Origin of the sequence: Pseudomonas sp. S32, assembly GCF_016648095.1 — a bacterium.
Classification (GTDB): domain Bacteria; phylum Pseudomonadota; class Gammaproteobacteria; order Pseudomonadales; family Pseudomonadaceae; genus Aquipseudomonas; species Aquipseudomonas parafulva.
In genome coordinates this window covers 1-55,868 of sequence record NZ_JACVVF010000011.1, presented here as the reverse complement: position 1 = coordinate 55,868, position 55,868 = coordinate 1, and the positions used below count along the sequence as shown (strand labels likewise).

Genomic DNA, 55,868 nt, shown 5'->3' with positions numbered 1-55,868 from the left:
GAGCCCTCCATGACCGACTTCACCCCTGATGCCACCCTCGACGCCACGGGCCTGAATTGCCCTGAACCGGTGATGATGCTGCACCAGCACGTGCGTGATCTGGCCGCAGGCGGCCTGCTCAAGGTCATCGCCACCGACCCCTCCACGCGCCGCGACATCCCCAAGTTCTGCAACTTTCTTGGCCACGAACTGCTGCAGCAACAGGAAGAGGCTGGCACCTTCCTGTACTGGATCCGCAAGAAAGCCGACTGAAGCGCTCTGGAACACACCCCGCGTTGCGCCTACACTGCGCTGCCCAGACAGGAGAGCGCCATGCTGATAGTTGCCGACGAGAATATCCCGCTGCTCGATGCATTCTTCCAGGGCTTCGGCGAGATACGCCGATACCCAGGGCGGGGGCTCGATGCTGCCAGCGTCAGGGATGCCGACATTCTGCTGGTACGCTCCGTCACCAAGGTGGACCGCCAACTGCTTGAAGGCAGCCGCGTGCGCTTCGTGGGTACGTGCACCATTGGTACCGACCACCTCGACCTCGATTACTTCACCCAAGCGGGTATCCGCTGGAGCAGCGCCCCTGGCTGCAATGCCCGAGGCGTGGTGGATTACGTATTGGGCAGCCTGCTGACACTTGCCGACCTCGAAGGGGTTGCGCTGCCTGACAAGGTCTACGGCGTGGTGGGCGCCGGTGAGGTGGGCGGGCGGCTAGTGCGCGTGCTGCGTGGGCTGGGATGGAAGGTCATGGTGTGTGACCCACCGCGCCAGGCTGCCGAGGGCGGTGATTACGTCAGCCTTGATGCCATCCTGGAACACTGCGATGTGATCAGCCTGCATACGCCCCTGCAGCGCGGCGGGGGTTGCCCTACCTGGCATCTGCTCGGCCAGCCGCAACTGGCCCGCCTGCGCCCCGGTGCCTGGGTGCTCAATGCCAGCCGCGGGCCCGTCATCGACAATGCAGCCTTGCGCGAACTGCTGAACGCGCGTGCCGATGTGCACGCTGTATTGGACGTGTGGGAAGGGGAGCCGGAGGTCGACCTGCCATTGGCCGACCTGTGCACGCTGGCCACCCCGCACATCGCAGGCTACAGCCTCGATGGCCGCCAGCGCGGTACCGCACAGATCTACCAGGCGCTGTGCCGCCATTTGGGCGTTGATGAGCAGGTGGCGCTGGCCGACCTGCTGCCACGCCCGCCGCTGGCGCGGATCGAGCTGGATGCCGGTGCGGATCTGCAATGGGCACTGGCTACCCTGTGCCGTGCGGTCTATGACCCACGCCGCGACGATGCGGATTTGCGCCGCAGCCTCAGTGACGACAGCCAACGGCAACGGGCAGCGTTCGACCAGCTGCGCAAGCACTACCCGCCGCGTCGTGAAATCGAGGGCCTGGCCGTTCATGTACGTGGAGACTCGCCGCAATTGGTGCAGATGGTAGGGGCGTTGGGCGCAAGGCTGGTTTGAAAACAGCCGAGCAGGGGTTGGCGAACAACGCCATCTAGCGGGCGAAAAAAACCCGGCACAGGTGCCGGGTTACAGGAAATTCGCCAATCAGTCCTTGCGTACGCGCTCCACCCGGCTTTCTTCCAAGGCTTTGCAGGCCTGCTGGATCATCTGCTCGGTGATGGGTACCTCACGCCCCTGTGCGTCGATCAGGGCGCCGGCAACCTTTTGCTGCGGTGCGCACCCAGGCTTGGCGTGGTGGTCGTGGTTGGATTGCACGTTCATGCATGGTCTCCTCTTCAGTGACGGAATCAGGTTAACCCTGCGCCATGACCAGGCGGGGACAAGCCTCTCGCGGGCCAGGCAGGCACAGTGCAACAGATACGGCGCAAAAGCTCCATACCAGGGTTAGATCGATAGGCTATAGCAGCCTCCGGCAGTTCCATGAGGGGGGATGAGTGGTAGGCTGGAGGGCCCACCTTTTTGTGATAACCCCCATGCCTCACTCCGATGCTCGCCCACGCCGCGCCTTGCGCCTGGCCTGGCAGTTCGTTCGCCCCTACCGCCAGCGCGTGCTGCTGGCGCTGCTGGCACTGGTTGTGACCGCAGCCATTACCCTGTCCATGGGGCAAGGCATACGGTTGCTGGTGGATCAGGGGTTCATGACCGGGTCGGTGCACCAGCTCAACCAGACTATCGCGCTGTTCATGGCGTTGGTTGTTGCTCTGGCGTTGGGAACGTTCAGCCGCTTTTACCTGGTGTCGTGGATTGGCGAGCGCTGTGTGGCGGATATCCGTCGGGCGGTGTTCGACCACCTGCTGACGCTGCACCCTGGGTTTTTCGAAGACAACCGCAGCTCCGAAATACAGTCGCGGCTGACCGCCGATACCACCTTGCTGCAGTCGGTGATCGGTTCGTCCCTGTCCATGTTCCTGCGTAATGCGTTGATGGTGATCGGCGGGGTGATTGTGCTGTTCATCACCAATCCCAAACTGACCAGCATCGTGGTGGTGACGCTGCCAGTGGTGCTCGCCCCGATTCTGTTGTTCGGTCGCCGGGTACGCAGCCTGTCGCGCCTGAGCCAGGACCGGGTGGCGGACGTGGGCAGTTACGTGGCCGAAACCCTCGGCCAGATCAAGACTGTGCAGGCCTATACCCATCAGGCCCACGACCGCGAGCAGTTTGCCGAGGCTGTCGAAGAGGCGTTTTCGGTGGCCCGCAAGCGTATTGCCCAGCGAGCCTGGCTGATCACGCTGGTCATCATGCTGGTGCTCGGGGCGATTGGGGTGATGTTGTGGGTAGGCGGTACGGACGTTATCGCTGGGCGCATTTCGGCCGGCGAGCTGGCGGCGTTCGTGTTCTATAGCCTGATCGTGGGGAGTGCGTTCGGTACGCTGAGCGAAGTGATTGGCGAGCTGCAGCGGGCGGCGGGCGCGGCTGAGCGCATTGCCGAACTGCTGGCCGCCACCAGTGTGATCCAGCCCCCTGCACCAGCACAGCAGCTGCCCCTGGCGCGGGCGAGCGGGCGCATCGCGCTGCACAACATCGTGTTTGCCTACCCCTCACGCCCGGCAGTGGCAGCCATTGACCACCTCAGCCTGGAGATCGAGCCTGGGCAGACGGTGGCGCTGGTTGGGCCTTCGGGGGCTGGCAAGTCCACCCTGTTCGACTTGCTGCTGCGCTTCCATGACCCACAGCAGGGGCGCATCCTGCTTGATGGCATCGCAATTGACCAGCTCGAACCTGACACGTTACGCCGGCAATTCGCCCTGGTGGCGCAGAACCCCTCGCTGTTTCGCGGTACGGTGGCGGCGAATATCCGCTATGGCCGGCCGCAGGCCACCGACGTGCAGGTTGAAGCGGCGGCGCAGGGTGCCCATGCGGACGCGTTCATCCGCCAATTGCCGCAGGGTTACCAGACCCTCCTCGGGGAGGGTGGCATCGGCCTGTCCGGTGGCCAGCGACAACGCATCGCGATAGCCCGGGCCTTGTTGGTGGATGCGCCGGTGCTGCTGCTCGATGAGGCCACCAGCGCCTTGGATGCGCAAAGCGAGTACCTGATTCAACAGGCACTCCCCGCACTGATGGCAGGCCGGACCACGCTGGTGATCGCCCACCGCCTGGCGACGGTGCAGCATGCCGACCGCATCGCAGTGATCGATAAAGGCCGCGTGGTTGCGGTGGGCACTCACCGCCAGTTGATCGAGACCAGCCCGCTGTATGCGCGGCTGGCTTCGTTGCAGTTCAACACCGATTAGCCTGCAGCGGGGTTGTCATATTTTTGTAGTAATTGCCTGAGACTATCTGCCCAACTGTTGTGCACGTGCTCGAACTGGCTGCTATCTGCTTGATGGCAGCTTTTTTTTGGCCTGCCTTCCGGGACAAAGAGTGTCTAGACGGGTGTCGCGTGCGCGCGCCGTTTCTTCCCTTCCTGTTTTTGAGATGCATGATGTTTAGCAAATCCCTCAAGGTGCAGATTCTGCTGATGCTGGGCGGTAGCCTGGCGGCCATGTTGCTGATCGCGCTGGTGTGCTTTCAGTTCCTGTCTTCCAGCGTTCGTAGCTATGCCCAATTGGTGGACGGGCCACTGCAGGCCTCCCAGATGATCGAAGAGGCCAATCTTCAGTTCAAGATTCAGGTGCAGGAATGGAAAAACGTGCTGCTGCGCGGGCGTCAGCCTGCGGATATGGACAAGTACTGGCAGCAGTTCCAGGCGCGAGAACAGCAGGTGCAACAACTGCTGGACCAATTGATCGAGCGCAGTGACAGCCGCTTGAAGGGGCCACTGCAGCAACTGCGTGACAGCCACCTGCAACTGGGGCAGGACTACGAGCGCGGGCGTCAGGCCTTTATCGCCGCCGGGGGCGACCCATTTGCCGGCGACCTCGCGGTGAAGGGCGTAGACCGCGCGGCCAGCGAGCAGATGAGCCAGCTAGTCGAGCAGTTGCGTGCCGAGGCCGGCCAACGTGCCGGCGTCATCAGTGCCAATGCCGAACGTACCGTTTGGCTGGGCCTGCTGGTGATGCTGGCCTCAACACTGCTGGTAGGCCTGCTGAGCCTGTGGCTGGTGAATCGCAGCCTGGTCCAGCCTATACGGCAACTGATCGACTACGTCGCTCAGCTCAGCCAAGGCCGGTTCGAAGGCCGCGTGGAAAGCCGCCGGCAGGATGAGCTGGGGCGCCTGGCGAAGGCGGCCAACACCTTGCGGGATTTTCTGGCCGAGACCGTTGGCCGGCTCAAGGGCAATGCCCACGAGCTCGAGGACGCCAGCGGCCAGCTGCGCCACATTGCCAGCGAGATGGCAAACGGTACCGAAGACCAGTTCCAGCGTACCGACCAGGTCGCCACCGCCATGCACCAGATGTCTGCCACGGCCCAGGAAGTTGCCCGGCACGCCGCCGAGGCGGCGCGGGCAGCGGATGACGCCGACCAGGGTGCCCAGGCGGGTGAGCAGGTGATGCAGCAGACCATCGACATCATCGGCATGGTGAACCGGGAAATCACCGGCACGGCGGCGGTGATCCGCCACCTGGAAACCGACAGCGCACGTATTGGTAAAGTGCTTGAGGTCATCCGTGGTATCGCCGAGCAGACCAACCTGCTGGCTCTCAACGCTGCCATCGAAGCGGCCCGGGCTGGTGAGGCCGGGCGTGGCTTTGCCGTGGTGGCGGACGAGGTGCGCAGCCTGGCGCAGCGCACCGCTGCCTCGATTGCCGAGATCCACCAGATTATCGACGCCGTGCAGGGTGGTGCGGTTGAAGCGGTGAAGGCCATCCAAAGCGGCCAGCAGCGCAGCGAAGAGGGTGCCGAGCAAGTGCAGCAGGCGGGCCAGATGCTGCGGCGCATCACCTTGGCCGTCGAGGCCATTCGCGATATGAACAGGCAAATTGCCACGGCCGCCGAAGAGCAGACCAGTGTGGCCGAGGACATCTCCCGCAACCTGGTCGAAATCACCCGCATCGCGACCGCCAACCAACAGGCGGTGCAACACACCGAGCAAGCGGGGCAGCGCCTGCATGGGTTATCTGGGCAATTGGCGCAGGTGACCTCGCGGCTCAGCGCCTGAGGCGTTGCAATCCACAAAAAAGGCACAACAAAAAGCCCGCTCATGGCGGGCTTTTTGACAAGGATTTGGTCGGAGAGACAGGATTCGAACCTGCGGCCTTCTCGTCCCGAACGAGACGCGCTACCTGGCTGCGCTACACTCCGATGAACAAAATCCTACTGCATCCCGATTTTGCACGCAAGCCCTTGTTGTTAAAAGGGGCTTTGCCAAAATCGGGTGCCTGATCAGAGCTCTTTGACGGTACGGATCTGGTCTTTGTTCAAGCGCATGCGCTTGCCGTCCAACTGCTCGAATTCATAGAAGCCGGAGTCTTCATCGTAGGACGGTTTGTCCACTGCCTGAATTTCGCGGCCGTCGTTCAGGGTAATGACGGATGGGGTCGAGCAGCCTGCGAGGGCAGCCATGCCCGCAGCGAGCAGGAAGGCGGGAAGGGTCCGTTTGATCATCGTGGTTCTCCAAGTGCGATGGTGCAAGATGACAGTTAAGACGCGGGACGTTAGTGCAAGTTCCTTTCAAGTGCAGCATAACGGCAATGCTGTTGCTTGATCCAGCGCAAGCGCAGGGTACATCCGCTGTCTGCACATGGGCTGTGTTATAACTGCGGCCATTGCATGTACTTGTGATGGATACCCATGAAAGCCAAGGCAGATACCCCCTTCGTACCGCTGAACATTGCTGTGCTCACCGTCAGCGACACCCGTACCTTCGACACCGATACCTCTGGCCAGGTCTTCGTTGACCGGCTGAGCGCTGCAGGCCACCGTCTGGCCGAACGCGTGCTGCTCAAGGACGACCTGTACAAGATCCGTGCGCAGGTGGCCACCTGGATCGCCGATGACCAGGTACAAGTGGTGCTGATCACCGGCGGTACCGGCTTCACCGGCAGGGATAGCACCCCAGAGGCGGTCACCTGCCTGCTCGACAAGCAGGTAGAGGGTTTTGGCGAGCTGTTCCGCCAGATATCAGTGGCTGATATCGGGACATCGACGGTGCAGTCGCGGGCCCTGGCCGGCCTTGCCAATGGCACCCTGGTGTGCTGCCTGCCTGGCTCGACCAATGCCGTGCGCACAGGCTGGGACGGCATCCTGGCCGAGCAGCTCGATGCGCGGCATCGCCCGTGCAATTTTGTGCCCCACCTGAAGCAGGCAGCGGCCTGTGAAAGCCGTGGTTGAGGCGATTCAGGCCAGCGCGCTGATGCCGGTGGAGCAGGCCCTCGACCAGTTGCTGGCGCTGGCCGATGCTGCGCCGATCCGCGACGTGCAGACAGTGGCACTGGCCGAAGCACAGGGCAGGGTGCTGGCAACCGACCTGGTGGCGTCCCTCGACCTGCCGCCTTGGCCCAACAGTGCCATGGACGGGTACGCATTGCGCATGGCTGACTGGCAGGGCCAGCCGCTACCCGTCAGCCAGCGGATTTTTGCCGGCCATGCACCGCAGCCATTGCAACCAGGCACCTGTGCGCGCATTTTTACCGGGGCACCCGTGCCGCAGGGCGCCGACTGTGTGGAAATGCAGGAAAATGCCGCGCTTGGCGATGACGGCCGTGTCACCTTCCTGCAGGCTTTGAGCCCTCAGCAGAATATTCGTCCCCAAGGCCAGGAAACCCGCAAGGGCGAGCAGGTGATGGCTGCCGGCACTCGGCTGGGGCCGATCGAGTTGGGCCTTGCTGCCACATTGGGGCACGGGCACCTGGATGTGGTGCGCAAAGTGCGCGTTGCCGTGCTGTCTACAGGTGACGAGCTGGTCGAGCCTGGCCTGCCGCTGGGGCCTGGGCAGATCTACAACAGCAACCGCCAACTGTTGCTCAGCTGGTTGCTGCGCTTGGGCTGTGACGTGGTAGATGCTGGCATCCTGCCCGATGACCTGGCGCGCACGCGAGCCTGCCTCGCAGACCTGAGGGATGTCGACCTGATCTTGTCCACCGGTGGGGTGTCTGTCGGTGAGGCGGACTACCTGGGCGCTGCCCTGCGCGAGGCCGGTGAATTGGCGCTGTGGAAGCTGGCAATCAAACCGGGCAAGCCGCTCACGTTCGGCCATTTCCAGGGTGTGCCGGTGATCGGCCTGCCGGGTAACCCGGCCTCCACCCTGGTCACCTTCGGCCTGCTGGCCAGGCCTTACCTGCTCCGCCGGCAAGGGGTTGCCGATGTGACCCCGTTGAGTTTCCCCATGCCGGCCGGCTTCGACTGGCCCAAGCCTGGTAACCGCCGGGAGTACCTGCGTGCGCGCATCGAGCAAGGCCAGGTGCGTATCTACAAAAACCAGAGTTCAGGTGTGCTGCGCAGCGCAGTGTGGGCTGAGGGCCTGGTCGAGGTGCTTGAGGGCACCACACCGAAGCAGGGCGACAGCGTACGGTTCATTCCTTTCAGCGAATTGCTCGGCTGAGCGGCCTCGGTGCCTGCACCCGCTATTTTCGGGGGTGCATGCAACGAATATGCGCTGCGAATGGTCGAGATCAGGGTTGGTCAATTTCACGGAGACACCTTCATGCAAGGGCGCAAGGCGATGCTGATCCTGCACGGCAAGCAGGCGATGAACGAAGAGCTGCGCAGTGCCGTGCATGCCCTGCGGGACACGGGCTGGCAATTGGATGTCAGGGTGACCTGGGAGGGTGGCGATGCCCAGCGCCTGGTCGGCGAAGCGCTGGCTGCAGGTTACCCGCACATCGTTGCAGGCGGTGGCGATGGCACCTTGCGCGACGTGGCTGAAGCCATGGGGCTGGCGGGCACGCAGGCGAGCCTCGCGCTGTTGCCGCTGGGTACCGCGAATGATTTTGCCAAGGCTGCCGGTATCCCCCTGGAACCTGCTGCTGCACTGGCCCTGCTCAACCAGCCTGCCCAGGCGATTGACCTGGGCCAGGTGGGCGAGCAGCTGTTTCTGAACATGGCGACCGGTGGCTTCGGCAGCCAGGTCACGGCCAGCACCTCTGAGGACCTGAAAAAGGTGCTCGGCGCTGCAGCCTATCTGTTTACCGGGTTATCGCGGTTCAGTGAGCTGCAGGCCGCGTCCGTCGAACTGCAGGGGCCGGATTTCCACTGGCAAGGGGATTTGCTGGCCCTCGGTATCGGCAATGGCCGTCAGGCCGGCGGGGGGCAGGTGCTATGCCCCGAAGCGGTGGTCAATGACGGCCTGCTGGATATCGCCATCCTACCAGCACCCACCGAGGTGGTAGGCGCCCTGCGTGATCTTTTCGGGGGCGAAGGGTTGTTCATCAGGGCGAGGCTGCCGTGGGTAGAGGTGAAGAGTTCGCAGGGGCTGGACATCAACCTGGACGGTGAGCCCCTGAAGGCAGACAGCCTGCGCTTTGAAGCCAAGCCCGCGGCCTTGCGCCTGCACCTGCCCAGTGCCTCGCCGCTGCTCAGTCATCCAGGCTGATAATTTTCTCGCGCACGGCAAACAGCACCAGGCCGGCCACGTCATGAATCTGCAGGCGTTTCATCACTTGGGAACGGTGGGTTTCCACGGTCTTGATCGAAAGACCAAGGCCGGCTGCTATTTCGCGGGTCGATTTGCCACGCACGATCAGGCGCAGAATTTCCAACTGCCGGGCGGTGAGGTTGTGGCGATCGCACGCCGCATGCTTGCCGTGCCTGCTGTGCCGCAGCGCCTGGTTGATCACGGTATGTGCAATGGCTGGGCTGAGGTAGCGCTCACCACTGCGCACCGCCCCCAGCGCCTGTTCCAGTTCGGTGGCGCTGGTGTCCTTGAGCAGGTAACCATGAGCACCGCTTTCAAGTGCGCGCATGATCAGGTCCGGGTCTGTGTGCATGGACAGGATCAGCACCCGGCAGGCGCTGCCGCTGGCGCGTAGCTGGGTGAGTGCATCCAGGCCGCTGGTCGAGCGCATCGAAATGTCCAGCAGGATGATGTCCGGGTTCAGGGTGCGTACCTGATCCAGCAGCTGGCTACCGTCATCGGCCTCGCCAATCACTTCGTAGCCGGGTATATCGCCCACCAAGGCTCTGACCCCGGCGCGGATCAGCGAGTGATCGTCTACCAGCAGCAGTCTACAGGTCATGGGCAGCCGCTCTTCCTGCCCGTTGCCGGGTGCGCGCAGGCCATGGGAATACCGCCTCTATGCGTACCCCCCGGCCTGGCTCGCTGATGATGTCCAGGCTGCCCTGCAACGCCGTGACCCGCTCCAGCATGCCGGCCAGGCCGCGTTGGCCTGCCAGGGCAGGGTGCTTTGCAGGGGTGAACCCGCAGCCGTCGTCGTGAATCGACAGCGCCAGCCCCGCCGCAGTGCGTTGCAGGCGGACGACCAGGTTACGGGCCTGTGCGTGTCGCAGCATATTGGTGACGGCCTCCTGGGTGATCCGGAACACCGCCATGGCGACCACCTCGTCGATGCCCCCCAGGCGCTGTTTGCAGGCCAGGCTCCAGTGCACGCCACTGCTGCGCAACGTGCGCACCAAGTGCGCGCGCAGGCTGGCCTCAAGGCCCAGGCTGGCCAGTTGCCGAGGGTTCAGAAGTGCAGAAACATCGCGCACGTTGCCCAAGGCGTCGTCCAGTGTACTGCGCAGGGCGTCACAATGGCTTTGCAACTCGGAGGGCAAGCGCCGCTGCAGCCATTGCAGTTGCAACTTGGCTGCAGTCAACAGCTGGCCGATGTCGTCATGCAGCTCCCGGCCCAGGTGCTGACGTTCAGTTTCCTGCACTTTCAGCATTCGCTCTGCCAGCTCTGCAGGCCGCAAACTGATGCACCTGGCACCGACGCCCAGTTGCAGCGCGGCGCACAGCGCCGTGGCCAGCTGCAGCACCATCAGGCTTGAGGGGATGGGCTGGTGAAGCAGGTAAAGCGCCAGGTGAGCGCCGCACGAGGCCAGGCACAGCACTGCCGTTGCCCAGCACAGCAAGGCGGACGGGGAGTGGCAACGCAAAGAAGTCATCAAGCGTGGGAACATAGGTAGGGAAGCCACTGAAGTATTGCTGATGGAGGCCTTGCACAGTGCAGCTCAGAGGCTTTGGCGCAGTACTTTCGATGTTTTTTCAACCACGTGATCTTTCAACCTTTCTTCAAGTTGCAAGCGTTTTGGGGGCGCATACTACCACTTCGTATTCAGGTGGTCGCCGCTGGCCGTTGACGGTAGAGGCTGTTTGCGTTGGGCATGACGAGTAGCAAAATGCCATCCATCGACCATGTTCTACGCACTTTCCTTGCAACTTTCCGAAACACGGAATTCAACTTTACAAGTTCATCCCCGGCGAGCGTCTCTTACTAGCGGCCAAGTTGAACTTTGTACTGCTTAGTGTGAAGTCGCTGGGCAGCCGGGTTGCACCACCTTTGCCAGCTCGCCCAACAGCACCAGTTGTTCGCCGATGTCCAGGTTCAGCCGCCCCGTGTGCAGGTCGACCAGTTCAAGCTGCCAGGCCAGCAGTGTCAGGCAGGCCGTTGCTGCTGGCAGCGCCTCGGGCTGCAGGCAGGCACGTTGGCAGGCCGGTGCAAGTACCTCGTGCAGGGAGGCGGTGTAGTAGGCCACTTCACGCAGCCCCAGGTGATTGGCGTGCCGGGCGAGCCCGTCGAGGGTGTCATCCAGGCAGTGGCAGGCATCGGGGTCGTTTTCAATCAGTTCCAGGTGATGCAGGCATTCCTGTGCCCGTGTCAGCAGCACCTGGGCGTCCACCAGAAAGCATTGGAGGGCGTCATTGAACGGTAAGGCACTGTCCATCACGAGGTCTCCACGCGCGGGACAGGCGCAGGGGACGGGCACGCCGTTACGGTAGCTAGCAAAGCCTGACTCCATTCATGCAGTGAGAATGGCGTCACATTAATGGCTAAAGGATATTGCGAACATCAGGTTGCGCCCGATTGCCACTAGGGGTTTCCCTGATGGCGGGCTCAGGGAAGGAACTTTCATGCCGCCGGTGATATCTGCGGGGGGCCGCAGTTAAGCATGGTGGTAAAGTGATATCAATCGCCGGTAAGGGCAGCACGTTGCAGGGGTCAAGATGCAGGTGACGCCGCCGATACAGCTTCAATATCCCAATTTTTTTCGCAATACGCCTGGGGGCTCTCCAATGGCTGGCATTCTCGACACGGTAGACCAACGTACGCAACTGGTAGGTGAGAACCGCCTGGAAATTCTGATGTTTCGGCTGGCCGGGCGCCAGCTTTTCGCGATCAACGTTTTCAAGGTGCAGGAGGTGCTGCAACTGCCCAAGCTCACCCTGATGCCTCAGCGCCACGCCTTCGTGTGCGGTGTGGTAAACCTGCGCGGGCAAACCTTGCCGGTGATCGACCTGTCCCAGGCGATTGGCATGCGCCCCCTGCAGCCTGGGCCGGACAGCACCATCATCGTCACCGAATACAACCGCTCGGTGCAGGCGTTTCTGGTAGGGGGCGTCGACCGCATCGTCAACCTCAACTGGGAGTCGATCATGCCGCCGCCCACCAGTGCCGGGCGCCAGCATTACCTGACCGCCATCACCAAGGTCGACGACAAACTGGTCGAGGTGATCGATGTCGAGAAGGTATTGGCTGAGATTGTGCCTTACAACGCACGGGTTTCGGGTGACAAACTGGCCGACCCCGTGCTCGCCAGGGCCCGAGGCCGCGAGGTGTTGCTGGTGGATGACTCCAGTGTTGCCCTTGCGCAGCTGCGCGACACCTTGTCCCAGCTGGGTATGAAGTTGCACGTGGCGAGCGATGGCCTCAAGGCACTGCGCATGCTCAAGGGCTGGGCAGATGCCGGTGAGGATGTGTACGAGAAGTTGCTGATGGTGTTTACCGACGCCGAGATGCCGGAAATGGACGGCTACCGCCTGACCACCGAGATCCGCGATGACGCACGGCTGCGCAAGCTCTACGTGGTGCTGCACACGTCCCTGTCGGGCAGCTTCAACGAGTCGATGGTGAAGAAGGTGGGTTGCGACAATTTCCTGTCCAAGTTCCAGCCGGATCGCCTGGTGGATGTGGTCAAGCAGCGTCTGTTGCTGGACACCACGCCAGCGTGAACCTTGGGCCAGTGCGGTATAAGCTTGACGTTTGACGCGACGTGAGGCGGCAGGGATGTTTCTCAGTGAGTTGTACCGGTACCCCGTGAAGTCCGGGCAGGCGCAGCGCCTGCTGTCATCGCACGTGGGGCTGCTGGGTTTGCAAGGTGACCGCCGCTGGATGGTGGTGGAGGAAGAAAACGGGCGCTTCCTAACCCAGCGCGCCTGGCCACAATTGGGGCAGTTACAGGCCATTGACGAGGGCAACGGCACGCTGTTGCTGCGCGCCCCCGGCCAGGCGCTGTTGCAGGTGCCGGTACCTGAGGCCGATGTGGATTTACGCGGGGTTACCCTGTGGCGTGACACGTTCCGCGTGCCGGACGCCGGCGACGCTGCGGCTGCCTGGCTCAGCCAGTGGCTGGGCGTGAAGGTACGGCTGGTGCATTGCCCAGAGCAGAGAGCCCGTTACCTGCCCAATGGATACGGCACCAACGCCGACCGCGCGGCCTTTGCCGATGGTTTTGCGCTTCTGCTGATTGGCCAAGCCTCCCTGGATGCCCTCAACCAGCGGGTTGGCCGCCCGATGGAGATGCTGCGGTTTCGGCCGAACCTGGTGGTGCAGGGCGCCGAAGCCTTTGCCGAAGATGGCTGGGAGCGTATTCGCATCGGTAGCCTGGAGTTCCGCGTACTCAAGCCGAGTGTGCGCTGTATCTTCACCACCATCGACCCGGCCACCGGTGAGCGCAGCCCTGACCGCGAGCCGATGACTACCCTGAAAACCTTCCGCCAGAAAGAAGGCGATGTGTTGTTCGGTCAGAACCTGGCGGCCGACGGCTGCGGCTACCTGGAAGTGGGAATGCCAGTGGAAGTGTTGTAGCAGCGGCCCGGTTGGGCCGCGGCTACACAGGCGGGCGCTTACATGTCGTCGAAATAGCGCTCGTGCCAGTCAACCAATGGCTGCGGCGCGTTCAGTTTCTGCCCGTAGATGACGGAGTACGACAGCACGTTCTGCACGTACTGACGGGTTTCATCGAACGGGATGGACTCTACCCACACATCGAAGCTCAGGTGCTTGGCACCCTTCAACCACTGCCGCACGCGCCCCGGCCCTGCGTTGTAGGCGGCAGAGGCCAGCACCCGGTTGCCGTTGAACTGGCTGTGCACCTGGCTGAGGTAGGCGGCGCCCAGCTGAATGTTCTTGTCCGGGTTGAGCACCTGGGCGGGGGAGGCCAGGGGGATGCTGAACTTGCGTGCGGTTTCCTTCGCCGTGGCGGGCATCAGCTGCATCAGCCCGCTGGCACCCACGGGGGAGCGCGCGTCTTCCATGAAGGCGCTTTCCTGCCGGGTAATAGCGAATACCCAGCTGGAATGCAGGCCGCGCACCTTGGCCTCGCGCACCAGGGTGTCGCGGTGGGCCATGGGGAAGCGAATGTCCAGGTCATCCCAGTACTTGGCCTGGCTGATGGTGCGAATGGCCGGGAAGTACCAGCGCAAGTCGTAGCCAAGGCGCGCCTGCGCGACCATTTCGTCACGGTTGAAGTGCCGGCTGACGTGGTACCACTCGCGCCGGCCTTCGACGATCTGCCCCCGGGCATGGAACTCCAGCGCTCGGCGGATCCCAGGGGTGTTGCGAACCTTGTTGACCAGCTGCGGGCTGAGGGCCAGCGGCTTGTTGTTCAGTTGATACGGCGTTTGAGCGCGGTCTGCGGCGAGGAACCCGTAGAAGTCGCGCTCACGGGACACGTTCTTGTACAGCAGTGGAACCTGCGGGTTGTTGGGTTGCGCAAGCTCCAGGCTGCGTGCCTGCCAGTACTTCCAGCGGCTGCTCTGGGCCAGGTCCTTGGGCAGGCGCTTGGTCAGCTGGTAGGCATCCTCCCAGCGGCCAAGGCGCAGCAGCAGGCGCAAGCGCCATTCGCTGACCGTGTCGTCACGCAGTTCCGGGTCGTAGCGGGTCATCAGGTCCAGCGCGCGGGGGTCGTAGCGGCGGGCCAGGGTCAAGCCGATTTCCCGGGCGATGGCGACCTTTTCGTCGCGGGAGAAGTGCATGCGCTGGGCATAGTCGTCGAGCAATGCCATGGCCCGCTCGGGGTCTTGCCGGGCGAGCCGGCGCAGGCCAAGGCTGACCACGTCGGACATGGCGTCGTCGGCCGGGGCAAAGCGTGACGGCTGGTTGAGCAGTTCGGGTTTTTGCGCCACATCCACCAGCAACCGCCCTTGTGGGCCCAGGGTGGTGAGGGTCTTGACCAGGTTGTTGGCCAGTGCGTAATTGCGCACCTGTGCGGCCAGCTTGGTGCGCTCCCAGCGCTTGGCTTCGGTGAGCTGGCCCTCTGCTGCCCACATGGCGAACAAGGTATCGCAGGCCGCGGGCTGCGATTTGCCGACGCTCCACAGTTTGTCGGCGGTGGCAAAGCCCTCGGCGCGCAGGCCATGGCTGAGCTGGTACTGGCCGTTCAGGCAATCCAGTTCGGTGAAGTTGAGCTTGGGGTCGTAGTATTTGACAAAGGGTTGCCATTCGCCGCGCTCGGCCAGCCAGCGTAACCAGCGCAGTTTCATCCAGTTGGCCTGGGGCAGGTCGCCGTGTTTGGCCAGGAACTGCTCGATTTCCTCGTTGCTGGCGGTTTTCAGGCGCGCGGTGAGTTCGTCATAGGCGAGGTAAGGCGTGAGCGGGTAATCGCTCAAGGCATCGGCATAACGCAGGTACGGGCCTTTGTCGCCCTTGGCCAGGGCGCGCTTGGCCTCATCGAAGTACTGGCGTTGCACGGTAATGTCGGTGGCCTGGGCCGTGCAGGTGGCAGCAGTGAGCAACAGGCAGGAAGCAATTTGTAACAGGCGGCTGCGCATGATACGTCCGGGCAGTTGAACCATGGGGAAGTGAAGGCGGAGCCAGCACTGTCGGAAGCTATGGCCCTAGCTTAGCCGTTTGCCGGCGGTGGGTGAAAGCACTGTGCTTGTATCGGGATATTAAGTTCGACCAGGTGTCGTCTGGGGGCTGGCGCAGGGGCATTCGGATGTCGGCCAACCGCCAAGTCAGGTAGAATGCGCGCCCGATTTATGGAGACGAACATGACCCTGCTCAAATTCAGCGATGTGTCCCTCGCATTCGGCGCCATGCCGCTGCTGGACAAGGTGTCCTGGCAGATCGCTCGTGGCGAGCGGGTGTGCATCATCGGCCGCAATGGCACTGGCAAGTCCAGCATGCTGCGCCTGGTCAAGGGCGAGCAGAAAGGCGACGACGGCGAGATCTGGCGCGCACCGGGCCTGAAGATCGGCGAGCTGCCCCAGGAACTGCCGGTGGCCGACGAGCGCACCGTGTTTGACGTGGTCGCCGCCGGGCTTGACGGCGTTGGCGAGCTGCTGGCGCAGTTCCACCACCTGAGCATGAACATCCAGGGTGACGAAGACCTTGAGAAGCTCATGCACGTCCAGCACGAGCTCGAAGTCCGGGACGGGTGGCGCCTGCAGCAGGTGGTGGAGAGTACCCTCAGCCGCCTGCAGTTGCCGGCAGACAAGACCCTGGCCGAGTTGTCCGGCGGCTGGCGCCGTCGTGTGCTGCTGGCCCAGGCGCTGGTGTCGGAGCCCGACCTGCTGCTGCTCGACGAGCCTACCAACCACCTGGACATCGGCGCCATCGCCTGGCTTGAAGAGGCGCTGCGCGGCTTCAGCGGTGCGGTGCTGTTCATCACCCACGACCGCTCGTTCCTGCAGAACCTGGCAACCCGTATTCTCGAGCTTGACCGGGGTGGCCTGATCGACTGGAACGGCGATTACGCCAGCTTCCTGGTGCACAAGGAAGCAGCCCTGGCCGCCGAGGAAACCGCCAACGCACTGTTCGACAAGCGCCTGGCCCAGGAAGAGGTATGGATCCGCCAGGGCATCAAGGCCCGCCGCACCCGTAACGAAGGGCGTGTACGGGCGTTGAAGGCGCTGCGTATGGAGCGGGGCGAGCGCCGCGAGCGCCAGGGCAAGGCCAATATCCAGATCGAATCGGCTGAGAAGTCGGGCAAGCAGGTGATGGTGCTGGAGCATGTCAGCTTCGCCCACCCCGACGGGCCGCTGCTGGTCAGTGACTTCTCCATGGTGCTGCAGCGCGAAGACCGCATCGGCCTGCTGGGTGCCAACGGTACCGGCAAAACCACCTTGCTCAAGCTGATGCTCGGTGACCTTGAACCCACCTCGGGCAAGGTTGAGCGGGGCACCAAGCTGGAAGTGGCCTACTTTGACCAGATGCGTCACCAGCTGGAACTTGAAAAGACCGTTATCGACAACTTGGCAGAAGGCCGTGATTTCATCGAAATCGACGGCCAGAACCGCCACGTGCTGAGCTACCTGGGCGACTTCCTGTTCAGCCCTCAGCGGGCTCGCACCCCGGTTAAAGCGTTGTCCGGTGGCGAGCGCGCGCGTTTGTTGCTGGCCAAGCTGTTCAGCAAACCGGCCAACCTGCTGGTGCTGGACGAGCCGACCAACGACCTGGACGTTGAAACCCTCGAGCTGCTTGAAGAGGTGCTGTCCAACTACAAGGGCACCGTGCTGATGGTCAGCCACGACCGGGCATTCCTCGACAACGTGGTCACCAGCACCCTGGTATTCGAGGGTGACGGCAAGGTGCGCGAGTACGTGGGTGGCTACGAGGACTGGATCCGCCAAGGCGGTTCCCCCAAGCTGCTGGGCGTGACGGAGAGCAAAGGCGGCAAGTCGGCGCTCAACAGTGCGGTAGTGGAAAAGGTGGAGGCCAAGCCCGCACCTGTCGCCGCCCCAGTGGCCGAGGACACGTCAAAGAAGAAGCTCAGCTACAAGCTGCAGCGAGAGCTGGAAATGCTGCCAGGGCAGATCGATGCGCTGGAGCAGCGCATGGCCGAGGCCCAGGAAGAAGTGAGTGCGGCAGGCTTCTATCAACGGCCCATCGCAGAAACGTCTGCCGTGCTCGCCCGTATCGAGAAGCTACAAGCTGAGCTGGATGTGCTGGTGGAGCGCTGGGCTGAGCTCGAAGGCTGACCAGCATCAAGCTGTAGGGCCCTGCGCGCCAGCTTGCCGGCGTCAGGGCCTGCGTACAGCCCGTCAGTCTTTTTTCAGCAAACGCACCGCCAGTACGTCGCACGGCGCGCCATGCAGCACGTCATTGGCAGTGGAACCCAGCAACAGCGCCAGGCCATGGCGGCCATGGCTGCCAACCACGATCAGGTCGCACTGCTGCTCTTTGGCCAGTTGGTGGATTTCTTGCCGGGGCTGGCCGTAGGTCAGGTGCGAGTCGCCGCGGTTGATGTCCGGGTACTTGGCGAACAGGCGGTCCATGCGCTCCTTGGCCTGGTCGAACTGCTGTTGTTGCAGCTGCGACAGGTCCATGGGTACGTCACCCCCAAAGGCCATCGCCATAGGCTCGACGATGTGCACCAGGGATACCTTGGCGTTGGACGGGGCGGCCAGGGCCATGGCGCGCTTGATCACCGGGTCGCATTCTTCAGTCAGGTCGACGGCGACCAGAAGATGTTCATAGATCATGAGCTGTACTCCAGACAATCGTATTAGATGAAGTATGGTCGCTTTCGGGCGGGTCTTCCGTGAAAAATGGCTAACCCGCTCATTTGCAACGTTTTATGGGAACTACTGATATGACGGTATTGCTGGTGGTGTCAATCCTTGCGCTGATTCTCAGCCCGCTTTCCTGGCTGCGCTCTTCGCGCCAGCAGAGCGAGCAGATGCGCCTGCGCCTGGAGGCCCGCCGCATGGGCCTGGCCATGCAACTGGCGCCGCAGCAGTGGCCGCATTGGCTTGAGCGGCAACCGCCAAGCCCTTGTCCGCAATACCATCGGGCCCGTCGGCGTGGTCACCAGGACAGCTTCAGCTTCTGGCAGGTCAGCCCGGGCCTGTGGTGGAACCAGTGGCGCGAACCGTGTGAGGACTCACGTTTTCTGGACGCGCTGGCACGGCTGCCTGCCAGCGTGTACAAGGTCGAGGCAAACGCGCAAATGATCGCCCTGTACTGGACCGAACGCGGTGATACCGCTGTATTGCAAGATGTTGCTCACGTGCTCGAAACCCTCGCCTGATCCTCACCCCCTCATTGCACTGATGCCACGGTCCCACCCGGGCCGGCATCTGCCTCTTCCGGTTTGTAGTACCCAGACTCACATGCAGCCCTCGGGCCTGAGTGTGGTCAATCGCTGACGTGAATGCACCTCGATCATTGTCATCATCGTTCGTATCAGGCCGGTACAAAATGACCGGAAAGTCGCGTTTTCGACCCGTTCGGCAGCATTTGACAACGCTGACCTTTTCGGAGAATGTGTGCACACCCAAATCAAACGGGCGTATGAATTGAGCGTTTGTATGGCACTGCGCCAATTCATCCCCCCGACTAGCGCGCTGACGGGTGTGCCTGGGGCAGGGCAGGCGAGCCTGCTTTTGCTGCAGTGATCGGCGTGTACAGTTCAGCTTCCATATCGTGGAGATCAGTTGATGATTTACGAAGGTAAAGCCATCACGGTTAAGGCTCTTGAAAGTGGCATCGTCGAACTCAAGTTCGACCTCAAGGGTGAGTCCGTCAACAAGTTCAACCGCCTTACCCTGAGCGAGCTTAGCCAGGCCGTCGAGGCCATCCGGGCCGACGCCTCGGTCAAGGGCGTGATCGTCAGCAGTGGCAAGGACGTGTTCATCGTCGGCGCCGACATCACCGAGTTCGTCGACAACTTCAAGCTGCCCGAGGCCGAACTGGTCGCCGGCAACCTGGAAGCCAACCGCATCTTCAACGCCTTCGAAGACCTCGAAGTACCCACCGTGGCCGCCATCAACGGTATCGCCCTGGGCGGCGGCCTGGAAATGTGCCTGGCCGCCGATTACCGGGTCATGTCCACCAGCGCCCGTATCGGCCTGCCGGAAGTCAAGCTGGGCATCTACCCAGGCTTTGGCGGTACCGTACGGCTGCCGCGCCTGATCGGCTCGGACAACGCCATCGAGTGGATCGCCGCCGGCAAGGAAAACCGCGCCGAAGACGCGCTTAAAGTGGGTGCCGTGGACGCTGTGGTGGCGCCTGAGCTGCTGATGGCGGGCGCGCTCGACCTGATCAAGCGCGCGATCGGTGGCGAACTGGACTTCAAGGCCAAGCGCCAGCCGAAGCTTGAGAAGCTCAAGCTCAATGCCATCGAGCAGATGATGGCGTTCGAAACCGCCAAGGGCTTCGTCGCCGGCCAGGCAGGGCCGAACTACCCGGCCCCTGTCGAGGCCATCAAGACCATTCAGAAGGCGGCCAACTTCGGCCGTGACAAGGCGCTGGAAGTGGAGGCAGCAGGCTTTGCCAAGCTCGCCAAGACCTCGGTTGCCGAAAGCCTCATCGGCCTGTTCCTGAACGACCAGGAGCTCAAGCGCAAGGCCAAGGCCCATGATGAAATCGCCCATGACGTCAAGCAGGCCGCCGTGCTCGGTGCTGGCATCATGGGGGGCGGCATCGCCTACCAGTCGGCGGTAAAAGGCACGCCTATCCTGATGAAGGATATCCGCGAGGAAGCCATCCAGCTGGGCCTGAACGAGGCCTCCAAACTGCTGGGCAACCGCGTGGAGAAGGGCCGCCTGACCCCAGCCAAGATGGCGGAAGCGCTCAATGCCATTCGCCCTACTTTGTCCTACGGTGACTTCGGCCATGTCGACATCGTGGTCGAAGCGGTGGTCGAGAACCCCAAAGTGAAGCAGGCCGTGCTGGCCGAGGTAGAGGGGCATGTGGGTGACGATGCCATCCTGGCCTCGAACACTTCGACCATCTCCATCAACCTGCTGGCAAAAGCGCTGAAACGCCCGGAAAACTTCGTTGGCATGCACTTCTTCAACCCGGTGCACATGATGCCGTTGGTGGAAGTGATCCGTGGCGAGAAGTCCAGTGACGTTGCGGTCGCTACCACCGTGGCGTACGCCAAGAAAATGGGCAAGAACCCGATCGTGGTCAATGACTGCCCGGGCTTCCTGGTCAACCGCGTGCTGTTCCCTTACTTCGGCGGTTTCGCCAAGCTGGTCAGTGCTGGCGTCGACTTCGTGCGCATCGACAAGGTCATGGAGAAATTCGGCTGGCCCATGGGCCCGGCCTACCTGATGGACGTGGTTGGCATCGACACTGGCCACCACGGCCGTGACGTGATGGCCGAGGGCTTCCCGGACCGTATGAAGGACGACCGTCGTTCGGCGGTGGATGCCCTCTACGACGCCAACCGCCTCGGCCAGAAGAACGGTAAGGGCTTCTATGCCTACGAAACCGACAAGCGTGGCAAGCCGAAGAAGGTGGCCGACGCCACGGTGCTCGACGTGCTCAAGCCTGTGGTATTCGAGCAGCGTGAGGTTACCGACGAGGACATCGTCAACTGGATGATGATCCCGCTGTGCCTGGAAACCGTGCGCTGCCTGGAGGACGGTATTGTCGAAACCGCCGCCGAAGCGGACATGGGCCTGGTTTATGGTATTGGCTTCCCGCCCTTCCGGGGTGGTGCGCTGCGGTACATCGACGCCATCGGTGTGGCCGAATTCGTTGCCCTGGCCGATCGCTACGCCGATCTGGGCCCGCTGTACCACCCGACCGCCAAGCTGCGTGAAATGGCCAAGACTGGCCAGCGCTTCTTCAACTGAGCGGTCAACGAGCTAGAGCGAGAGATTTGATATGAGCCTGAATCCAAGAGACGTGGTGATTGTCGACTTCGGTCGCACGCCCATGGGCCGCTCCAAGGGTGGCATGCACCGCAACACCCGCGCCGAAGACATGTCGGCGCACCTGATCACCAAACTGCTGGAACGCAACGACAAGGTCGACCCCAAAGAGGTGGAAGACGTGATCTGGGGGTGCGTCAACCAGACCCTGGAACAGGGCTGGAACATTGCCCGCATGGCGTCCCTGATGACACCCATCCCGCACACCTCGGCCGCGCAGACGGTCAGCCGCCTGTGCGGTTCGTCGATGAGCGCGCTGCACACCGCTGCCCAGGCCATCATGACCGGCAACGGCGATGTCTTCGTGATCGGCGGCGTCGAGCACATGGGCCATGTAAGCATGATGCATGGCGTTGACCCTAACCCGCACCTGTCGTTGCACGCCGCCAAGGCCTCGGGGATGATGGGCCTCACCGCCGAGATGCTCGGCAAGATGCACGGCATCACCCGAGAGCAGCAAGACCTGTTCGGCGTGCGTTCGCATCAGCTGGCCCACAAGGCCACGGTTGAAGGCAAGTTCAAGGACGAAATCATCCCCATGCAAGGGTATGACGAGAATGGCTTCCTCAAGGTGTTCGACTTTGACGAGACTATTCGCCCGGAAACCACGCTTGAAGGCCTGGCCTCGCTCAAGCCTGCGTTCAACCCCAAGGGGGGGACCGTGACTGCGGGTACGTCGTCGCAGATCACCGACGGTGCCTCGTGCATGATCGTGATGTCGGGGCAGCGTGCGATGGACCTGGGTATCCAGCCGATGGCGGTTATCCGTGCCATGGCAGTGGCTGGCGTAGACCCGGCAATCATGGGTTACGGGCCAGTGCCCTCTACCCAGAAAGCCCTCAAGCGTGCGGGCTTGACCATGGCCGATATCGACTTCATCGAGCTCAACGAAGCCTTCGCTGCGCAGGCCTTGCCAGTGCTCAAAGATTTGAAAGTGCTCGACAAGATGGATGAGAAGGTTAACCTGCACGGCGGCGCCATTGCTTTGGGCCACCCGTTTGGTTGCTCGGGGGCACGTATTTCCGGCACCCTGCTCAACGTCATGAAGCAGAACGGCGGTACCTTGGGGGTGGCGACCATGTGCGTCGGCCTGGGCCAAGGGATCACCACTGTCTTCGAACGCGTCTAAACGCGTAAGCTGACAGCGACCGGGGCCTTGTGCCCCGGTTTTGTTTTTTCTACCGTTTTGACCCAGAGGTGGGCGGCATGCAGATACAGCCAGGTGTGTACCGGCATTACAAAGGGCCTGAGTACCGTGTCTTCAGCGTTGCGCGACATTCCGAAAGCGAGGAGTGGATGGTGTTCTACCAATGCCTGTATGGTGACTACAGCTTTTGGGTGCGCCCCCTTGCAATGTTCTGTGAGTCGGTTGAGGTTGACGGCGAACAGGTGCCACGCTTTGCTTTGGTCAAGGCCGAAGAGGGCCTGGCAGGGGTGTCGGATAAGTCGCACGGCTGATCAGCCGAACTTGACCTCGCACTTTTGCCACTATATATAGCGGTGCCGCGTCTGGCACCTGACGTGTTTTTTATCTTCAGATTCAGGAATACACCGATCCATGGGCAAATCGCTGGTCATTGTGGAATCCCCGGCCAAGGCCAAGACCATCAACAAGTACCTGGGCAACCAGTACGTGGTGAAGTCGAGTATCGGCCATATCCGAGACCTCCCCACCAGCGGTTCGGCCAGCGCCAGCAAAGAGCCCGCCGCCAAGCGTGGCAAGGCGGCCGCGGGTGAGGCACCGGCCCTATCGCCGAAAGAAAAGGCTCGCCGTCAGCTGGTTGCACGCATGGGCGTCGACCCGGACCACGGCTGGAAGGCCAAGTACGAGATCCTTCCCGGCAAAGAGAAGGTGATCGACGAGCTGCGTCGCCTGGCCAAGGATGCTGACACCATCTACCTCGCAACCGACTTGGACCGCGAAGGGGAAGCCATTGCCTGGCACCTGCGCGAAGCCATCGGCGGCGACGACACCCGCTACAAGCGCGTGGTGTTCAACGAGATCACCAAAAAAGCCATCCAGGACGCGTTCTCGCAACCGGGGGAGCTGGATATCGACCGGGTCAACGCGCAACAGGCCAGGCGCTTCCTGGACCGCGTGGTGGGCTACATGGTCTCGCCATTGCTATGGTCCAAGATCGCTCGCGGCTTGTCCGCCGGGCGCGTGCAGTCGGTGGCGGTGAAGCTGGTGGTGGAGCGTGAACGTGAAATTCGTGCGTTCATCCCCCAGGAATACTGGGAAATCCACGCCGACCTCGGCACTGCAAAAAATGCCAAGGTGCGCTTCGAGGTCGCCCGTGAGAACGGTGAAGCCTTCAAGCCGCTGAATGAAGCCCAGGCCATGGCGGCCCTGGACAAGCTCAAGGCGTCCAGCTACAGCGTGGTCAAGCGTGAAGACCGCCCGACCAGCAGCAAGCCGTCGGCGCCGTTCATCACCTCGACATTGCAGCAGGCTGCCAGCAACCGCCTGGGCTTCGGCGTGAAGAAGACCATGATGATGGCCCAGCGTCTGTACGAAGCGGGCTATATCACGTACATGCGTACCGACTCCACCAACCTGTCGGTGGACGCCCTGGACATGGCGCGCAGCTACATCGAGCGCGAGTTCGGCAAGCAGTACCTGCCTGAAGCGCCCATGGTCTATGGCAGCAAGGAAGGCGCGCAGGAGGCCCACGAGGCCATTCGCCCTTCGGACGTCAACACGCACCCGACCAAGTTAAGTGGCATGGAGCGCGATGCCGAGCGCCTGTACGAGCTGATCTGGCGCCAGTTCCTGGCCTGCCAGATGCCACCGGCCCAGTACCTGTCCACCAGCGTGACCGTGGCGGCAGGTGACTTCGAATTGCGTGCCAAGGGCCGCATTCTGAAGTTCGACGGTTATACCCGGGTACTGCCGCAGCAGAGCAAGCCGGGCGAAGACGATGTGCTGCCAGAGATGGTGCAGGGCGAAGCCATGAAGCTGATGCAGCTCGACCCGAGCCAGCACTTCACCAAGCCACCAGCGCGTTTCACCGAGGCCAGCCTGGTCAAGGAAATGGAAAAGCGCGGCATCGGCCGCCCGTCAACCTATGCGGCGATCATTTCCACCATCCAGGACCGCGGCTATGTGACGTTGCACAACCGCCGGTTCTACTCCGAAAAAATGGGCGACATCGTAACCGAGCGCCTGTCGGAGAGCTTCGCCAACCTCATGGACTACGGCTTTACCGCCGGCATGGAAGAGAACCTGGACGACGTGGCCCAGGGTGAGCGCGACTGGAAGAACGTGCTGGACGAGTTCTACGGCGACTTCAGCAAGAAGCTGCAGACTGCCGAGTCCAGCGAAGACGGCATGCGCGCCAACCAGCCGACCATGACCAACATCGCCTGCAAGGAATGCGGCCGGCCGATGATGATTCGCACCGCCTCGACCGGTGTGTTCCTGGGCTGCTCCGGTTACAGCCTGCCGCCCAAAGAGCGCTGCAAGGCGACTGTCAACCTGGTGCCGGGCGATGAGATTGCCGCCGACGACGAAGGTGAGTCGGAATCGCGGGTACTGCTTGGCAAGCACCGCTGCCCGATCTGCGCCACGGCGATGGATGCGTACCTGCTGGACGAGAAGCACAAGTTGCACATCTGCGGCAACAACCCTGACTGCCCGGGTTACGAGATCGAAGAGGGTAACTACCGCATCAAGGGGTACGAAGGGCCTAGCCTTGAGTGCGACAAGTGCGGCAGCGAGATGCAGCTGAAAACGGGCCGGTTCGGCAAGTTCTTCGGCTGCACCAACCCGGCCTGCAAGAACACCCGCAAGCTGCTGAAGAGTGGCGAAGCGGCGCCACCGAAGATGGACAAGGTGGACATGCCTGAGCTCAAGTGCGAAAAGGTGGATGACACCTACGTGCTGCGTGACGGTGCTTCAGGCTTGTTCCTGGCTGCCAGCCAGTTCCCGAAAAACCGGGAAACCCGTGCGCCGTTGGTCTTGGAGATTGTGCCGCACAAGCACGAGATCGATCCCAAGTACCACTTCCTGTGCGATGCGCCTGCCAAAGACCCGGACGGCCGCCCGGCGGTGATCCGCTACAGCCGTAAGACCAAGGAGCAGTACGTGCAGTCTGAAGTCGACGGCAAGCCGACTGGCTGGAAGGCGTTCTACGATGGCAACGCCTGGAAGGTCGAAGACAAGCGCTGAGCAACAGCGTGTATTGTATTGGGGCCGCTATGCGGCCCTCGTCATTCATGAGCCGGCTAATTCGCCATGCAGCCTGATGGGAGGGCATAGAAATGGCCCAGGAAGTCTACACCCGTACCAACCAGAAACTGTTTTTTGCCGGGCTTGCGCTTGAATCCATGGCCAAGGCGGAACAAAGCCAGGCCATGAACGCGCAGGGCCTGGCCCAGGCAGAGCGTGAAGCCGCGCTGTTTCACCTGTATGGCGCATTGCTAGGGCTGTGTCATGAGGTCAGTGCTTTCTACCGTCTGCCCGCTGCTGCCAGTGTGGAGCAGGCCATGGCGGATGATGCGCTCAATGGCCTTGCCATCCCAGAGGTTGCAGAACTGCTGGAGCTTGCCCGTCAGCGGGAGACCTGGCTGGCGCAAATGCTGGGGGCTTACGCCGACCTGTTCCGGCCGCCCGTCGCACGCAAGGCGCCAAAAACTGACGTCACTCAGCCGCTGATCCAGGCCGTAAGCCTTGATGAACCGGCCACCGAACCACTGTCGAGGGATGAGCTGGAGAGCTGGCGCCATAACCTCAAAGCGCTCGTCAGGCGTTTTCGCGACGCGTTGAGTGAGTGCTGAGTCCAGCCAGCGCTGGTACAATGCTGGCCTTTCGTGGAGAACCGCCGTTTATGTCTACGTCTTTTCTGGAAATTGTCGAGTTGCCTGATGGCCGCATCGAACTGCGTCGCGCCGAGGATGAGGGCTCATTGGTAACCTTGGATTTCTCGGAGGATGCCAAGGTGTTTCTGCAGGGTCAGCATGTGGAGGTGGCCAAGGCCATGCTCAGCGTTGGCGTGCAAATGGCCGGGCGGCTTATGGATGGCGAGCTTGAGCGGGAAGAAGGGCCGCGCGTACTGCATTGAGGTGCGTCACGCTTAATGTTCTATGTGGTCGCAGGCAAGGCCTGAACATCAGCCAAAGCGGATGTTCAGGCTTTGTGCATTACCCGCGCTGGCAGCGCGGACCAATTGCTGGCGTGCAGTTGCGTTGACGTTGCCCAGCCAGCTGACCACGGTATGGCTGCGCCCCAGGCGCAGCGCTTCGCAGGTCAGTTGCAACGGGCTCTTATTGCCGCGAGGGTGCAGCAGCAGGATGCGCTCACGGTTGAGGCCGGCATCCCGTAGCCACGCCTGGGTCAGGCTGGACGGCGGGGCGATCAGGGTGAGCCAGCGGGCCTCGTCCTCTTCGCTCAGTTCGCGCAGTACCGGTGCCAACAAGGTCTGGCAATGGCTGGGTGCGCCGTGCAGCGACAACTCGCTGAACAGGTCGGGCGCGCTGCTCTGGCGACTCAGTTCGCTGGCTTTCAGCCCAGGCAATACAGGCTGTGCGAGGAATGCTTCGAACAGGGGCAACTGGACTTGCTCGTGTGCGTGAATGATCTGCTGCATGACGCCTCCTGGATCAGCGGCGAATGACGCCGACGCTCAAGCCCTCGATCACCAGTTCCTGTTCTTTCAGGTTGACTTCGATGGGGGCGAATTCTGGGTTTTCAGCGAGCAGCCAGACCTTGTTGCCTTCGCGCTTGAAGCGCTTGACGGTCACCTCGTCGCCGATGCGGGCCACGACGATCTGCCCGTTACGGGCTTCGCGGCAGGTGTGCACGGCCAGCAGGTCGCCATCTAGAATGCCGACGTCCTTCATGCTCATGCCGTGGACGCGCAACAGGTAGTCGGCCTGGGGGTGGAAGAAGGCAGGGCTGATGTTGCACGATTGCTCGATGTGCTGCTCGGCAAGAATGGGGGCGCCCGCTGCCACCCGCCCGATGATCGGCAGGCCGGCTTCTTCGGCCTTGGCTTCCAGGCCCGGGATGCGAATGCCGCGCGATGCCCCAGGGGTCATCTCGATGGCGCCTTTACGGGCGAGTGCCTTGAGGTGTTCTTCTGCGGCGTTGGGGGACTTGAACCCGAGCTCCTGTGCAATCTCGGCGCGGGTCGGCGGGAAACCGTTGTCCTCAAGGCAACGCTTGATGAACGCGAGGATTTCGGCTTGGCGTGGCGTCAGTTTCAACATGATCAGCGCTCTGTCTTTTTGTACAGTGACTGGGATTATATACAGTATTGGGGTGGCTGCAAGCACATAGCCTCAAGCTGCAAGTGGCAAGCTGCAAGTAGCACTTAGCAAGCATCACCGGCAAGGCCGGGCAGGGCAGCCCAGAACGGGGAGGAAGCAGGTGAGACTGGCCGGTCACGGAGCCTTGACAGACGCAGGGTTGAAACGTATGTTTCAAACACCTGTTTGTCTGGCGGAGCGCGCGGAGTAATCATGGCCCAATCGGAAACCGTTGAACGCATTCTCGATGCTGCCGAGCAGCTGTTCGCGGAAAGGGGGTTCGCCGAAACCTCGTTGCGGCTGATTACCAGCAAGGCCGGGGTCAACCTGGCCGCTGTAAATTACCATTTCGGCTCCAAGAAAGCCCTGATCCAGGCCGTGTTCTCGCGGTTCCTGGGGCCGTTCTGCGCCAGCCTGGAGCGCGAGCTCGAGCGCCGTCAAGCCAAGCCGGAACACAAGCCTACCCTCGAAGAACTGCTGGAAATGCTGGTGGAGCAGGCACTGGTGGTGCAGCCGCGCAGCAACAATGACCTGTCGATCTTCATGCGCCTGCTGGGCCTGGCCTTCAGCCAGAGCCAGGGGCACCTGCGCCGCTACCTGGAAGACATGTATGGCAAGGTGTTCCGCCGCTACATGCTGCTGGTCAACGAGGCTGCGCCGCGCATCCCGCCGCTGGAGCTGTTCTGGCGCGTGCACTTCATGCTCGGCGCTGCTGCCTTCAGCATGTCGGGTATCAAGGCGCTGCGGGCTATTGCCGAAACCGATTTCGGCATCAACACCTCCATCGAACAGGTGATGCGCCTCATGGTACCTTTCCTGGCGGCCGGCATGCGTGCCGACACCGGTGTCACCGACCCGGCCATGGCCAGTGCCCAGTTGCGCCCGCGCACCAAGGCCGCCCCCGTGGTTTCCAGCGCCAAGGCTTGATGCCGCCACGCTACCAGGCTGCGGCGCGCGCCACCCAGTCTCAATTCAAGGATTACCCATGACCGTCAGCCTGCAAGGCTCCCTGATGGTGGATATCGCCGGCCAATGGCTGACCGCCGAAGACCGCCACCTGCTGCGTCAACCCGAAGTGGCGGGGTTGATCATCTTTGCCCGCAACATCGACAGCCCGCGCCAGGTGCGTGAGCTGTGCGCCTCCATTCGCGCCATCCGCCCTGACCTGGTGCTGGCAGTGGATCAGGAAGGCGGCCGCGTCCAGCGTCTGCGCCAGGGCTTCGTACGGCTGCCGGCCATGCGGGCATTGGCGGACAACGGCAATGCCCTGTACCTCGCCGAGCAGTGCGGCTGGGTGATGGCCACCGAAGTGCTGGCGGTTGGGCTGGACCTGAGCTTCGCCCCCGTGCTGGACCTTGACCACCAACGCAGCGCCGTGGTGGGCAGCCGAGCCTTCGAGGGTGACCCGCAGCGCGCTACCGATCTGGCCGCCGCGTTCATCCGGGGCATGAATGCGGCGGGCATGGCTGCCTGCGGCAAGCACTTCCCTGGCCACGGCTGGGCCGAAGCCGACTCCCATGTGGCCATCCCGACCGACGAGCGCAGTTTGGCGCAATTGCGCCAGGCTGACCTGATTCCCTTCAGCCGCCTCAGTGGGCAGCTGGCGGCGGTGATGCCGGCGCATGTCATCTACCCGCAGGTCGACGACCGCCCGGCTGGCTTTTCCCGGCGCTGGCTGCAGGACATCCTGCGCGGCGAGCTGGGTTTCGACGGTGTGATCTTCAGTGACGACCTGTCCATGGCCGGGGCGCATGTGGTGGGTGACGCCGCCAGCCGTATCGAGGCGGCGCTTACCGCCGGTTGCGACATGGGCCTGGTGTGCAATGACCGGGCTGCAGCGGAGCTGGCGTTGAGCGCAGCGCAGCGTATGCAGGTGAAGCCCTCGCCACGCATCGCGCGCATGCGCGGCCAGGGCTTTGCCTGCACGGACTACCGCCAGCAACCGCGCTGGCTCGAGGCGTTGGGGGCGTTGCGCGAGGCGCAGTTGATCGACTGACCCCGCGGCTGCGGGGTCGGCACGGTCCGGTACCCGTTAGCGGCCGCGTTTACCCGGCAGTGGTGCAAACAGGGCTTCGATTTCCTCATCCCCCAGGCGCCATTGCCCGGCCTGCCCGCCGTCTAGCAAGCTGGCGGCCAACGCTGCCTTGTCTTGTTGCAGCAGCTGGATCTTCTCCTCGACGGTGCCGCGGGTAATCAGCTTGAACACGAACACCGGCTTGTCCTGGCCAATGCGGTAGGCGCGGTCGGTGGCCTGGCTCTCGCTGGCCGGGTTCCACCAGGGGTCGAAGTGGATCACGGTGTCGGCAGCGGTCAGGTTCAGCCCCACGCCGCCTGCCTTCAGGCTGATCAGAAATACCTCGCTGTGACCCTCCTGAAACTGTTGCACCGGTGTGCGCCTGTCACGGGTATCCCCTGTGAGCAGGCTGTAACGTATGTGGCGCTCTTGCAGTTCCTGTTCGATCAGGGCCAGCATCGAGGTGAACTGGGAGAACAGCAACACCCGCCGCCCTTCACCCAGCAGCTCGGCGAGCATCTCCATCAATGCCCCCAGCTTGCCCTTGTCGGCCTGGTTGCCCCGGGTTTCCACACCCTTGACCAGGCGCAAGTCGCAGCACACCTGGCGCAGCTTGAGCAGCGCATCCAGGATGACGATCTGGCTGCGCGCCGCGCCACTGCGGGCAATTTCGTCGCGGACCTTTTTGTCCATCGCCACCCGCACCGCCTCATAGGTGTCGCGCTGTGCGTCGCTGAGCTCGACCCAGTGCACCATCTCGGTCTTGGCTGGCAGCTCGGTGGCGACCTGTTCCTTGGTACGGCGCAGCAGAAACGGGCGAATACGGGTCACCAGGTGGGCCAGCCGCTCACTGTCGCCTTGACGCTCGATCGGGTTGCGGTAGTCCTGGTTGAACCGCTTCAGGTCCCCCAGCCAGCCGGGCATCAGGAAGTGAAAGATCGACCACAGCTCGCCCAGGTTGTTTTCCATCGGCGTGCCCGTCAGGCATACGCGCTGGTTGGCCTTGAGCTCGCACACCGCTTGCGCAGCCTTGCTGGTGCTGCTCTTGATGTTCTGCGCTTCGTCCAGGATCAGCACGTGCCAGGGTTGATCCTGTAAATAGCCCAGGTCGCGGGGCACCAGTGCATAGGTGGTCAACACCAGGTCGTATTCGTGCAGGTTTGCAAAGTGCTTGTTGCGCGAAGGGCCCTGCAGGGCCAGCACGCGCAGTTCGGGGGCGAAGCGCTGGGCCTCGTCCAGCCAGTTGGGTACAAGGCTGGTGGGCATCACCACCAGGGCCGGCGAGCCGAGCCTGCCGGCTTCTTTTTCCAGCAGCAGGTGCGCCAAGGCCTGCAGGGTTTTGCCCAGCCCCATGTCATCGCCCAGGATGCCGCCCGTGCCCATCTCGCGCAGCGCCTGCAACCAGTTCAGGCCTTGCTGCTGATAGGGGCGCAGGCTGGCCTGTAGCCCTGTGGGTGGTGGCACCTGCAGGTCGCGGGCATCGCGCAGGCGGCGCCCCAGGTCACGGACATGCGCGCCGCCTTCCCAGTGCAGGGGCAACCCATCGACTTCGTTCAGCCGCGCTGCATCGGCACGGTCCAGGCGTACGGCGGGGCCGGCCTCGTGTTCGCCGAGGTACAGCCCGCCCAGGGTCGCCATGACCGCCTTGACTCGGCCATAGGGCAGGGCGACGCGCAGGGCAGGGCTGTCCAGCCGCCCGCGGTTCAGGTCAATCAGCAGGTGCTCGTCATCGTTGCGTTTGGCCAGTTCGCTGGGGCGTAGCAGTTCGGGGCTGCTGCGCAGCAGGTGCAGCACGATGGGTAGCAGGCTGTGGCGCTGCCCTTCGACCACGATGCCCAGTTCCAGGTCGAACCATTCGTGGCCTGGCGCTTCATCGATGGACGCGTACCAGTCATCCACCTCCTGCAGGTTGAAGGCAAAGTCGCGGTGCATATCTATTTGCCAGCCCGCATCACGCAGCGGCCCTGCGCCTTCGCGCGCGAATTTCAGCCATGTTTCGTCGTCGGCGAGTTGGAACATTTCACCCGCGCTGTCAGGCAGTGCCTTGCTCTGCCGCGTTGCCACCTTGAAGCCCATGTCGCGCAGCGTTTTGCGCAAACGTTGCTCGGCTTCGGGCTGGCGGCGGATGCGTTGGCTGGTGCTGCCCACCAGGCGGGTCAGGGGCTTGTCGTCATTGCCGCTCGCCCGCAAACCATCGTAGTCGAAGGCCAGTGCGGCGCGGTGCTGAAACTGCCGCTGCATGCGGCCGGTCTTGGGCATGTAGGCGGTGAACTCGACACTGCCCAGGGTCAGGTGGGGCGTGGGCGGGATGTCGTCGATCAGTTGCTCCTGTACGGGCGCCGGGGTGGGCACCTGATGGCTGAGCGCATTGAGTTTATGGCTGAGAGGGACGACCAGGTGCTCAGGCACCACTGGGGCGACGGTCAGTTGCATGGCCGTGTGCGGGTTCAGGGTATGCTCGACCGTGCCGACTTCTTTTGTATCGATATCGAGGTAGTAGAGTGGCACCAGGGGGATGACACACAGCATCTGCCCGCCATCGCTCACCCACGTGCCGCGATAGGCACCGCTGTCCAGCCGTACCCAGCGAAACTCGGCCTTGAGCGCAGGCCCCTGGCGCAGCAGCGGCAGCTCTGGCAGGTACAGCAGGCGCCCGGTATCAAGGGCACGCTGGAACAGCTCGCCGCCTTCGTGACCCCTCAGCCGGTAGCCGCGATCCTGGCCGCCGCCCTGGTTCAGTGCCGAAAGCAGCCGCAGGATGCGAATATCGTCCTCGGTGACGAAGTTCGGCGGCTGATACAGGTAATCGTAAAGTGACTGCACACGGCTGTAACGGATGCCATCGGCAGTGCGTGTGCCTTTGCGCACCATCAACGAGCAGCTGTCGTCATTCTCGAGCCTGAGTTCGTAGCAGACCATGCGCCCGCGTTTGTCCTTGCCCTCTTCGGTTTTGCGGGGTGCCTGCTCCAGGCCGGTCAGCCAGTGCTGCAGCTCGGGCGAGAGGGTCGTGCTTTTGGGTGCGGCGGGCTCATGGCTGGCGTAAGGGTCACAGATTGAAAACAGCACAGCGGCGCAGTGTTTGCAGTTGACCTGCACGGGGCAGGTGCAGTCACCGTCGATCATGCACCGCCCGTTTTCCAGGGTGACGAAGATCGTCTGGCTGTAGCGCTGCCCGCGGCTTCCCTCGCACGTGGCGGAAATCAGCTGGGTGTCTACTGCTTCCAGTTCGACCCTGCCTTCTTCGGCGTATTTCTCGCCCCGCTGCAAAGCGCCACGGTCGAAGCATTTGACCCAGTTCGGATTGTCGCTCAAGCATTCGAACGCATCTCTTGCCATGGCTTACTGCTCCAGCAATTCCGGGTCCATGGGCGGCATTTTGGGCGTGCCTGGGGGCGTTACTTTCAGCAGCAAGGCCAAGTGGCCGCCGTCGAGGAAGGTGAGTTGGCCGGCCTTGACGTTGCTGTTGGCCTGCCTGAACTGCTCGCTTTGCAACACGCTGCCATTGCCGTCGAGCTGGTTGACCCACAGGTTGGCCTCCACCGTGATGAAGCGGCCCTGGCCAATGCTGAGGTTGCCTTCGATAGGGAAGTGGCCGAACTGCTCGTTGCCTTCACCCAAGGCAATACGGCTTGGCCCATCGCCCACCTGCTGCTGCCAGGCCCGGTGCATCAGCACGGTGTAGTCTGCCGTGGCCTCCAGGCGGGTGGCTTCATCTTCAAGGGCAGGGCGCTGTTCGGCGTCCTTGCCAAGGCGTGGGGCACCGGCACTCCAGTTTTCAGGCGCGAACGGGCTGGTGAAGGCGGGCACGTTGTTTTGCCGTACCAGTATCATTTCTACCTGGTACAGGCCCTGGGCGAATGCGCTGGGGGCAAAAGCCGCCAGCAGCAGGGTCAGGCAACGGATGGCACGCATGGGTCTTCCTTAAGCAGGCTGTGGTGTCAGGCGCTCGAACAGCGCCTCCAGGGTATTGAAGCGTTCGTCGGGGCGTTCCATCGGGACCATGAAGCGGAACTGGGTAGCCCCCTCGAACTTGTAGCGTTTGGGTTGGCCCTGGATCAGCTTGATCAGGGTCAATGGGTCGACCGGGGTTTCGGCCTCGAACTCGAGCTTGCCGCCGTTGGGGCCGGCGTCGACCTTCTTGATGCCGAGCTTTTCTGCCTGCAGCTTGAGCGCCGTCAGGCGCATCAGGTTCTTGGTCGGCTCCGGCAGCAGGCCGAAGCGGTCGATCATCTCCACCTGCAGGTCTTTAAGGCCTTCTTCGTCGGCGGCCGAGGCGATGCGCTTGTACAGGATCAGCCGCGCATGCACGTCCGGCAGGTAGTCTTCCGGGATCAGCGCCGGCAGGCGCAGGTTGATCTCCGGGCCGCCGCCCAGTGGCTGCTCGAGGTTGGGCTGGGTGCCCTTGCGGATGGCCTTGACCGCGCGCTCGAGCATTTCCATGTAGAGCGTGAAGCCCACCGCCTGGATCTGACCACTCTGGCCTTCGCCCAGCAGTTCGCCAGCCCCGCGGATTTCCAGGTCGTTGGTGGCCAGCACGAAGCCGGCCCCCAGGTCCTGGGTGTTGGCGATGGCTTCCAGGCGCTTTTCTGCGTCGGCGCTCACCTTTTGCCGGGTGGGCGTGAGCAAGTAGGCGTAGGCCTGGTGGTGGCTGCGGCCTACCCGGCCACGCAGCTGGTGCAGCTGGGCCAGGCCGAACTTGTCGGCGCGCTCGATGACGATAGTGTTGGCGCTTGGCACGTCGATGCCGGTTTCGATGATGGTCGAAGCCACCAGCACGTTGAAGCGCTTGTGGTAGAAGTCGCTCATCACCTGCTCCAGTTCACGCTCGCGCATCTGGCCATGGCCGATGCCAATGCGCGCCTCGGGCACCAGCTCTGCCAGGTCGGCGGCGCACTTCTCGATGGTTTTTACATCGTTGTGCAGGTAGTACACCTGGCCGCCGCGCAGCAGTTCGCGCAGCAGCGCTTCCTTCACCGTGCTGTTGTTCTGCTCCATGACGAAGGTACGTACCGACAGGCGACGTGCCGGCGGCGTGGCGATGATGGACAGGTCACGCATGCCGGCCACTGCCATGTTCAGCGTGCGCGGAATGGGCGTGGCGGTGAGGGTGAGGATGTCGACCTCGCTGCGCAGCGCCTTCAGTTGTTCTTTCTGGCGCACGCCAAAGCGGTGCTCTTCGTCGATGATGGCCAGGCCCAGGTCCTTGAAGCGCACATCGTCCTGCAGCAGCTTGTGGGTGCCGATGAGGATGTCGATCTTGCCCTCGGCCAGGTCCGCAGCGGCGCTGGCCACCTCCTTCGCGGACTTGAAGCGGCTCATGACCTCTACGGTCACCGGCCAGTCGGCGAAGCGGTCGCGGAAGCTGTTGTAGTGCTGCTGCGCGAGCAAGGTGGTAGGCACCAGCACGGCCACCTGGCGGCCACTGTGCACCGCGATGAACGCGGCGCGCATGGCCACTTCGGTCTTGCCGAAGCCCACGTCGCCGCACACCAGGCGGTCCATGGGCTTGGGCGCCAGCATGTCGCTGCGCACCGCTTCGATGGCTGCCTGCTGGTCGGGGGTTTCCTCGAACGGGAAGCCGGCACTGAAGGTGGCGTAGTCGGCGGCCGGGTCGGCGAAGGCATAGCCCTTGCGCGCGGCGCGGCGGGCATAGATGTCGAGCAGTTCGGCGGCTACGTCGCGCACCTGTTCGGCGGCCTTGCGCTTGGCTTTTTGCCAGGCTTCGGAACCCAGCCGGTGCAGTGGGGCCAGGGCATCGTCGCTGCCGGTGTAGCGGGCGATGAGGTGCAGGTTGGCAACCGGCACATACAGCTTGGCGCCCTCGGCATACGCCAGGGTAAGAAACTCGGCGGCCTGGCCGTCGATTTCCAGCGTAGCCAGGCCCAGGTAACGGCCAACACCGTGGTCGATGTGCACCACGGGCGCGCCTTCGCGCAGTTCGGTCAGGTTCTTGATGACGGCGTCGTTGGCGGTTTCGCCGCGCTTGTCACGGCGCCGGCGCTGCATCACGCGCTGGCCGAACAGCGGGCTCTCGGCAACCAGGGCAATGGCGGGGTCGTCCAGCACCAGGCCTTCGTCCAGCGGGGCGATGGTAATGGCCAGGCGCTCGCTGCCGGTGATGAAGTCTGCCCAGCCCTCGACCGTGTGCGGGCGCAGCTTGAGCCGCTCGAGCAGCTCCAGCAGCACTTCGCGGCGCCCGGCGGATTCGGCGGTGAACAGCACGCGGCCGCCGAACTGGTCGAGGAAGGCTGACAGCTCGGCCAGGGGCTGGTTGGCCTTGGCTTCGATCGCAAGGTTGGGCAGCGCCCGGGCAGCGAAGCGCGCGCGGCCAGCGCCTGCGTCCAGGTCCTCGCTGCTGACCACCACCCGGGGCCATTGCTTGAGCCGGGCAAAGCAGTCTTCTACCGGCAGGAACAGTTCGGCCGGGGGCAGCAGCGGGCGGCTCAAGTCGCCGCGGCGGTCTTCATAGCGCCCGCGCACGTCGTTCCAGAAGTGCTCGGCGGCCTGCTCCACGCCTGGCAGCGAGAACACCTGGGTGTCGGCGGGCAAGTAGTCGAACAGGGTGGCGGTTTCTTCGAAGAACAGTGGCAGGTAGTACTCGATGCCCGCCGGGATGATGCCGCTGGCGAGGTCCTGGAAGATGGCGCTGCGGCGGAAGTCGACGTCGAAGCGCTCACGGAACCGCGCCTTGAAGCGGGTCACTTCTTCCTTCTGCATCGGGAATTCCCGCGCCGGCAGCAGCCGGATCGAGTCCACCTTGTCGATGGAGCGCTGGGTTTCCGGGTCGAAGGTGCGCAGCGTTTCGATCTCGTCATCGAACAGGTCGATGCGGTAGGGCAGTTTGCTGCCCATGGGGAACAGGTCGATCAGGGCGCCACGCACGGCGAACTCACCGTGTTCGTATACGGTATCGACGCATCGGTAGCCCGTGGCCTCCAGGCGGCTGCGCATCTGCTCTACGTCGATGGTCTGGCCTACGTCCAGCACCAGGCTGCTGCCCAGCAGAAACCGTGTAGGCGCCAGGCGGTGCAGGGCGGTGGTGATGGGAACCACCAGGATGCCGTGGCTGAGCTCCGGCAGCCGGTAAAGGCTGGCGATGCGCTGGGAAATGATGTCCTGGTGCGGCGAGAACAGGTCGTACGGCAGGGTTTCCCAATCGGGAAACGGCAGCACCGGCAGCTCGGGGGCGAAGAACTTCAGCTCTTGCTCGAGGCGGTCGGCGGCCTGGCTGTCGGCGGTCAGCAGCAGGGTGAAGCGGCCAGCGCTGCTGGCAGCCTCGGCGATGGCAAGGCTGAGGGCGGCCCCGGGCAGGTTGCCCCAGGTTTGTTTGCCGGCCGTGGCCGACAGTTGCGGTAGGCGCAGAACTGACACGGGAGATGGCACTCCAAGCGTTGCGGCAAAGAGGTCGATTGTACCGGTGACCGTGCCGGCTGTCAGGCTTGGATGGGCATGATTGCTGGCCTGCGTCACCGCGACAGGCGCTCATTGCCGGTTACGCATCGGGGCGTCATAATGTAGCCCCTTTTTTCTGTCCCTACATGTGGAAGGTTCCCGTGACTCAGAAGCCCGACCAGTGTCTTGGTGAGTGGATCGATCGTGAAGCCCTGGCTGAAGCGATGATCCCGCTTATCGGTCAGCTCTACCGCAACAACAATGTGGTGAGCTCGATTTATGGCCGTAGCCTGATCAACCGTTCGGTTATCTCGATCCTCAAGGCGCACCGCTTTGCGCGTCATCGCCAAACCGACGAAACCGAACTGTCTGTTCACGAGACATTCCCCCTGCTCAAGGCCATGAGCGAGCTGAAGCTGGGCGCCGCTTCGGTCGACCTGGGCAAGCTGGCCAACAAGTTCAAGCAGGAAGGCAATGGCCGTACGGCCGAGCAGTTCGTCCGCGAAGAACTGGCCGAAGTGGTTGGCCAGCAGAACGCTGCTGCGCGCAAGGGCACCGACGTGGTGCTGTACGGCTTCGGTCGCATCGGCCGCCTGCTGGCACGCATCCTGATCGAAAAAACCGGTGGTGGCGACGGCCTGCGCCTGCGTGCCATCGTCGTGCGCAAAGGCGCTGAAAACGACCTGGTCAAGCGCGCCAGCCTGCTGCGTCGCGACTCGGTGCACGGCCCGTTCGATGGCACCATCACCATCGATGAAGCCAACAACACCCTCACCGCCAACGGCAACCTGATCCAGATCATCTACGCCAAGAGCCCGAGCGAAGTCGACTACACCCAGTACGGCATCGAGAACGCACTGATCGTCGACAACACCGGCGTATGGCGCGATGCCGACGGCCTGGGCCAGCACCTGGCCTGCCCGGGCGCCGGTCGCGTGATCCTTACCGCACCTGGCAAGGGCGCGCTGAAGAACATCGTGCACGGTATCAACCACGGCGACATCGCTGCCGATGACAAGATCATCTCGGCCGCCTCCTGCACCACCAACGCCATCGTGCCGGTGCTCAAGGCTGTCAACGACCAGTACGGCATCATCAATGGTCACGTCGAAACCGTTCACTCGTTCACCAACGACCAGAACCTGATCGACAACTTCCACAAGGGCAGCCGTCGTGGCCGTGCCGCGCCGCTGAACATGGTCATCACCGAAACCGGTGCTGCCACCGCTGCCGCCAAGGCCTTGCCAGTACTCAAGGGCAAGCTGACCGGCAACGCCATTCGCGTGCCGACGCCGAACGTGTCGATGGCCATCCTGAACCTGAACCTGGACAAGGCCACCACCCACGAAGAAATCAACGAGTACCTGCGCCAGACCGCCATGCACTCGGAACTGCACAAGCAGATCGACTACGTCAGCTCGCAGGAAGTGGTGTCCACCGACTTCGTCGGCTCGCGTCACGCCGGTGTGGTAGACGCCGAGGCCACCATTTGCAACGACAACCGTGTCGTGCTGTACGTGTGGTACGACAACGAGTTTGGCTACAGCTGCCAGGTAGTGCGTGTGATGGAAGAAATGGCCGGGGTCAACCCGCCAGCATTCCCACACTGATACGCCTGCACGGCCATGAGCAGACGGGAACCTTCGGGTTCCCGTTTTCGTTCTGGCCGGCGGCGGCCAAGTGAGTGCCCGGGTGACTCCATCCGGCATTTGACGGAGAATGGCCGACGCTTTTGTGCAGTGGCTGGGTGACTGCCCTGCATTCGGCAGGCGTCGAAAGGCGAATGAAAGCACCAGCAGGGATGATCAACGCCACGGAATCGGTGACCCTATGTAGTGCGGGTAAAATTGGCCTACGACGCGACCAAGGGTTAATGTGCGCGGCGTTCACGCTTGATTAGACTGCACCCGAATTTTCTCATGGCGCTCTGGCGACATGATCGCGCCCCGCAAGCGACCGTGGCTTGCGGGCCAGTTCTGAAGGAGTACGCATGGCTGTCTACAACTACGACGTAGTGGTGCTGGGGTCCGGCCCGGCCGGTGAGGGGGCGGCGATGAACGCCGCCAAAGCAGGGCGCAAGGTGGCGATGGTGGACAGCCGTCGCCAAGTCGGGGGTAACTGCACTCACCTGGGTACCATTCCGTCCAAGGCACTGCGTCACTCGGTGCGGCAGATCATGCAGTTCAACACCAACACCATGTTCCGCGCCATCGGTGAGCCGCGCTGGTTCTCGTTCCCCGATGTGCTGAAAAGCGCCGAAAAGGTCATCGCCAAGCAGGTGGCTTCACGCACCGGCTACTATGCGCGCAACCGCGTCGACCTGTTCTTCGGCACCGGCAGCTTCGCTGACGAACAAACCATCGAGGTGGTGTGCCCCAACGGTGTGGTTGAAAAACTCAACGCCAAGCACATCATCATCGCCACCGGCTCGCGTCCCTATCGCCCTGCCGATATCGACTTCAACCACCCGCGGGTGTACGACAGCGACACCATCCTCAGCCTCAGCCACACCCCGCGCAAGTTGATCGTATACGGGGCCGGTGTGATCGGTTGCGAATATGCCTCCATCTTCAGCGGCCTGGGCGTGCTGGTGGAGCTGGTGGACAACCGGGGGCAGTTGCTCAGCTTCCTGGATTCGGAAATTTCCCAGGCGCTGAGTTACCACTTCAGCAACAACAACATCACCGTGCGCCATAACGAAGATTACGAGCGCGTGGAAGGGCTGGACAACGGTGTGATCCTGCACCTGAAGTCGGGCAAGAAGATCAAGGCCGATGCCTTGCTGTGGTGCAATGGCCGTACCGGCAACACCGACAAGCTGGGCCTGGAGAACATCGGCATCAAGGTCAACAGCCGCGGCCAGATCGAAGTGGACGAGGCCTACCGCACCAGCGTGCCGAACATCTATGGCGCGGGCGACGTGATCGGCTGGCCGAGCCTGGCCAGTGCTGCCCACGACCAGGGCCGTTCTGCCGCTGGCAGCATCGTCGACAACGGTAGCTGGCGCTTCGTCAACGATGTGCCCACCGGCATCTACACCATTCCCGAGATCAGCTCCATCGGCAAGAACGAGCAGGAACTCACCCAGGCCAAGGTGCCGTACGAGGTGGGCAAGGCGTTCTTCAAGAGCATGGCGCGGGCGCAGATTGCCGGTGAGCCCCAGGGCATGCTGAAAATCCTGTTCCACCGCGAAACCTTGCAGGTGCTGGGCGTGCACTGCTTCGGCTACCAGGCTTCGGAGATTGTGCACATCGGGCAGGCGGTGATGAACCAGCCTGGCGAACTGAACAACCTGAAGTACTTCGTCAACACCACGTTCAACTACCCGACCATGGCCGAGGCCTATCGGGTAGCGGCGTACGACGGCCTGAACCGGCTTTTTTGAGCGGCTCCGACCGGTGGCCTGAGCCGGTCGGAGAGACCGAATTCAACCCTGCCCGAGGGTGGTCCTGGCCAAACCGGGAAAGTCTGTAATCAGGCTGTCCACGCCGAAGTCGGCGAGCCTTCGCATCAGCGCGGGTTCGTTGACCGTCCACACCGACACGTGCAAACCCTGGCCCTGCGCTTTGAGCAGGCGCTCGGGGGTGCACAGTGTCCAGTTCAGCGCCAGCATCTGGCAGCCGTAGTTCTGGGCCACTTTCAGCGGGTCCAGCCAGGCGTACTCGGCCACCAGGCCGCGCTGCACGTCCGGCACCAGTTCCTGGGCGGCGCCCAGTACTTCACGTGAACTTGACGTGATGGTCACCTTGTCCAGCAGGCCGTATTGCTGTGCCAGCTCGCGAATGGCCAGAACCGTGGTGGCGGCGCGGGTGCGCGAGGCGCTTTTCACTTCCAGCTGCCAGTGCTCGAACGGGCACTTCTCGAACAACTCCTCGAGCCGCGGAATAGGGCAGGGCTGCACCCAGCCCGGGCCACCGTTGCGTGCGTCGATCTTGACCAGGTCTGCCGCCGGGTGCTCGACCACCTTGCCGCGTTTGCCTGTGGTGCGTTTGAGGCTCGGGTCGTGGATGACCATGAGCTGGTTGTCTGCCGACAGGTGCAGGTCCAGCTCGCAGCGCATCACGCCGTGAGACAGGCACTGGCGGAAACTGTTGAGGGTGTTCTCGGGTGCTTCGCCCTTGGCGCCGCGATGGCCGTAGATCAGGGTCACGTTCGTTCCTTCAAATCAGAGAGAAAAGGCATTCAGGACGCAGGGTCGTTGTGTTCCAGTTGCTCACGTCGCTGTTGTTGCTGGCGCTGCAGAATATAGCGGGCCAGCAATTGACGCTGGGCGTCGGTCATGTCGGTAAATTCGGTGCCAATGTCGAAGCCGCCCTGGCTGCGCGGGTCGCAGTGGGTCACCTTGCCGCGCAGCAGCAGGCCATGGGCGCGCGGCATCAGCACCAGTTTCACCTTCACGCGGGTGCCCGGTGGCACGGGCGTGGCCTGCACGCATTCGATGCCGCCTTCGGAGATGACCACCGGTTGCGGCTGGCCCACTTCGCCGAGCAAGGTCTGGGCCACCACTGCACTGAGCAGGTCCAGGCGTTTGTTCTGCGCCCGCAGGAACGCGGCCAGGGTGCGATCCTTGTCGCTCAGCTGGCGCAGCAGGTGCTGGGCCTCGAAGTCGGACAAATGCAGTTCGCTGAGCAGGTTGAACAGTGGGGAATCATCCTGCAGCACATCTGCCTCAAGGGCTTGCGCTGCGCTCAGGGGGCTTAATTGAAGTGCGATGCGGTCTGCGATGCGGTAGTATTCGCGGCGATCTTCTTCGTCTAATGTCGTCATGGCGAACCCTGGGTAGCGGCAGTGGTCCGAGTGTAAAGCCGCCGCAGGCGCCTCGCCACAAGGACGTTCCCTTTCATCCGAACAAGCCCCGACATGTTCAGACCTCTTTTCGCATTCATTGGCACCCGTTACACCCGTGCCAAACGCCGTAACCACTTCGTCTCGTTCATTTCCCTGACCTCGATGATCGGCCTCGCCCTGGGCGTGGTGGTGATGATCGTGGTGCTATCGGTAATGAACGGTTTCGACCACGAAATGCGCACCCGGGTGTTGGGCATGATCCCGCATGCCACCCTGGAGAGCGGCCAGCCCATCGCCGACTGGCCTGCCCTTGCCCAACAAGTAAAGCAGAATCCTCAGGTGCTGGCCGTAGCGCCCTACACCCAGATGCAGGGCCTGCTGACCCACGATGGCAAGGTGCAGAAGGTGCTGCTCAACGGCATCGACCCTGCCCGCGAGCGGGAGGTGTCGATCATCGACAAGTTCCTCCTGCAAGGCCGCCTGGACCAGCTGGCGCCGGGCGAGTGGGGCATCATGATCGGGGACAAGGCCGCTGCCAAACTGGGCGTGGCCATTGGCGACAAGCTCACGTTCGTGGCCCCCGAGGTCAGCGTGACGCCTGCCGGCATGTTCCCGCGCATGAAACGCTTTACCGTAGTGGGCACTTTCCACGTTGGCGCGGGTGAGATCGACGGCTACCTGGGCCTCACGAACATCAGCGACCTGTCGCGCCTGCACCGCTGGAAACCCGACCAGGTGCAGGGCCTGCGGCTGAAGTTCGATGACCTGTTCCAGGCGCCACGGGTGGCCTATGACATCGCCCAGCGCCTGGGCGACCAGGAATTCTACAGCCGCGACTGGACCCGTACCCACGGCAACCTGTACCAGGCCATCCGCATGGAAAAGGCAATGATCGGCCTGCTGTTGCTGCTGATCGTGGCAGTGGCTGCGTTCAACATCATTTCCACGCTGGTAATGGTGGTGAACGACAAGCGCGGCGACATCGCCATCCTGCGCACACTGGGGGCTACCCCGGGCCAGATCATGCTCATCTTCATGGTCCAGGGCACGGTGATTGGCGTGATCGGCACCCTGATCGGCGCCGGGGTCGGCATCCTTGCGGCGCTGAACGTCAGCGCCGCCATCGCTGGCATCGAGAAACTGATCGGGCACAAGTTCCTCAATGCCGACGTGTATTTCATCGATTACCTGCCCTCGCAGATCCAGGCCCAGGATGTGTACATGGTCTGTGGTGCGGCGCTGGTCCTGAGTTTCTTCGCCACCCTGTACCCGGCCTGGCGTGCCGCCCGCACCCAGCCTGCAGAGGCGCTACGTTATGAGTGAGTCGCGCATGAGTGATAAAGCCGTTCTGAGTTGCCGCAACCTGGGCAAGGCCTACGACGAGGGGCCGGAATCGGTGCAGGTGTTGTCCGGGCTCAACCTGGAGCTGCACCCCGGTGAGCGTGTGGCCATCGTCGGCAGTTCTGGCTCGGGCAAGAGTACCTTGCTCAACCTGCTGGGCGGCCTCGACCGGCCGACCCAGGGCAGCGTCTGGCTGGCCGGTGAAGAGTTGTCGGCGTTGGGGGAGCGTGCCCGCGGCCTGCTGCGCAACCGGGCGCTGGGTTTCGTCTATCAGTTCCACCATCTCCTGCCTGAGTTCACCGCCGTCGAGAACGTGTGCATGCCGCTGCTGATCGGCCGTACGCCCATCCCCGAGGCCCGTGAGCGTGCCGAAGCGCTGCTCACGCGCGTGGGCCTGGCCCACCGCTTCAACCACAAGCCGGCAGAGTTGTCCGGCGGTGAGCGTCAGCGGGTGGCCATTGCCCGGGCGCTGGTCAACCGCCCGGGGCTGGTGATGCTCGACGAGCCCACCGGCAACCTCGACCACCACACCGCTCAGGGCATACAGGAGCTGATGCAGGAGCTGTCGGGCGCATCGCGCACGGCATTCCTGGTAGTGACCCATGACCTGAACCTGGCCCGTCAGATGGACCGCGTGCTGAAGCTCGAAGACGGCCACCTGGTGGCGATCTGACCGATTTGCCGGGGCGGCACTGCCGCCCCGTTTTCCGTTTTTCATTGGGTGTTCTTGCACATGTTCAGACCCTTGCCCATTTTCATCGGCGCGCGCTACACCCGGGCCAAGCGCCGCAACCACTTCATCTCGTTCATCTCGATGACTTCGATGATCGGCCTGTCGCTGGGCGTGCTGGCAATGATCGTGGTGCTGTCGGTGATGAACGGCTTCCAGCGCGAAATGAGCTCGCGCATCCTGGGCCTGGTGCCCCATGCCGCCATCCTTGGCGAGCAGCCACTGGACGATTGGCATAAGGTGGCCGACGCCGCCCTGCAGAACCCGGCCGTGATGGCGGCGGCGCCGATCACCGAGATGGAAGGGATGTTGTCTTACAAAGGCGCGATGCAGCCCATCCAGGTAGGCGGTATCGACCCAGCGCAAGAGAGCAAGGTCTCGATCGTCGGCCAGCACATCGTCCAGGGCCAATTGCAGGACCTGCAGCCCGGCGAGTACGGGGTGGTAATCGGCGAGCTGACCGCCCGGCGCTTTCGCCTCAATACCGGTGACAAGCTGACCCTGATCGTACCGGAAATCAGCACCGAGCCCGGCGGTATAACGCCGCGCATGCAGCGCCTGACCGTGGTAGGCATCTTCAAGGTGGGCGCCGAACTCGACGGTTCCCAGGCCTACATTCATATGGCCGATGCCGCGGCCATGCAACGCTGGGCGCCGGGCCAGGTGCAGGGCGTGCGGCTGAAACTGCATGACCTGTACGCCGCGCCGCAGGTGTCCAAGGCCATTGCTGCGCAACTGGGCGACGGTTACCGCGCCGATGACTGGTCCCACACCCAGGGCAGCCTGTTCAGTGCCATGAAGATGGAAAAGACCATGATCGGCCTGTTGCTGATGATGATCATCGCTGTGGCCGCGTTCAACATCATCGCCACCCTGGTGATGGTGGTGAACGACAAGGGCCCGGACATCGCCATTTTGCGCACCCTGGGTGCCACGCCTGCGCAGATCATGGGCACGTTCATGGTGCAAGGCAGCCTGATCGGGGTGGTCGGCACGCTCATCGGCGGCGTATTGGGCGTGGTTGCCGCGCTGAATGTGAGCCAGATCGTCGGTTGGCTGGAGCGTGTGAGCGGCCAGCACATCTTTACCTCGGACGTGTACTTCATCAGCAGCCTGCCCTCCGAGCTGCAGTGGGGGGATGTGGCGATCATCTGCGCGGCTGGCCTGGTGATGAGCTTCCTTGCCACCCTCTACCCGGCCTACCGCGCCTCGCAGGTGCAGCCGGCGATCGGCCTGGCTGTGTAACCACAGCCGGTACCCCAGGAGGGGCGTGCTGCGCCCCTCTCAGTGCGCTTCTGAGAACGTGATCACGAAGCGTGTCCAGCCGTTTGCACACGCCACCGTAATGTCCCCACCATGGGCTTGCACGATGGACCGGGTGAGCGCCAGGCCCAGCCCCGCATGCTCACCGCTGCCTTCGTGGCGGGCCGGGTCTACCCGATAGAAACGGTCGAAAAGCCGCGGCAGGGCGGCCGGGCTGATGGCCGCGCCGGTGTTGGCCACGCAGATGACAGGCCCAGGTTGCAAGGTCACCTGTACCTGCCCACCGGTGGGGGTGAAGCGCAGGGCGTTGTCCAGCAGGTTGGACAGTGCCCGGCGCAACATCGGCCGGTCGCCGCTCAGCGTGGCCTGCCCTTCGCGGTGCAGGGTCACGTTGTTGTCTTCGGCCAGCGGCGCGTAGAACTCCAGCAGGGCATCTGCTTCATCATGTAGCGCCAGCGGCGTGTGCCCCGGTACCAGCAGGCCATGGTCGGCCTTGGCCAGAAACAGCATGTCGTTGATCATCTGCGCCATGCCCTGCAGCGCTTCGAGGTTGCCATGCAGCGCCTCGTGGTATTCCTCCAGGCTGCGCGGGCGGGTGAGGGTGACTTGGGTGTGGGTGAGCATGTTGGACAATGGCGTGCGCAGCTCATGGGCGATGTCGGCTGAAAATGCCGACAGGCGCTGGAAGGCGTCGTCCAGGCGTTGCAGCATGGCATTCATGGCGGTGGCCAGTTCTGCCAGCTCGTCGGGCATCTGCGCCACCGGCAGGCGTGTGGTCAACGAGCGTGCGCCTACGCTGGCCGCCACCAGGCCCATTTGCCGTAACGGCCGCAGGCTGCTGCGTGCAGCCCAGGCGCCCAGCAGGGCAGTGGCCAGCGCCGACAGGCCCACCGTGAGCCAGATCAGCCGCTGCATACCCTGCAGAAAATGCTGGTGGTGAGTGATATCCAGATACAACGCCACCTGCGGCGACTGCGGGGCGCCCGGCAGCAACGGTTGCGCCAGGCTGCGGTAATCGGTGCCCTGGGCGTGCAAGGTGGCAAGGCCGCCGGGCACCGGCAGTGCAGGTAACCCGTTGCGGCTTTCGAACCAGCGTGTGCCGTCGCTGGCGGTGATGCGCAGGCCCAGGTCGGCCTGGTGACCCAGTTCGGCCCTTAAGGCGGGCAGGCGGGCGCGCAGGTCTTCGGGGCGGGTGACCCCGGCCAGTTGAGCGCGCAGCAAGGACAGCCGGGATTCCAGCAGTTGTTGGTCCAGCTCGATGAAGTGCTGCTCACTGGCGTGGTTGAACAGCAGGCCGGCCCCCAGCGACACGGCGGCTGTGCAGGCGGCGAACAGCAGCGCCAGGCGGTTGACCAGCGATACCTTGCCCATCACGGTGTCCGCTCTTCAAGCACGTAGCCCATGCCGCGCACGGTGTGGATCAGCTTGTTGCCATGGGCGTCGTCGATTTTCAGGCGCAGCCGGCGGATCGCCACTTCGATCACATTGGTGTCGCTGTCGAAGTTCATGTCCCACACCTGCGAGGCGATCAGTGATTTGGGCAGCACTTCGCCCTGGCGGCGCAGCAGCAGTTCCAGCAGGCCGAATTCCTTGGCGGTCAGGTCGATGCGCTGGCCGGCCCGTTCGGCGCGGCGGCGGATTAGGTCCAAGCGCAAGTCGCCAAGGCCCAGTGAGGTTTCGCTGGCCGGGCTGGCTCCCCGGCGCAGCAGGCTGCGCACCCGGGCCAGCAATTCGGAGAATGCGAACGGCTTCACCAGGTAGTCATCGGCACCCAGTTCCAGCCCCCGCACCCGGTCTGCCACCGCGTCACGGGCGGTCAGGAACAACACCGGGGTGCCCAGGCCTGCCTGACGCACGGCCTGAAGGATCTGCCAGCCGTCCCGCCCTGGCAGCATCACATCGAGAATCAACAGGTCGTGGCCGCCGGTGAGGGCCAGGAACTGGCCGGTTTCGCCGTCGGTGGCCAGCTCGGTGGCGAAGCCGGCTTCGTTTAGGCCCTGGCTCAGGTACTGGCCGGTGCGGGCCTGGTCTTCGACGATCAGCAGTTTCATTGCGGGCTTGGGCTCCGGCGTTGCGGGGTATCAAATGATACGTGACCCGGCATGCTCCTAGCCAAACTGACAAAGTTGTAATGTTGCGGTCAGCTTGCTGGCAGTCGCCGCAGTTTAGGGTTTGCGATCATCTGATCGTTGAGTTGTGGAGACGCCATGTACCGCCTGTTGATCGCATCCGCCCTTGCATTGGCCAGCCTGCCTGCGCTTGCAGAGCCTGCGCAACGCTTCCCCTTCGGTGAGCCTGCGCCGGCTGCGAAAGCAACCCGCACCGTCGAGGTGCTGCTCAAGGACATTGCCTTCGAGCCCAAGAGCCTGCAGGTAAAAGCAGGCGAAACCGTGCGCTTCGTGCTGGTGAACGAGGGCCAGCTGCCCCATGAGTTCAACCTGGGCACCAAGGCCATGCACGAGGAACACCAGAAGGAGATGGTGGCCATGCAGGGCAAGCTGTACAGCGCCGCTGGCGGGCATCAGGGCATGGATCACGGGCAGATGGCGGGCCATGCGCAAGGCGCAGAGCAGGCGGGCGGGCATGCCCACGGTGGTGGCAACACCGTGCTGGTGATGCCCGGCCAGCGCGCCGAGCTCACCTGGACCTTCCGCACCTCGGCGCCCATCGAGTTCGCCTGCAATGTACCGGGGCACTACCAGGCCGGCATGGTCGGCCCGTTGACCATCGAGTGACGGGCGCTGCAAGGCGGGGCGCAAAACCGGTAGACTAGGGGCAATTTCGAACTTGCAGGTCAGTTTCCATGCACCCCGCCGCCGAACATTCACCGCTGGGCAAATCCAGCGAGTACATCGCCACTTATTCGCCGCAGTTGCTGTTCCCGATCCCGCGCACCGCCAAGTGGGCGGAACTGGGCGTCACTGCCCAGACCTTGCCATGGCAGGGCGTGGATTACTGGAACTGTTTCGAGCTGTCCTGGCTATTGCCATCGGGCAAGCCCGTGGTGGCAATCGGTGAGTTTGCGATCCCTGCCGACTCGCCGAACATCATTGAATCCAAGTCGTTCAAACTCTATCTCAACTCGCTGAACCAGACCGTGTTCGCGTCGTTCGAGCAGTTGCAGGCGTGCCTGGAAAACGACTTGTCAGCCGCCGCCGGCAAGGCGGTAGCGGTCAGGGTTCGCACCCTGGCCGAGGTCGAGGCGCAGGGCGTGGTGGCGTTGCCAGGGCTGTGTGTGGATGCGCTGGACGTTGCTATCAGCAACTACGAACAGCCTCAGCCTGAACTGCTGCGCTGTGAGACCGAGCGCGTGGTCGAAGAAACCCTGCACAGCCACTTGCTGAAGTCCAACTGCCCGGTGACCGGTCAGCCCGACTGGGGGAGCGTCGTGGTGGAGTACAAGGGCAGGGCGCTGGACCATGCCAGCCTGCTGACTTACCTCATCAGCTTCCGTCAACATGCCGATTTCCACGAACAGTGCGTGGAACGCATTTATCTGGACCTGAAAAACCTGCTGCAGCCGGAGCATTTGACCGTGTACGCACGTTACGTGCGCCGTGGCGGGCTGGACATCAACCCCTACCGCAGCACAACCACCATCACCCCAGCCAACGGCCGCCTGGTGCGCCAGTAGCCTCGCCCGGAGTCAGGGGCGAGCGCGGGTTGCGACCGGGGGCCAAGGCCCCCGGGTAACCTCAGATACCCATGCTGTGCAACGAGTTGGCAATACTGCGCAGCGTGGCCGTAAGGTCAGGGTGCTCCGCCTCGAACCGTTCGATGGCCAGGTTCACACCATCGACCACATTGTTGTCAGCGGTGGCTTCCTCAAGTTTCAGCTGCGCCTCGATCTGGCGCGCTTCTTCGTGCAGCGCGGCCAGCTCTTCATCCGAGAGCGGAACGTTGCGGTCCAGTTGCTCGCGCAGGGTGTTCAGACGCTCTTGCAGTTCGCGGGCAGGCATTGGCTTTTCTCCATCAATGGCTTGGCAAGCCATGGACCTCAGCGAAGCGGCAAAGGTTCTGGCCTGTGTAAAGCGTAATCCACCTGCAGCGGCTTTGCATGACCCGCGTCAAGGGTGCTGTATCAGGGTTTTTCACCCTTGCTCCGGCGCTGGGCGATATGCGCCAGGCAGTTGTCCAGGGCTTCCAGGTGGTCGATCACCGAATGCACCCCCAGGCTGAACAGTTCCAGGGTCGCTTTGCCGCGCGCCGCACCCTGCTGCTGCGCAGTCATGCCCTGCCACTCACGGGCGCTGCGCTCGCAGTGCGGGCTGCAGGCGGCCAGGCCAACCGTCCATAGCCCTGCATTGAGGCCGGCTTGCAACAGCCCAGGTTCGCCGCTGACCAGTACGCAGCCGTCCAGGCGCTGGCTGCCCAGCGCCATCAGTGCCTGCCAGCAACCGTTGGGGGCAGGCCAGCGGGCGCCTTGCTCCCGGTGCCCAGGCAACCAGCCTGGCAGCACATTGGCAAAGGGCTGGCTGGGCTGGCCTGTGAGGTCATCCAGCCAGATGCAGGGCACCTGGCGTTCGCGCAGGTGGGCGAGGGTGGCCAGGGCGCCGGGGGCCGGCGACGGGCCGGTTTCGGCGCTTTGTACCAGGCAGCCGCGCAAGCCGAACAGTACCGCTGTGAAGGCCGGTTCAGCATCCATGGCAACGTCCTCGCAAATAGCCGGCAGATTATTGAAAAAATGTTGCCGTGCTGTGACAGCACGTCTTGAGCAACACTTGGTCACAATAATTCCATATACACTTGCAAAGCTGTTTATCGGCACGCAAGTCTCTATACTGCCGCCTTACAGCAGCGCGACCGGTTGCGCTTGCGGCCGAAAACCCGATGGAGAAACACTATGCGTAGGATCGGTGCCAGTGTGATCGAACGAGTCACCCAGGCCTGTGTCTGTGCCGGCATGTTGCTGGCACCCGTGGCAGCCCCCCAGGCCGCCACCGAGGAAGATCCCTGGGAAGCGGTCAACCGCCCGATCTTCCGTTTCAACGATACCCTCGACACCTACGCGCTCAAGCCGTTGGCCAAGGGCTACCAGTTTGTCACGCCGCAATTTCTTGAAGACGGCATCCACAACATCTTCCGCAACCTGGGGGATGTCACCAACCTGGCCAACAACGTGCTGCAACTGAAGCCGCATGCGGCGGGCGTGGATACTGCGCGAATCATTGTCAACACCACCTTCGGGCTGGGCGGCTTCTTCGACGTGGGTACCAAGATGGGCCTGCAGCGCAGTGATGAAGACTTCGGCCAGACCTTGGGCTACTGGGGTGTGCCAAGTGGCCCGTACGTGGTAATCCCGCTACTGGGCCCGAGCACTGTGCGTGACGGCGTGGCCAAGTACCCGGACACCTTCACCAGGCCCTACCGCTATATCGACCATGTGCCCACGCGCAACTCCATCTTCGCCCTCGACGTGGTGGATACTCGCGCCAGCCTGCTGTCTGCCGAGAAGCTGATTCAGGGTGACAAGTACATCTTCATCCGCAACGCCTACCTGCAGAACCGCGAGTTCAAGGTGCGCGACGGCGAGGTCGAAGACGACTTCTGATGGAGAGGGGGCCGCACTGCGGCCCCTTGGGTCAATGCATGGCCAGAATGCGCAGCCCAAAGGTGTGTTGCCCGTCTGGCTGGCCCGCAATCCACACCACTTCCGTGCTGGCACGCAGGCCTTTGAGTGACGGGTGGTCGGAGTCGATGCGCACTTCCAGCTGATCACCCACCTGAAAGCTTTGTGGCGCCTGCACCTGCATGCCACTGCTGGACAGGTCCAGGCACACGGCGGCAATGACCTGGCCCTCGTGCAGCAGGGTCACCTCGGTATCGATGCGCATGCGTATGAAATCGCGTTTTTCGCTGTGGCTTATGGACGTGTTAGACATGCTGCATCCTTCCGTTAGGGTTGCACTGGTCGGCTTTCTTATAACTCCCGGTGATTTGCCCTGTAAAGAGCGCCCTGGCTGACCGTTACACGCTTGAAACGCCTGGCGGATGGGAGTACCGTCTGCGCCTTACAAGGTCGCTCTGACAGTTGCCGGGCAGGTGTTCTTGGCCTACAACTCAGGTAGAGTGTGAACAAATAGAACTCCCGTAGCTGGCCGTCTGCCTTGCCGACACCGCTGCACCAACCCAAATCGGCGCCGTTCGCCCACATGCAGAAAACCAGTGCAACGCTGCTGATCATCGATGACGACGACGTGGTCCGTGCAAGCCTCGCCGCCTACCTTGAAGACAGTGGCTTCAGCGTTCTCCAGGCTGGCAACGGCCAGCAGGGGCTCCAGGTCTTCGAAGAACACCAGCCTGATCTTGTGATCTGCGACCTGCGCATGCCGCAGATGGGCGGGCTCGAACTGATCCGCCAGATCAGTGCACGCGCGCCGCAGTTGCCGGTGATCGTTGTGTCGGGTGCAGGGGTTATGACCGATGCAGTCGAGGCCTTGCGCCTGGGTGCTGCCGATTACCTCATCAAGCCCTTGGAAGACTTGGCGGTACTTGAGCTGTCGGTACGGCGCGCGCTCGACAGGGCGCACCTGGTGCTTGAAAACCAGCGCTACCGTGGCAAGCTCGAAGCCGCCAACCGCGAACTGGAAGCCAGCCTGCACCTGTTGCAGGAAGACCAGACCGCCGGGCGCCAGGTGCAGATGAACATGCTGCCTGAAAGCCCTTGGGTAGCGGGCGACTTCGCTTTCGAGCACCAGATCATTCCATCGCTGTACTTGTCTGGCGATTTCGCCGACTACTTCCGCGTGGATGAGCGCCGCATCGCGTTCTATCTCGCCGATGTGTCTGGCCATGGTGCATCGTCGGCGTTCGTCACGGTGCTGCTCAAGTTCATGACCACGCGTTTGTTGTTCGAATTCAAGCGTGGCGGCAAGATGCCCGACTTCAAACCGTCGGAAGTGCTCAGCCATATCAACCGTGGGTTGATCAACTGCAAGCTCGGCAAGCACGTGACGATGGTGGGGGGTGTGATCGACGAGGACACCGGCCTGCTGACCTACGCCGTTGGCGGGCACCTGCCCATGCCGGTGTTGCACACCCCGGAGCACACCCGCTACCTCGAAGGCCGTGGCTTACCGGTGGGGCTGTTCGACGAAGCGAGCTATCAGGACCAGGTGATCGAATTGCCACCGCGGTTCAGCCTCAGCCTGATGTCCGACGGTATTCTGGACCTTTTGCCGGGTGCCACGCTCAAAGATAAAGAAGCCGCCCTGCCGGAGATCGTCAGGGCAGCAGGTGGTAGCCTGGATGGGCTGCGTCAACGTTTTGGATTGGCTACGCTTGGGGAGATGCCGGATGATATCGCCCTATTGGTGTTGAGCAGGAACCTTCAATGAGTACCGGTAGAATCCAGTTCGCCGAGCAGAACGGTACCTTCGTACTGAAATTCGTCGGTGAAGTGCGCCTGACCTTGTGTTCTGCGCTGGATGCAACGATCGAGAAGATTTTCACCGCGCTGAACTTCTCGACCATTGTCATCGACCTCACCGAAACCGAGAGCATCGACAGCACCACCCTGGGCCTGCTGGCCAAGCTGTCGATCCTGTCACGCCAGAAAGTGGGCTTGTTGCCGACCGTGGTAACCACCAACCCGGACATTTCCCGGCTGCTGCAGTCGATGGGCTTCGACCAGGTGTTCAACATCGTCGACCGCCCGATACCCTGCCCGGAATGCCTTGCCGACTTGCCTTCGCAGGACCAGAACGAAGAAGTGGTGCGCTCCAAGGTGCTGGAGGCGCACAAAATCCTCATGGGCCTGAACGACTCGAACCGTGAAGCCTTCCATGACCTTGTGAGTGCGCTGGAGCGCAGCTGATCGTTTACCGGCGCTCAAATTCGGTAGCCTCGCCACCGCCCGCATCAAGCTGATAAACCCGCGCCGGGCGCCCGTGCTCGTTAAAGAATACCTGCCCCAAACCTGCCCCGTTCCAGAGCCTTTCGCCGGCCTGGCTGCGGTTGGGTGTGCGTGGCTCAACCTGCATTTCACGGCGCGACGTGAACCAGTTCAGCGGCGACCTTGGCGCGTAGAGCCACCGGTTGAGGCGGTCGAGCACATCTAGCAGGCGCCTGGGGAATTCGTTCTTGATCCCGCTGCTGGTGACCTGCCACAGGTGTGGGCTGTGCTGCCGGTCGCGGATCAACACTTCGTAGACGAATGAGTAGTGCACATCCCCTGACAGCACCACGTAATGCCCAGGTGTGCGCGAGTGGCGGAATATGTTCAGGATGACCTGTGCGGCTTCGCGGTGGGCCATCCAGTTCTCGGCGTCCACCAGCAGGGGATAACCCAGGGTACTGAATACTTTTTGCACGGTCTCGATCAATTTCACGCCAAAGATAGGCGCTGGCGATACGACCACCGCAGAGGGGTGGTCCAGCAATGCCTGCTGCAGTTCGCTCAGGGCCTCCCAGTCCATCAGGCCGGAGGGCCTGGCCGGGTTACCTTCACTGCGCCAGCGGCGGGTGCGGGTGTCGAGCACCAGCAACGGCGGATGGGTGGGCAGGTTGAATTGCCAGCCCTGGAAGCGCAACAGTTCGCCGATCAGCGCATCCTGGTTGTGCGCGTTCATTGATTGGCAGCGTTTGATCAAGGGTCCGCACCCGTCCGGGTCGTTACCCCAGCCTTGGCACACCAGGTATCCCATCAACGCATTGCCGATGATGCGCCGCGAAAGTGGGTGGCCGTAGGCGGTGTGCTCCCACTGCGCCGAGAGGTTCCAGTCGTCGGTGATGTCGTGGTCGTCAAAAATCATCAGGCTGGGCAGGTGAGCCATTGCCCGGGCGACTTGCCCCAGGCGTTCGGCGAACCTCTGCACCAGCGGTAATTCGCGCTGGTAGCGCGTGCGGCATGCAGGGTCGAGGCTCTCGGGCATGTCCAGGTGCACCAGTTGCCAAGGCACGGGCGACCATACCAACAGGTACATGGCCATGACTTCGGCGAAGGTGACCAGGTGGTTGTCGGCGTTGCTGGACGAGAAGATCGGCTTGCGCTTGCCACCGAAAAACCGTGCCCGCAGGTTTTCGTTACGGGCTTGTGCGGGTAGCAGATGGGCGCGGTGGTAGTAGCTGGCTGGGTGGCGGTACAAGGCCTGGCTGTCCGCCACCACTGCGCCATCGAGCTGCTCATCGTGCAACCCCAGCCGTTCGATCAGGGTATGAATGGCTCGCAGCATGGGGCCTGCCACATCGTCGGCGTATACCTGGTCCCCTGTCATCATCAGCACTGCCGGGCGATCTTGGGGATGTGTGCACTGCTCAAGCAACCGATCAGCGCACAGCAGGCCGTCAGCCGCGGGGTGGTGCGGTTTGCGGCAGGAGCCATGCAGCAGGTGATCAAGCCGCCCGCGCAGCACCAGGTTGGGGTGCTGCTGGCCGGGGTAAAGCAGGTGCGGTGCCCAGCTTGCAATACCCTGCCCATTGATCAGCACGTCATAGTCCAGCCACTGGTCGCAGGGCAGCGGCTGCTCGAAGCGAACTTTCAGCAGGTGGATGAACGCCTGCTGCCCCACCGCAACCACCTGGCATTCCACCTTGCTTTCGGTCGAAGGGAACACGACGTCGGGCTGTAGCGGTTGTGTGGCTGCCAGCCAGATAGCCAGGCGCTGAGGCTCCAGCCGGCGAAGTATCGGGCCGGCGAGGACAAGGGGTAGTACAGGAGGCGTGGTCATGTGAGCGAGGGCCGGCCGCACGGGCCTAGTCAGGATTGCAGGGGCAGAAGCAAAACGGGCGGGAAATGCTGAACATTTCCCGCCCGTTAGGCAAACGCGAACTGTGTCAGGCCTTTTCTGCCATCACCTTCTCGAGCTTTTCCTGATCGCGGGCGAATTGGCGAATGCCTTCGGCGAGCTTCTCTGTCGCCATGGCGTCTTCGTTCATGGCCCAACGGAACTGGCTTTCGTTGAGTGCTTGCTTTGGCTCACCGGCATTGCCGGGTTTTAGCACCTGCGGCAGGTCGCCCTGATCGTCGCTGAGTTGCTGCAACAGTTCAGGGCTGATGGTGAGGCGGTCGCAGCCCGCCAGGTGTTCGATCTGGCCAACGTTGCGGAAGCTGGCACCCATCACCACGGTGTCGTAGCCATTGGCCTTGTAGTAGTTGTAGATGCGCGTAACCGACTGCACGCCCGGGTCTTCTGCGCCGGTGTATTCCTTGCCGGTACTTTTCTTGTACCAGTCGTAGATGCGGCCTACGAAGGGTGAAATAAGGAACACGCCCGCATCGGCGCAGGCTTGGGCCTGGGCGAAGGAGAACAGTAGGGTGAGGTTGGTCTGGATGCCTTCCTGCTCGAGCTTCTCAGCGGCGCGGATGCCTTCCCAGGTAGACGCCAGCTTGATCAGCACGCGCTCACGGCCAACACCGGCTTTGTCGTACAGGCCGATCAGCGTGCGGGCCTTTGCCAGCAGTGCAGGCTCATCGAACGACAGCCGCGCATCGACCTCGGTGGAAATCCGCCCCGGGATCGCCTTGAGAATGCCGGAGCCCACCGCCACCGCGAACGCATCGCAGGCCAGGTCCACGTCACCCTTGGCTTCGGCCTTGACCTGCTTGAGCAAGTCGGCATAAGCCGGGATGGCCGCTGCCTTGAGCAGCAGCGACGGGTTGGTGGTGGCATCGACCGGTTTCAGACGGGTAATGGCGTCCAGGTCCCCGGTGTCGGCGACCACGGTGGTGAACTGCTTGAGTTGTTCCAGCTTGGAGGTCATGGGCGTGCTCTGTCCTGTGCAATGACTCGACATTACCCCAGCCCCGAGGGTCGCTCAAGGGCAAGGCTTTACGAGAGGTGACTGTTCGAGTGTGCGCTGGGGGCCAGGTTCCCGCGTGGGTGGGGCGCAGCGCGAAGGCGCAGGCATTTGACCCCGGACGGCAGACTGCTGTTTAGAACGTCTCGGCATAAACAAGCTGGAATCGCTTGCCCGCCCCATACCCCATTCAGCGTAGGAGCGAGCAAAGCTCGCGATGCGCCGCGCGGGCGGCGCTCGATCTC

49 protein-coding genes, 1 tRNA gene and 2 pseudogenes are annotated in these 55,868 nt (G+C 62.9%); 30 read left to right on the top strand and 22 right to left on the bottom strand.

Annotated features, from left to right (window positions below; all coding sequences use genetic code 11):
* Positions 1-9: 9 nt before the first annotated feature.
* A complete protein-coding gene (tusA, locus tag IAE38_RS08470; RefSeq protein ID WP_060482166.1) occupies positions 10-252 on the top strand; it encodes a sulfurtransferase TusA in 243 nt (80 codons plus the stop codon).
* A gap of 60 nt (positions 253-312) precedes the next feature.
* Positions 313-1,455: a 4-phosphoerythronate dehydrogenase PdxB gene (gene pdxB / locus IAE38_RS08465; protein ID WP_201217010.1), complete on the top strand. Its 1,143-nt coding sequence runs from the start codon at positions 313-315 to the stop codon at positions 1,453-1,455.
* Between the two features lie 87 nt (positions 1,456-1,542).
* On the opposite strand, the gene IAE38_RS08460 is transcribed toward pdxB, so the two are convergent.
* Entirely contained in the window at positions 1,543-1,719 is a 177-nt protein-coding gene (locus IAE38_RS08460; protein WP_169338807.1) for a PA1571 family protein, read from the bottom strand.
* A 212-nt stretch (positions 1,720-1,931) separates the two neighbouring features.
* Between IAE38_RS08460 and IAE38_RS08455 the strand changes: the two genes are divergently transcribed.
* The 3 genes and pseudogenes from IAE38_RS08455 to IAE38_RS24255 all read left to right on the top strand — a co-directional run bounded on the left by IAE38_RS08455 (position 1,932) and on the right by IAE38_RS24255 (position 5,500).
* A complete protein-coding gene (locus IAE38_RS08455; RefSeq protein WP_201162749.1) occupies positions 1,932-3,692 on the top strand; it encodes an ABC transporter transmembrane domain-containing protein in 1,761 nt (586 codons plus the stop codon).
* Between the two features lie 92 nt (positions 3,693-3,784).
* Positions 3,785-4,567 (top strand): annotated as a pseudogene (locus tag IAE38_RS24260) (methyl-accepting chemotaxis protein); the annotation flags it as partial.
* Positions 4,568-4,732: 165 nt separating this feature from the next.
* Positions 4,733-5,500, top strand: coding sequence for a methyl-accepting chemotaxis protein (locus tag IAE38_RS24255; protein ID WP_442968271.1), 768 nt, complete (start codon positions 4,733-4,735; stop codon positions 5,498-5,500).
* A gap of 66 nt (positions 5,501-5,566) precedes the next feature.
* Here the strand turns inward: IAE38_RS24255 and IAE38_RS08445 are convergent.
* A tRNA-Pro gene (locus IAE38_RS08445) sits at positions 5,567-5,643 on the bottom strand.
* Positions 5,644-5,724: 81 nt separating this feature from the next.
* Positions 5,725-5,946, bottom strand: a complete 222-nt coding sequence (locus IAE38_RS08440) for a YgdI/YgdR family lipoprotein (protein WP_028632457.1) — start codon at positions 5,944-5,946, stop codon at positions 5,725-5,727.
* A gap of 186 nt (positions 5,947-6,132) precedes the next feature.
* Between IAE38_RS08440 and moaB the strand changes: the two genes are divergently transcribed.
* The 3 genes from moaB (at position 6,133) to yegS (ending at position 8,872) form a co-directional block, all read left to right on the top strand.
* Positions 6,133-6,672, top strand: a complete 540-nt coding sequence (moaB, locus tag IAE38_RS08435; RefSeq protein ID WP_028632458.1) for a molybdenum cofactor biosynthesis protein B — start codon at positions 6,133-6,135, stop codon at positions 6,670-6,672.
* Positions 6,656-7,882 (top strand): molybdopterin molybdotransferase MoeA, encoded by a 1,227-nt coding sequence (locus IAE38_RS08430; protein WP_328822889.1) that lies wholly within the window; start codon positions 6,656-6,658, stop codon positions 7,880-7,882. The genes moaB and IAE38_RS08430 overlap by 17 nt, the downstream gene beginning before the upstream one ends.
* A gap of 102 nt (positions 7,883-7,984) precedes the next feature.
* Entirely contained in the window at positions 7,985-8,872 is an 888-nt protein-coding gene (gene yegS, locus IAE38_RS08425; protein WP_201217004.1) for a lipid kinase YegS, read from the top strand.
* Here yegS and IAE38_RS08420 read toward each other — a convergent pair.
* From IAE38_RS08420 to IAE38_RS08410, 3 genes and pseudogenes are all read right to left on the bottom strand, one after another.
* On the bottom strand, positions 8,856-9,515 hold the full coding sequence (locus IAE38_RS08420; RefSeq protein WP_201162755.1) for a response regulator: 660 nt from the start codon (positions 9,513-9,515) through the stop codon (positions 8,856-8,858). The genes yegS and IAE38_RS08420 overlap by 17 nt on opposite strands.
* Positions 9,505-10,401, bottom strand: a complete 897-nt coding sequence (locus IAE38_RS08415; RefSeq protein ID WP_201217097.1) for a sensor histidine kinase — start codon at positions 10,399-10,401, stop codon at positions 9,505-9,507. Before IAE38_RS08415 ends, IAE38_RS08420 begins: the two co-directional genes overlap by 11 nt.
* A 354-nt stretch (positions 10,402-10,755) precedes the next feature.
* Positions 10,756-11,166: pseudogene (locus tag IAE38_RS08410) on the bottom strand (histidine kinase); the annotation flags it as partial.
* Positions 11,167-11,515: 349 nt separating this feature from the next.
* Between IAE38_RS08410 and IAE38_RS08405 the strand changes: the two are divergent.
* Together IAE38_RS08405 and IAE38_RS08400 are read left to right on the top strand one after the other, a co-directional pair.
* Entirely contained in the window at positions 11,516-12,451 is a 936-nt protein-coding gene (locus IAE38_RS08405) for a chemotaxis protein CheV (RefSeq protein ID WP_060482173.1), read from the top strand.
* A 55-nt stretch (positions 12,452-12,506) separates the two neighbouring features.
* Positions 12,507-13,307, top strand: coding sequence for an MOSC domain-containing protein (locus tag IAE38_RS08400; protein WP_201217001.1), 801 nt, complete (start codon positions 12,507-12,509; stop codon positions 13,305-13,307).
* A gap of 38 nt (positions 13,308-13,345) precedes the next feature.
* Here the strand turns inward: IAE38_RS08400 and IAE38_RS08395 are convergent, their stop codons facing one another.
* Complete coding sequence (locus tag IAE38_RS08395; protein ID WP_060482175.1) at positions 13,346-15,271, bottom strand: transglycosylase SLT domain-containing protein; 1,926 nt, start codon at positions 15,269-15,271, stop codon at positions 13,346-13,348.
* A 222-nt stretch (positions 15,272-15,493) separates the two neighbouring features.
* Between IAE38_RS08395 and IAE38_RS08390 the strand changes: the two genes are divergently transcribed.
* A complete protein-coding gene (locus IAE38_RS08390) occupies positions 15,494-17,422 on the top strand; it encodes an ATP-binding cassette domain-containing protein (protein ID WP_201162758.1) in 1,929 nt (642 codons plus the stop codon).
* Positions 17,423-17,485: 63 nt separating this feature from the next.
* Here IAE38_RS08390 and IAE38_RS08385 read toward each other — a convergent pair whose 3' ends face one another.
* On the bottom strand, positions 17,486-17,926 hold the full coding sequence (locus IAE38_RS08385) for a universal stress protein (RefSeq protein WP_028632467.1): 441 nt from the start codon (positions 17,924-17,926) through the stop codon (positions 17,486-17,488).
* 110 nt (positions 17,927-18,036) lie between these two features.
* Here IAE38_RS08385 and IAE38_RS08380 point away from each other — a divergent pair, with 110 nt between their 5' ends.
* The 7 genes from IAE38_RS08380 (at position 18,037) to IAE38_RS08350 (ending at position 26,172) form a co-directional block, all read left to right on the top strand.
* A complete protein-coding gene (locus tag IAE38_RS08380) occupies positions 18,037-18,474 on the top strand; it encodes a hypothetical protein (RefSeq protein ID WP_201216998.1) in 438 nt (145 codons plus the stop codon).
* Between the two features lie 409 nt (positions 18,475-18,883).
* Positions 18,884-21,031, top strand: a complete 2,148-nt coding sequence (fadB, locus tag IAE38_RS08375) for a fatty acid oxidation complex subunit alpha FadB (protein ID WP_201162760.1) — start codon at positions 18,884-18,886, stop codon at positions 21,029-21,031.
* Positions 21,032-21,062: 31 nt separating this feature from the next.
* On the top strand, positions 21,063-22,238 hold the full coding sequence (gene fadA / locus IAE38_RS08370; protein WP_028632470.1) for an acetyl-CoA C-acyltransferase FadA: 1,176 nt from the start codon (positions 21,063-21,065) through the stop codon (positions 22,236-22,238).
* A 77-nt stretch (positions 22,239-22,315) separates the two neighbouring features.
* Positions 22,316-22,567, top strand: coding sequence for a DUF1653 domain-containing protein (locus IAE38_RS08365; protein WP_028632471.1), 252 nt, complete (start codon positions 22,316-22,318; stop codon positions 22,565-22,567).
* Positions 22,568-22,667: 100 nt separating this feature from the next.
* Positions 22,668-25,280, top strand: coding sequence for a type I DNA topoisomerase (topA, locus tag IAE38_RS08360; RefSeq protein WP_201216994.1), 2,613 nt, complete (start codon positions 22,668-22,670; stop codon positions 25,278-25,280).
* A gap of 92 nt (positions 25,281-25,372) precedes the next feature.
* Positions 25,373-25,888 (top strand): DUF6586 family protein, encoded by a 516-nt coding sequence (locus IAE38_RS08355; protein WP_201216991.1) that lies wholly within the window; start codon positions 25,373-25,375, stop codon positions 25,886-25,888.
* 50 nt (positions 25,889-25,938) lie between these two features.
* Positions 25,939-26,172, top strand: a complete 234-nt coding sequence (locus IAE38_RS08350) for a hypothetical protein (protein WP_028632474.1) — start codon at positions 25,939-25,941, stop codon at positions 26,170-26,172.
* Between the two features lie 48 nt (positions 26,173-26,220).
* Here the strand turns inward: IAE38_RS08350 and sulA are convergent, their stop codons facing one another.
* Positions 26,221-26,697 (bottom strand): SOS-induced cell division inhibitor SulA, encoded by a 477-nt coding sequence (gene sulA, locus IAE38_RS08345; RefSeq protein ID WP_028632475.1) that lies wholly within the window; start codon positions 26,695-26,697, stop codon positions 26,221-26,223.
* Between the two features lie 13 nt (positions 26,698-26,710).
* A complete protein-coding gene (gene lexA / locus IAE38_RS08340; RefSeq protein ID WP_028632476.1) occupies positions 26,711-27,319 on the bottom strand; it encodes a transcriptional repressor LexA in 609 nt (202 codons plus the stop codon).
* Between the two features lie 252 nt (positions 27,320-27,571).
* Here lexA and IAE38_RS08335 point away from each other — a divergent pair, with 252 nt between their 5' ends.
* Positions 27,572-28,285 carry a TetR/AcrR family transcriptional regulator gene (locus tag IAE38_RS08335; protein WP_201162764.1) on the top strand — a complete coding sequence of 238 codons (714 nt, stop codon included), beginning with the start codon at positions 27,572-27,574 and terminating at the stop codon, positions 28,283-28,285.
* 70 nt (positions 28,286-28,355) lie between these two features.
* Positions 28,356-29,354: a beta-N-acetylhexosaminidase gene (nagZ, locus tag IAE38_RS08330; protein WP_174435877.1), complete on the top strand. Its 999-nt coding sequence runs from the start codon at positions 28,356-28,358 to the stop codon at positions 29,352-29,354.
* Positions 29,355-29,390: 36 nt separating this feature from the next.
* Here nagZ and IAE38_RS08325 read toward each other — a convergent pair whose 3' ends face one another.
* Genes IAE38_RS08325 through mfd form a run of 3 tightly spaced genes read right to left on the bottom strand, consistent with a single transcriptional unit; the run spans position 29,391 to position 36,743 of the window.
* Positions 29,391-32,708, bottom strand: coding sequence for a DEAD/DEAH box helicase (locus IAE38_RS08325; RefSeq protein ID WP_201216988.1), 3,318 nt, complete (start codon positions 32,706-32,708; stop codon positions 29,391-29,393).
* A gap of 3 nt (positions 32,709-32,711) precedes the next feature.
* Complete coding sequence (locus IAE38_RS08320; protein WP_201162766.1) at positions 32,712-33,284, bottom strand: CsiV family protein; 573 nt, start codon at positions 33,282-33,284, stop codon at positions 32,712-32,714.
* A gap of 9 nt (positions 33,285-33,293) precedes the next feature.
* Positions 33,294-36,743 carry a transcription-repair coupling factor gene (gene mfd / locus IAE38_RS08315; RefSeq protein ID WP_201216981.1) on the bottom strand — a complete coding sequence of 1,150 codons (3,450 nt, stop codon included), beginning with the start codon at positions 36,741-36,743 and terminating at the stop codon, positions 33,294-33,296.
* Between the two features lie 167 nt (positions 36,744-36,910).
* Here mfd and IAE38_RS08310 point away from each other — a divergent pair, with 167 nt between their 5' ends.
* Together IAE38_RS08310 and sthA are read left to right on the top strand one after the other, a co-directional pair.
* Entirely contained in the window at positions 36,911-38,374 is a 1,464-nt protein-coding gene (locus IAE38_RS08310) for a glyceraldehyde-3-phosphate dehydrogenase (protein WP_201216978.1), read from the top strand.
* A gap of 380 nt (positions 38,375-38,754) precedes the next feature.
* Positions 38,755-40,149 carry a Si-specific NAD(P)(+) transhydrogenase gene (gene sthA, locus IAE38_RS08305; RefSeq protein WP_028632482.1) on the top strand — a complete coding sequence of 465 codons (1,395 nt, stop codon included), beginning with the start codon at positions 38,755-38,757 and terminating at the stop codon, positions 40,147-40,149.
* Between the two features lie 42 nt (positions 40,150-40,191).
* On the opposite strand, the gene IAE38_RS08300 is transcribed toward sthA, so the two are convergent.
* Positions 40,192-40,914, bottom strand: a complete 723-nt coding sequence (locus IAE38_RS08300; RefSeq protein WP_028632483.1) for a glycerophosphodiester phosphodiesterase — start codon at positions 40,912-40,914, stop codon at positions 40,192-40,194.
* Between the two features lie 32 nt (positions 40,915-40,946).
* Positions 40,947-41,531 (bottom strand): PilZ domain-containing protein, encoded by a 585-nt coding sequence (locus IAE38_RS08295; RefSeq protein ID WP_201216974.1) that lies wholly within the window; start codon positions 41,529-41,531, stop codon positions 40,947-40,949.
* Between the two features lie 93 nt (positions 41,532-41,624).
* Between IAE38_RS08295 and IAE38_RS08290 the strand changes: the two genes are divergently transcribed.
* Genes IAE38_RS08290 through IAE38_RS08280 form a run of 3 tightly spaced genes read left to right on the top strand, consistent with a single transcriptional unit; the run spans position 41,625 to position 44,868 of the window.
* Positions 41,625-42,875 carry a lipoprotein-releasing ABC transporter permease subunit gene (locus IAE38_RS08290; RefSeq protein ID WP_201162769.1) on the top strand — a complete coding sequence of 417 codons (1,251 nt, stop codon included), beginning with the start codon at positions 41,625-41,627 and terminating at the stop codon, positions 42,873-42,875.
* Positions 42,876-42,882: 7 nt separating this feature from the next.
* Positions 42,883-43,566 (top strand): lipoprotein-releasing ABC transporter ATP-binding protein LolD, encoded by a 684-nt coding sequence (gene lolD, locus IAE38_RS08285; RefSeq protein WP_174435876.1) that lies wholly within the window; start codon positions 42,883-42,885, stop codon positions 43,564-43,566.
* A 60-nt stretch (positions 43,567-43,626) separates the two neighbouring features.
* Positions 43,627-44,868, top strand: a complete 1,242-nt coding sequence (locus IAE38_RS08280; protein ID WP_201216971.1) for a lipoprotein-releasing ABC transporter permease subunit — start codon at positions 43,627-43,629, stop codon at positions 44,866-44,868.
* Between the two features lie 39 nt (positions 44,869-44,907).
* Here the strand turns inward: IAE38_RS08280 and IAE38_RS08275 are convergent, their stop codons facing one another.
* Positions 44,908-46,257 carry a heavy metal sensor histidine kinase gene (locus IAE38_RS08275; RefSeq protein WP_236403742.1) on the bottom strand — a complete coding sequence of 450 codons (1,350 nt, stop codon included), beginning with the start codon at positions 46,255-46,257 and terminating at the stop codon, positions 44,908-44,910.
* Positions 46,257-46,937: a heavy metal response regulator transcription factor gene (locus tag IAE38_RS08270; protein WP_201216965.1), complete on the bottom strand. Its 681-nt coding sequence runs from the start codon at positions 46,935-46,937 to the stop codon at positions 46,257-46,259. Before IAE38_RS08270 ends, IAE38_RS08275 begins: the two co-directional genes overlap by 1 nt.
* Before the next feature lie 156 nt (positions 46,938-47,093).
* Between IAE38_RS08270 and IAE38_RS08265 the strand changes: the two genes are divergently transcribed.
* Complete coding sequence (locus IAE38_RS08265; RefSeq protein WP_201216963.1) at positions 47,094-47,621, top strand: cupredoxin domain-containing protein; 528 nt, start codon at positions 47,094-47,096, stop codon at positions 47,619-47,621.
* A 68-nt stretch (positions 47,622-47,689) separates the two neighbouring features.
* The gene (gene queF / locus IAE38_RS08260; RefSeq protein WP_201216961.1) at positions 47,690-48,520 is read left to right on the top strand and encodes an NADPH-dependent 7-cyano-7-deazaguanine reductase QueF; all 831 of its coding nucleotides are present in this window, start codon (positions 47,690-47,692) and stop codon (positions 48,518-48,520) included.
* A 61-nt stretch (positions 48,521-48,581) separates the two neighbouring features.
* Here queF and IAE38_RS08255 read toward each other — a convergent pair whose 3' ends face one another.
* Together IAE38_RS08255 and IAE38_RS08250 are read right to left on the bottom strand one after the other, a co-directional pair.
* Positions 48,582-48,845, bottom strand: coding sequence for a DUF4404 family protein (locus tag IAE38_RS08255; protein ID WP_201216959.1), 264 nt, complete (start codon positions 48,843-48,845; stop codon positions 48,582-48,584).
* Positions 48,846-48,967: 122 nt separating this feature from the next.
* Positions 48,968-49,531, bottom strand: a complete 564-nt coding sequence (locus IAE38_RS08250; RefSeq protein WP_028632493.1) for a hypothetical protein — start codon at positions 49,529-49,531, stop codon at positions 48,968-48,970.
* 198 nt (positions 49,532-49,729) lie between these two features.
* Between IAE38_RS08250 and IAE38_RS08245 the strand changes: the two genes are divergently transcribed.
* On the top strand, positions 49,730-50,437 hold the full coding sequence (locus IAE38_RS08245) for an MlaA family lipoprotein (RefSeq protein WP_201216957.1): 708 nt from the start codon (positions 49,730-49,732) through the stop codon (positions 50,435-50,437).
* Positions 50,438-50,468: 31 nt separating this feature from the next.
* On the opposite strand, the gene IAE38_RS08240 is transcribed toward IAE38_RS08245, so the two are convergent.
* The gene (locus IAE38_RS08240; RefSeq protein ID WP_060482191.1) at positions 50,469-50,768 is read right to left on the bottom strand and encodes a PilZ domain-containing protein; all 300 of its coding nucleotides are present in this window, start codon (positions 50,766-50,768) and stop codon (positions 50,469-50,471) included.
* Positions 50,769-51,038: 270 nt separating this feature from the next.
* Here IAE38_RS08240 and rssB point away from each other — a divergent pair, with 270 nt between their 5' ends.
* Both rssB and rssC read left to right on the top strand, forming a co-directional pair.
* Positions 51,039-52,223 (top strand): two-component system response regulator RssB, encoded by a 1,185-nt coding sequence (gene rssB / locus IAE38_RS08235; protein WP_201217094.1) that lies wholly within the window; start codon positions 51,039-51,041, stop codon positions 52,221-52,223.
* Positions 52,220-52,702, top strand: a complete 483-nt coding sequence (gene rssC / locus IAE38_RS08230; RefSeq protein WP_028632497.1) for an anti-sigma factor antagonist RssC — start codon at positions 52,220-52,222, stop codon at positions 52,700-52,702. Before rssB ends, rssC begins: the two co-directional genes overlap by 4 nt.
* Before the next feature lie 4 nt (positions 52,703-52,706).
* Here rssC and IAE38_RS08225 read toward each other — a convergent pair whose 3' ends face one another.
* A complete protein-coding gene (locus IAE38_RS08225; RefSeq protein ID WP_201216956.1) occupies positions 52,707-54,554 on the bottom strand; it encodes an alkaline phosphatase D family protein in 1,848 nt (615 codons plus the stop codon).
* A 106-nt stretch (positions 54,555-54,660) separates the two neighbouring features.
* On the bottom strand, positions 54,661-55,587 hold the full coding sequence (tal, locus tag IAE38_RS08220; protein ID WP_201216955.1) for a transaldolase: 927 nt from the start codon (positions 55,585-55,587) through the stop codon (positions 54,661-54,663).
* Between the last annotated feature and the right edge of the window lie 281 nt (positions 55,588-55,868).

Excerpts from the sequence above, each read along its gene's own strand:
- tusA (WP_060482166.1), top strand. The coding sequence starts at position 10 with ATGACCGACTTCACCCCTGATGCCACCCTCGACGCCACGGGCCTGAAT.
- pdxB (WP_201217010.1), top strand. The coding sequence starts at position 313 with ATGCTGATAGTTGCCGACGAGAATATCCCGCTGCTCGATGCATTCTTC.
- IAE38_RS08460 (WP_169338807.1), bottom strand. The coding sequence starts at position 1,719 with ATGAACGTGCAATCCAACCACGACCACCACGCCAAGCCTGGGTGCGCA.
- IAE38_RS08455 (WP_201162749.1), top strand. The coding sequence starts at position 1,932 with ATGCCTCACTCCGATGCTCGCCCACGCCGCGCCTTGCGCCTGGCCTGG.
- IAE38_RS24255 (WP_442968271.1), top strand. The coding sequence starts at position 4,733 with ATGGCAAACGGTACCGAAGACCAGTTCCAGCGTACCGACCAGGTCGCC.
- IAE38_RS08440 (WP_028632457.1), bottom strand. The coding sequence starts at position 5,946 with ATGATCAAACGGACCCTTCCCGCCTTCCTGCTCGCTGCGGGCATGGCT.
- moaB (WP_028632458.1), top strand. The coding sequence starts at position 6,133 with ATGAAAGCCAAGGCAGATACCCCCTTCGTACCGCTGAACATTGCTGTG.
- yegS (WP_201217004.1), top strand. The coding sequence starts at position 7,985 with ATGCAAGGGCGCAAGGCGATGCTGATCCTGCACGGCAAGCAGGCGATG.
- IAE38_RS08420 (WP_201162755.1), bottom strand. The coding sequence starts at position 9,515 with ATGACCTGTAGACTGCTGCTGGTAGACGATCACTCGCTGATCCGCGCC.
- IAE38_RS08415 (WP_201217097.1), bottom strand. The coding sequence starts at position 10,401 with ATGTTCCCACGCTTGATGACTTCTTTGCGTTGCCACTCCCCGTCCGCC.
- IAE38_RS08405 (WP_060482173.1), top strand. The coding sequence starts at position 11,516 with ATGGCTGGCATTCTCGACACGGTAGACCAACGTACGCAACTGGTAGGT.
- IAE38_RS08400 (WP_201217001.1), top strand. The coding sequence starts at position 12,507 with ATGTTTCTCAGTGAGTTGTACCGGTACCCCGTGAAGTCCGGGCAGGCG.
- IAE38_RS08395 (WP_060482175.1), bottom strand. The coding sequence starts at position 15,271 with ATGCGCAGCCGCCTGTTACAAATTGCTTCCTGCCTGTTGCTCACTGCT.
- IAE38_RS08390 (WP_201162758.1), top strand. The coding sequence starts at position 15,494 with ATGACCCTGCTCAAATTCAGCGATGTGTCCCTCGCATTCGGCGCCATG.
- IAE38_RS08385 (WP_028632467.1), bottom strand. The coding sequence starts at position 17,926 with ATGATCTATGAACATCTTCTGGTCGCCGTCGACCTGACTGAAGAATGC.
- IAE38_RS08380 (WP_201216998.1), top strand. The coding sequence starts at position 18,037 with ATGACGGTATTGCTGGTGGTGTCAATCCTTGCGCTGATTCTCAGCCCG.
- fadB (WP_201162760.1), top strand. The coding sequence starts at position 18,884 with ATGATTTACGAAGGTAAAGCCATCACGGTTAAGGCTCTTGAAAGTGGC.
- fadA (WP_028632470.1), top strand. The coding sequence starts at position 21,063 with ATGAGCCTGAATCCAAGAGACGTGGTGATTGTCGACTTCGGTCGCACG.
- IAE38_RS08365 (WP_028632471.1), top strand. The coding sequence starts at position 22,316 with ATGCAGATACAGCCAGGTGTGTACCGGCATTACAAAGGGCCTGAGTAC.
- topA (WP_201216994.1), top strand. The coding sequence starts at position 22,668 with ATGGGCAAATCGCTGGTCATTGTGGAATCCCCGGCCAAGGCCAAGACC.
- IAE38_RS08355 (WP_201216991.1), top strand. The coding sequence starts at position 25,373 with ATGGCCCAGGAAGTCTACACCCGTACCAACCAGAAACTGTTTTTTGCC.
- IAE38_RS08350 (WP_028632474.1), top strand. The coding sequence starts at position 25,939 with ATGTCTACGTCTTTTCTGGAAATTGTCGAGTTGCCTGATGGCCGCATC.
- sulA (WP_028632475.1), bottom strand. The coding sequence starts at position 26,697 with ATGCAGCAGATCATTCACGCACACGAGCAAGTCCAGTTGCCCCTGTTC.
- lexA (WP_028632476.1), bottom strand. The coding sequence starts at position 27,319 with ATGTTGAAACTGACGCCACGCCAAGCCGAAATCCTCGCGTTCATCAAG.
- IAE38_RS08335 (WP_201162764.1), top strand. The coding sequence starts at position 27,572 with ATGGCCCAATCGGAAACCGTTGAACGCATTCTCGATGCTGCCGAGCAG.
- IAE38_RS08325 (WP_201216988.1), bottom strand. The coding sequence starts at position 32,708 with ATGGCAAGAGATGCGTTCGAATGCTTGAGCGACAATCCGAACTGGGTC.
- IAE38_RS08320 (WP_201162766.1), bottom strand. The coding sequence starts at position 33,284 with ATGCGTGCCATCCGTTGCCTGACCCTGCTGCTGGCGGCTTTTGCCCCC.
- IAE38_RS08310 (WP_201216978.1), top strand. The coding sequence starts at position 36,911 with ATGTGGAAGGTTCCCGTGACTCAGAAGCCCGACCAGTGTCTTGGTGAG.
- sthA (WP_028632482.1), top strand. The coding sequence starts at position 38,755 with ATGGCTGTCTACAACTACGACGTAGTGGTGCTGGGGTCCGGCCCGGCC.
- IAE38_RS08295 (WP_201216974.1), bottom strand. The coding sequence starts at position 41,531 with ATGACGACATTAGACGAAGAAGATCGCCGCGAATACTACCGCATCGCA.
- IAE38_RS08290 (WP_201162769.1), top strand. The coding sequence starts at position 41,625 with ATGTTCAGACCTCTTTTCGCATTCATTGGCACCCGTTACACCCGTGCC.
- lolD (WP_174435876.1), top strand. The coding sequence starts at position 42,883 with ATGAGTGATAAAGCCGTTCTGAGTTGCCGCAACCTGGGCAAGGCCTAC.
- IAE38_RS08280 (WP_201216971.1), top strand. The coding sequence starts at position 43,627 with ATGTTCAGACCCTTGCCCATTTTCATCGGCGCGCGCTACACCCGGGCC.
- IAE38_RS08275 (WP_236403742.1), bottom strand. The coding sequence starts at position 46,257 with ATGGGCAAGGTATCGCTGGTCAACCGCCTGGCGCTGCTGTTCGCCGCC.
- IAE38_RS08270 (WP_201216965.1), bottom strand. The coding sequence starts at position 46,937 with ATGAAACTGCTGATCGTCGAAGACCAGGCCCGCACCGGCCAGTACCTG.
- IAE38_RS08265 (WP_201216963.1), top strand. The coding sequence starts at position 47,094 with ATGTACCGCCTGTTGATCGCATCCGCCCTTGCATTGGCCAGCCTGCCT.
- queF (WP_201216961.1), top strand. The coding sequence starts at position 47,690 with ATGCACCCCGCCGCCGAACATTCACCGCTGGGCAAATCCAGCGAGTAC.
- IAE38_RS08255 (WP_201216959.1), bottom strand. The coding sequence starts at position 48,845 with ATGCCTGCCCGCGAACTGCAAGAGCGTCTGAACACCCTGCGCGAGCAA.
- IAE38_RS08250 (WP_028632493.1), bottom strand. The coding sequence starts at position 49,531 with ATGGATGCTGAACCGGCCTTCACAGCGGTACTGTTCGGCTTGCGCGGC.
- IAE38_RS08245 (WP_201216957.1), top strand. The coding sequence starts at position 49,730 with ATGCGTAGGATCGGTGCCAGTGTGATCGAACGAGTCACCCAGGCCTGT.
- IAE38_RS08240 (WP_060482191.1), bottom strand. The coding sequence starts at position 50,768 with ATGTCTAACACGTCCATAAGCCACAGCGAAAAACGCGATTTCATACGC.
- rssB (WP_201217094.1), top strand. The coding sequence starts at position 51,039 with ATGCAGAAAACCAGTGCAACGCTGCTGATCATCGATGACGACGACGTG.
- rssC (WP_028632497.1), top strand. The coding sequence starts at position 52,220 with ATGAGTACCGGTAGAATCCAGTTCGCCGAGCAGAACGGTACCTTCGTA.
- IAE38_RS08225 (WP_201216956.1), bottom strand. The coding sequence starts at position 54,554 with ATGACCACGCCTCCTGTACTACCCCTTGTCCTCGCCGGCCCGATACTT.
- tal (WP_201216955.1), bottom strand. The coding sequence starts at position 55,587 with ATGACCTCCAAGCTGGAACAACTCAAGCAGTTCACCACCGTGGTCGCC.